This is a genomic window from Prevotella amnii CRIS 21A-A, assembly GCF_000177355.1.
Taxonomy (GTDB): Bacteria; Bacteroidota; Bacteroidia; order Bacteroidales; family Bacteroidaceae; genus Prevotella; species Prevotella amnii.
Map to the genome: position 1 here is coordinate 1 of NZ_ADFQ01000051.1, position 57,671 is coordinate 57,671.

Annotated in this window: 44 protein-coding genes and 2 tRNA genes; 20 read left to right on the forward strand and 26 right to left on the reverse strand. The window is 32.3% G+C overall.

The window, feature by feature from the left end:
• Positions 1-200: 200 nt before the first annotated feature.
• A complete protein-coding gene (locus HMPREF9018_RS04230; RefSeq protein ID WP_008448694.1) occupies positions 201-1,910 on the reverse strand; it encodes a glycoside hydrolase family 10-like protein in 1,710 nt (569 codons plus the stop codon).
• A gap of 191 nt (positions 1,911-2,101) precedes the next feature.
• Here HMPREF9018_RS04230 and HMPREF9018_RS04235 point away from each other — a divergent pair, with 191 nt between their 5' ends.
• From HMPREF9018_RS04235 to HMPREF9018_RS04260, 5 genes are all read left to right on the forward strand, one after another.
• Positions 2,102-2,599 carry an outer membrane beta-barrel protein gene (locus HMPREF9018_RS04235; RefSeq protein WP_019036917.1) on the forward strand — a complete coding sequence of 166 codons (498 nt, stop codon included), beginning with the start codon at positions 2,102-2,104 and terminating at the stop codon, positions 2,597-2,599.
• 17 nt (positions 2,600-2,616) lie between these two features.
• Positions 2,617-3,225, forward strand: coding sequence for a recombination mediator RecR (gene recR / locus HMPREF9018_RS04240; protein WP_008448847.1), 609 nt, complete (start codon positions 2,617-2,619; stop codon positions 3,223-3,225).
• A 480-nt stretch (positions 3,226-3,705) separates the two neighbouring features.
• Positions 3,706-4,245, forward strand: coding sequence for a GNAT family N-acetyltransferase (locus HMPREF9018_RS04250; protein WP_008448663.1), 540 nt, complete (start codon positions 3,706-3,708; stop codon positions 4,243-4,245).
• A 74-nt stretch (positions 4,246-4,319) separates the two neighbouring features.
• A tRNA-Asp gene (locus HMPREF9018_RS04255) sits at positions 4,320-4,393 on the forward strand.
• A 21-nt stretch (positions 4,394-4,414) separates the two neighbouring features.
• Positions 4,415-4,488, forward strand: a tRNA-Asp gene (locus HMPREF9018_RS04260).
• A 198-nt stretch (positions 4,489-4,686) separates the two neighbouring features.
• Here the strand turns inward: HMPREF9018_RS04260 and HMPREF9018_RS04265 are convergent.
• From HMPREF9018_RS04265 to HMPREF9018_RS04295, 7 genes are all read right to left on the reverse strand, one after another.
• Positions 4,687-5,346, reverse strand: a complete 660-nt coding sequence (locus HMPREF9018_RS04265) for a carbohydrate-binding family 9-like protein (RefSeq protein ID WP_008448798.1) — start codon at positions 5,344-5,346, stop codon at positions 4,687-4,689.
• Positions 5,346-6,434 carry a phosphotransferase enzyme family protein gene (locus tag HMPREF9018_RS04270; protein ID WP_008448771.1) on the reverse strand — a complete coding sequence of 363 codons (1,089 nt, stop codon included), beginning with the start codon at positions 6,432-6,434 and terminating at the stop codon, positions 5,346-5,348. The genes HMPREF9018_RS04265 and HMPREF9018_RS04270 overlap by 1 nt, the downstream gene beginning before the upstream one ends.
• A gap of 16 nt (positions 6,435-6,450) precedes the next feature.
• Positions 6,451-8,601: a GH92 family glycosyl hydrolase gene (locus HMPREF9018_RS04275; protein ID WP_008448739.1), complete on the reverse strand. Its 2,151-nt coding sequence runs from the start codon at positions 8,599-8,601 to the stop codon at positions 6,451-6,453.
• A gap of 57 nt (positions 8,602-8,658) precedes the next feature.
• Positions 8,659-10,317 (reverse strand): sialidase family protein, encoded by a 1,659-nt coding sequence (locus tag HMPREF9018_RS04280; protein ID WP_198506723.1) that lies wholly within the window; start codon positions 10,315-10,317, stop codon positions 8,659-8,661.
• Between the two features lies 1 nt (position 10,318).
• The gene (locus HMPREF9018_RS04285) at positions 10,319-12,439 is read right to left on the reverse strand and encodes a beta-N-acetylhexosaminidase (RefSeq protein ID WP_008448794.1); all 2,121 of its coding nucleotides are present in this window, start codon (positions 12,437-12,439) and stop codon (positions 10,319-10,321) included.
• Between the two features lie 233 nt (positions 12,440-12,672).
• Positions 12,673-14,928: a GH92 family glycosyl hydrolase gene (locus tag HMPREF9018_RS04290; RefSeq protein WP_008448775.1), complete on the reverse strand. Its 2,256-nt coding sequence runs from the start codon at positions 14,926-14,928 to the stop codon at positions 12,673-12,675.
• Between the two features lie 102 nt (positions 14,929-15,030).
• Entirely contained in the window at positions 15,031-16,005 is a 975-nt protein-coding gene (locus HMPREF9018_RS04295) for a glycoside hydrolase family 130 protein (RefSeq protein ID WP_008448842.1), read from the reverse strand.
• 434 nt (positions 16,006-16,439) lie between these two features.
• Between HMPREF9018_RS04295 and HMPREF9018_RS04300 the strand changes: the two genes are divergently transcribed.
• The 6 genes from HMPREF9018_RS04300 to HMPREF9018_RS04325 all read left to right on the forward strand — a co-directional run bounded on the left by HMPREF9018_RS04300 (position 16,440) and on the right by HMPREF9018_RS04325 (position 23,028).
• The gene (locus tag HMPREF9018_RS04300) at positions 16,440-17,852 is read left to right on the forward strand and encodes a leucine-rich repeat domain-containing protein (protein WP_008448774.1); all 1,413 of its coding nucleotides are present in this window, start codon (positions 16,440-16,442) and stop codon (positions 17,850-17,852) included.
• A gap of 46 nt (positions 17,853-17,898) precedes the next feature.
• Positions 17,899-18,360, forward strand: coding sequence for a hypothetical protein (locus tag HMPREF9018_RS04305; RefSeq protein ID WP_156098308.1), 462 nt, complete (start codon positions 17,899-17,901; stop codon positions 18,358-18,360).
• Between the two features lie 30 nt (positions 18,361-18,390).
• The gene (locus HMPREF9018_RS04310; RefSeq protein ID WP_036854070.1) at positions 18,391-19,017 is read left to right on the forward strand and encodes a DUF4903 family protein; all 627 of its coding nucleotides are present in this window, start codon (positions 18,391-18,393) and stop codon (positions 19,015-19,017) included.
• A gap of 81 nt (positions 19,018-19,098) precedes the next feature.
• A complete protein-coding gene (locus HMPREF9018_RS04315) occupies positions 19,099-21,450 on the forward strand; it encodes a TonB-dependent receptor (protein WP_008448859.1) in 2,352 nt (783 codons plus the stop codon).
• A complete protein-coding gene (locus HMPREF9018_RS04320; protein WP_008448810.1) occupies positions 21,447-22,151 on the forward strand; it encodes an HmuY family protein in 705 nt (234 codons plus the stop codon). The genes HMPREF9018_RS04315 and HMPREF9018_RS04320 overlap by 4 nt, the downstream gene beginning before the upstream one ends.
• Before the next feature lies 1 nt (position 22,152).
• A complete protein-coding gene (locus HMPREF9018_RS04325) occupies positions 22,153-23,028 on the forward strand; it encodes a hypothetical protein (protein ID WP_008448614.1) in 876 nt (291 codons plus the stop codon).
• A 129-nt stretch (positions 23,029-23,157) separates the two neighbouring features.
• On the opposite strand, the gene HMPREF9018_RS04330 is transcribed toward HMPREF9018_RS04325, so the two are convergent.
• Positions 23,158-23,379, reverse strand: coding sequence for a hypothetical protein (locus HMPREF9018_RS04330; RefSeq protein WP_008448868.1), 222 nt, complete (start codon positions 23,377-23,379; stop codon positions 23,158-23,160).
• Positions 23,380-23,504: 125 nt separating this feature from the next.
• On the opposite strand from HMPREF9018_RS04330, the gene nth reads away from it, so the two are divergent.
• Positions 23,505-24,155: an endonuclease III gene (nth, locus tag HMPREF9018_RS04335; protein WP_008448742.1), complete on the forward strand. Its 651-nt coding sequence runs from the start codon at positions 23,505-23,507 to the stop codon at positions 24,153-24,155.
• Between the two features lie 5 nt (positions 24,156-24,160).
• Positions 24,161-24,874 carry a DUF2461 domain-containing protein gene (locus tag HMPREF9018_RS04340; RefSeq protein WP_008448683.1) on the forward strand — a complete coding sequence of 238 codons (714 nt, stop codon included), beginning with the start codon at positions 24,161-24,163 and terminating at the stop codon, positions 24,872-24,874.
• A gap of 120 nt (positions 24,875-24,994) precedes the next feature.
• Here HMPREF9018_RS04340 and HMPREF9018_RS04345 read toward each other — a convergent pair whose 3' ends face one another.
• The 6 genes from HMPREF9018_RS04345 to HMPREF9018_RS04370 all read right to left on the reverse strand — a co-directional run bounded on the left by HMPREF9018_RS04345 (position 24,995) and on the right by HMPREF9018_RS04370 (position 32,839).
• Positions 24,995-27,154: an FUSC family membrane protein gene (locus tag HMPREF9018_RS04345; protein ID WP_008448866.1), complete on the reverse strand. Its 2,160-nt coding sequence runs from the start codon at positions 27,152-27,154 to the stop codon at positions 24,995-24,997.
• 339 nt (positions 27,155-27,493) lie between these two features.
• Positions 27,494-28,120, reverse strand: a complete 627-nt coding sequence (locus HMPREF9018_RS04350) for a deoxynucleoside kinase (RefSeq protein WP_008448844.1) — start codon at positions 28,118-28,120, stop codon at positions 27,494-27,496.
• Positions 28,121-28,152: 32 nt separating this feature from the next.
• Complete coding sequence (locus HMPREF9018_RS04355; protein ID WP_008448626.1) at positions 28,153-28,767, reverse strand: deoxynucleoside kinase; 615 nt, start codon at positions 28,765-28,767, stop codon at positions 28,153-28,155.
• 2 nt (positions 28,768-28,769) lie between these two features.
• The gene (locus tag HMPREF9018_RS04360; protein ID WP_008448878.1) at positions 28,770-30,263 is read right to left on the reverse strand and encodes an alkaline phosphatase family protein; all 1,494 of its coding nucleotides are present in this window, start codon (positions 30,261-30,263) and stop codon (positions 28,770-28,772) included.
• A 44-nt stretch (positions 30,264-30,307) separates the two neighbouring features.
• The gene (locus HMPREF9018_RS04365) at positions 30,308-31,564 is read right to left on the reverse strand and encodes an Nramp family divalent metal transporter (protein WP_008448695.1); all 1,257 of its coding nucleotides are present in this window, start codon (positions 31,562-31,564) and stop codon (positions 30,308-30,310) included.
• Between the two features lie 33 nt (positions 31,565-31,597).
• A complete protein-coding gene (locus HMPREF9018_RS04370) occupies positions 31,598-32,839 on the reverse strand; it encodes a BaiN/RdsA family NAD(P)/FAD-dependent oxidoreductase (RefSeq protein WP_008448780.1) in 1,242 nt (413 codons plus the stop codon).
• Positions 32,840-33,031: 192 nt separating this feature from the next.
• Here HMPREF9018_RS04370 and glyA point away from each other — a divergent pair, with 192 nt between their 5' ends.
• The 6 genes from glyA to HMPREF9018_RS04400 all read left to right on the forward strand — a co-directional run bounded on the left by glyA (position 33,032) and on the right by HMPREF9018_RS04400 (position 44,550).
• On the forward strand, positions 33,032-34,312 hold the full coding sequence (gene glyA / locus HMPREF9018_RS04375) for a serine hydroxymethyltransferase (protein WP_008448764.1): 1,281 nt from the start codon (positions 33,032-33,034) through the stop codon (positions 34,310-34,312).
• A gap of 616 nt (positions 34,313-34,928) precedes the next feature.
• Positions 34,929-37,787, forward strand: coding sequence for a putative LPS assembly protein LptD (locus HMPREF9018_RS04380; RefSeq protein ID WP_008448783.1), 2,859 nt, complete (start codon positions 34,929-34,931; stop codon positions 37,785-37,787).
• A gap of 209 nt (positions 37,788-37,996) precedes the next feature.
• Complete coding sequence (locus HMPREF9018_RS04385) at positions 37,997-41,047, forward strand: coiled-coil domain-containing protein (protein WP_039864379.1); 3,051 nt, start codon at positions 37,997-37,999, stop codon at positions 41,045-41,047.
• Positions 41,048-41,190: 143 nt separating this feature from the next.
• Positions 41,191-41,979 carry an acid phosphatase gene (locus HMPREF9018_RS04390; protein WP_036854058.1) on the forward strand — a complete coding sequence of 263 codons (789 nt, stop codon included), beginning with the start codon at positions 41,191-41,193 and terminating at the stop codon, positions 41,977-41,979.
• Positions 41,980-42,023: 44 nt separating this feature from the next.
• The gene (locus HMPREF9018_RS04395; RefSeq protein ID WP_008448872.1) at positions 42,024-43,178 is read left to right on the forward strand and encodes an OprO/OprP family phosphate-selective porin; all 1,155 of its coding nucleotides are present in this window, start codon (positions 42,024-42,026) and stop codon (positions 43,176-43,178) included.
• Between the two features lie 82 nt (positions 43,179-43,260).
• Positions 43,261-44,550 (forward strand): histidine-type phosphatase, encoded by a 1,290-nt coding sequence (locus HMPREF9018_RS04400; protein WP_008448734.1) that lies wholly within the window; start codon positions 43,261-43,263, stop codon positions 44,548-44,550.
• A 154-nt stretch (positions 44,551-44,704) separates the two neighbouring features.
• Here HMPREF9018_RS04400 and HMPREF9018_RS04405 read toward each other — a convergent pair whose 3' ends face one another.
• The gene (locus tag HMPREF9018_RS04405) at positions 44,705-45,859 is read right to left on the reverse strand and encodes a TlpA family protein disulfide reductase (RefSeq protein WP_008448841.1); all 1,155 of its coding nucleotides are present in this window, start codon (positions 45,857-45,859) and stop codon (positions 44,705-44,707) included.
• A 237-nt stretch (positions 45,860-46,096) separates the two neighbouring features.
• Between HMPREF9018_RS04405 and HMPREF9018_RS04410 the strand changes: the two genes are divergently transcribed.
• A complete protein-coding gene (locus HMPREF9018_RS04410; protein ID WP_008448776.1) occupies positions 46,097-47,059 on the forward strand; it encodes a type I phosphomannose isomerase catalytic subunit in 963 nt (320 codons plus the stop codon).
• Positions 47,060-47,317: 258 nt separating this feature from the next.
• On the opposite strand, the gene HMPREF9018_RS04415 is transcribed toward HMPREF9018_RS04410, so the two are convergent.
• The 10 genes from HMPREF9018_RS04415 to xseA form a co-directional block, all read right to left on the reverse strand.
• Entirely contained in the window at positions 47,318-48,490 is a 1,173-nt protein-coding gene (locus tag HMPREF9018_RS04415; RefSeq protein WP_008448851.1) for a zinc ribbon domain-containing protein, read from the reverse strand.
• 42 nt (positions 48,491-48,532) lie between these two features.
• Positions 48,533-49,240 carry a glycoside hydrolase family 25 protein gene (locus tag HMPREF9018_RS04420; protein ID WP_039864383.1) on the reverse strand — a complete coding sequence of 236 codons (708 nt, stop codon included), beginning with the start codon at positions 49,238-49,240 and terminating at the stop codon, positions 48,533-48,535.
• A 119-nt stretch (positions 49,241-49,359) separates the two neighbouring features.
• Positions 49,360-50,211 carry a hypothetical protein gene (locus HMPREF9018_RS04425; protein ID WP_008448748.1) on the reverse strand — a complete coding sequence of 284 codons (852 nt, stop codon included), beginning with the start codon at positions 50,209-50,211 and terminating at the stop codon, positions 49,360-49,362.
• 32 nt (positions 50,212-50,243) lie between these two features.
• Positions 50,244-51,536 carry a Na+/H+ antiporter NhaC family protein gene (locus HMPREF9018_RS04430; RefSeq protein ID WP_050773467.1) on the reverse strand — a complete coding sequence of 431 codons (1,293 nt, stop codon included), beginning with the start codon at positions 51,534-51,536 and terminating at the stop codon, positions 50,244-50,246.
• Positions 51,537-51,558: 22 nt separating this feature from the next.
• The gene (locus HMPREF9018_RS04435) at positions 51,559-52,623 is read right to left on the reverse strand and encodes a LacI family DNA-binding transcriptional regulator (RefSeq protein ID WP_008448815.1); all 1,065 of its coding nucleotides are present in this window, start codon (positions 52,621-52,623) and stop codon (positions 51,559-51,561) included.
• A 55-nt stretch (positions 52,624-52,678) separates the two neighbouring features.
• Positions 52,679-53,617 (reverse strand): EamA family transporter, encoded by a 939-nt coding sequence (locus tag HMPREF9018_RS04440; protein WP_008448704.1) that lies wholly within the window; start codon positions 53,615-53,617, stop codon positions 52,679-52,681.
• Between the two features lie 24 nt (positions 53,618-53,641).
• Positions 53,642-54,409 (reverse strand): tRNA pseudouridine(38-40) synthase TruA, encoded by a 768-nt coding sequence (truA, locus tag HMPREF9018_RS04445; protein WP_039864386.1) that lies wholly within the window; start codon positions 54,407-54,409, stop codon positions 53,642-53,644.
• Between the two features lie 22 nt (positions 54,410-54,431).
• Positions 54,432-56,003, reverse strand: a complete 1,572-nt coding sequence (locus HMPREF9018_RS04450) for a ComEC/Rec2 family competence protein (RefSeq protein WP_008448860.1) — start codon at positions 56,001-56,003, stop codon at positions 54,432-54,434.
• Positions 56,004-56,046: 43 nt separating this feature from the next.
• Entirely contained in the window at positions 56,047-56,235 is a 189-nt protein-coding gene (gene xseB / locus HMPREF9018_RS04455; RefSeq protein WP_008448765.1) for an exodeoxyribonuclease VII small subunit, read from the reverse strand.
• Positions 56,232-57,551, reverse strand: a complete 1,320-nt coding sequence (gene xseA, locus HMPREF9018_RS04460; RefSeq protein WP_008448766.1) for an exodeoxyribonuclease VII large subunit — start codon at positions 57,549-57,551, stop codon at positions 56,232-56,234. Before xseA ends, xseB begins: the two co-directional genes overlap by 4 nt.
• Positions 57,552-57,671 lie beyond the last annotated feature (120 nt).

Sequence of the window (57,671 nt, forward strand, 5' to 3'; positions counted from 1 at the left end):
ACCTTATAAAAAGAATCAGCATAAAGCTTGTCAATACAAACTTTATGCTGAAATATAGTTTTTAAGGGACGACTATTTAAAAATAATTTATCAGTATTCAAACTATTTACAATAGATGTGGTAAAATATTATAACTATATATTACTATTAAAGTATCGCAAAAATATAATGTTTTAAAAAAAGCTCGACCTCACAGAAAGTTAATTGTTTATAAGGAAAAAACCTATATTTACAGAATACTTATAATTTGGAAACATTGCTTTTAGCCTGTACATTCCATTAGGTAAAGGAGCTATTAATACATAATTAACTTTAGGATTATAAGATATTTGTTGAATAATATTTCCTTGTAGAGTTTCTACTATATAGTAGTTTATCTTAAAAGCTGCCAACTTATATGGTAGAATTACCCTATTATTATCATTAGTTAATAATGTGGAGAAAAATGGTGATGATTGTTCTTTAATATTTTCTTGCAATGCAACACTTTCATTATCATACCTATCCATAGCAGTTATAGCAAAATGAAAGTTTCTTTGCATCGAAGGATCTTTTAAAACTAAAGACTTGCCTATAAACTTAGTGTATAATAAATTTTCAGATTTATTAATATCTACTGGAAATTTTTTACTTGCATATATATTATAATAAGGTGAAGTTCCTTTCCATTTTAAAATCTTAATACTACTATTTTTATCTGAAATTATTAAATTGTTATTGTTATTATAATATGAAGGAGCAGCTATATTATATTTATAACCATACAAAACAGGAGGAATGGCAGGACTAATATTAAATAATTTTTCATAATCAAGTATTCCTTGTGTATTATTAGTAAGAAAAAACGACCTAAAGTGAGCTTGTCCTATTCCTAAACTACGACTAATATTCATTTGCCGCTTTACTTCATTAAGTGTCCAACTTCCTTCTTTAGGACTAAGGAGATAAGTGCCTATTCCTGAAATAATTTCTTTTTGACATCTATTTTCATTCCAATCAGCAAGGAAAGGATAGTAATTATTACCACGAAAATATTGCATAGGATAAAGCTGATCCATTAGTCCTAAACGTAACCATTCTTGTGCTTCTTGTGAAAAACGGTCGCGAGCATTATAATTCTTAGAAGAATAATGTTTTAAGTCAGCATATTTTCCTATAGGCGAACATGATATTCTTACCCAAGGTTTTATAAATTTTACTTGATCATGAATAGTACGCACAATCTTTGTTATTTGTGCACATCGGTCATTTGACCTATCTCCATATTTACTTGTTGGTTTATGCCATGAATCAGGATAACGAATGTAATCAAGATTTATACCATCTACATCATAATGCCTTACTATTTCTGTACATATTTTTGCTAAATAATGAGAAACATTGCCATCTGCAGGATCTAGGTATGCCTCTTTTGAAATGTAATGTAATTTAAGTCCTTTCTTTTGAAGTTGTTTTACCCCAATCGACTTTTTGTTTCCTGCAGGTATAGATACTATCCATGCATGTATAGCCATTCCTCGTTTATGACATTCTTCTATTGCAAATTTTAAAGGATCGTAGCCATTTTCTGGAGCTTTCCCTTCTACACCTGTAATACATCTGTCCCATGGCTCTATAGCAGAAGGATAAATAGTAGTAGCACGTATTCTAGTTTGTAACAATACAGTATTTATGTTAGCTTGCTGATATTTATTAAGGATAGATATTAACTCCATCTTTTGATACTCTATATTCTTTAAAGAATTAGCATAAGTCTTCGGCCAGTCAAGATTAGCAAGAGTTGTTAACCATACTGCCCTAGTTTCTCTTTTAGGTGAATGAATATAAGGTATTGTATCAGAAAAGGTTTGTGCCATGCTTTTGAAGCTTGTTAGCGCAAAAATAAAGGAAATAAATATTTTATTATACATATATTAATTATAAGAACAATGTAAATACTTGTTTTTTAGATGTAAATAACAGGAAAAAACCATAAATAGGTTACAAAGATATGCAATTATTTTTGTATTCTATATATTTTATTTATCTTTGTCAAAATATATGTTCTCTACAATTAGATTTATATAGATAATATTTTTTTATAATAAAATAAAATATGAATATGATGATTAAAAGATTGATGATTATCATGGTAGTTTCCATGTTGAGCTTAGGAGCGTTTGCTCAGTTTCAAGAAGGTAAGGGTTATTTAGGTGCATCGCTCACAGGCTTAGATATTCACCATAATAGCAAGTATGGTTTAAACATAGGCCTTGAAGGTAAAGCAGGTTATTTTTTAAGAGACAATTTGATGGTTTTAGGACATATTAGTGCAGAGCATAATGGTTCTGATACTGTAGCTGATCATTTCACTGTAGGTGTAGGCGGTCGTTTTTATATTACACAAAATGGTCTGTATCTTGGTGCGAATGTTAAGTTTACCCATGAGAATATTAATTATAACGATTTAAAGCCTGGCGCTGAAGTAGGATATGCTTTTTTCCTTAATCGTTCTGTTACCATAGAGCCTGCACTATATTATGATAGGTCTTTTAAGAATGCAGATTATTCTACTGTAGGTTTAAAGATAGGTTTAGGTATATACTTATTTGATGATTAAGATAGAAAATAAAAAGGATGCAAGAATTTCATTCTTTATTATTAGAGAAAGCTGTAAATGAGTTTTCTCAATTTCCTGGTATAGGTCGTAAAACGGCTCTCCGATTAGTTCTCCACCTGCTTCGTCAATCGACGAGTCGGGTGGATGAATTCTCTAATGCAATAACTTTGATGAAGCATAACATAAAGTCGTGTAAAGTATGCCATAATATTTCTGATACTGACCTTTGCCCAATATGTTCGGATATTCACCGTGATAAAAGTATTGTATGTGTAGTAGAAAATATTCAAGATGTGATGGCTATAGAAAACACACAACAGTTTTCTGGTTTATATCATGTTCTTGGTGGTATTATTTCGCCTATGGACGGAGTAGGTCCAAACGATATTGAAATAGATTCACTTGTAGAGCGTGTACGTAGTGGAAGTATAAAAGAAGTTATCTTTGCATTAGCAAGCACCATGGAAGGTGATACAACTAACTTTTATATATCTCGAAAAATAAAAAATTTTAATATAAAGTTATCTGTTATAGCTCGTGGAATATCTGTTGGTGATGAATTAGAATATACCGACGAGGTAACTTTGGGAAGAAGTATTGTCAATCGTACTCCTTTTGATAATTAAGAATAAAAACAATGGAAAAGGTTAGGAAAATATTATTAAGCGAATTATTAGGTCTTTTAATAATAGGCTTGTTTATTGTAGTGCTTTTCGAAACTAATTTACTTTCACCTGGTTTAATATCTGATAAAGAGCATTATAATTGCCTTATAATTGCCCAATTTATTATGCAACTATTAACCATAGCAGTAATACCTTTTGCTCTTTATTTATTTAGATTTCCTTTTATTAAAAACCAGCTATTATCTTCTAATCCAAAGGTTATAAGCACATTATTATGCTGGGGTAGTGTTAGAATATGGCTACTTTGTTTTCCTATGATTTTAAATCTATTTTATTATTATTTATTTGGTTTTGAGGTTAGCTTCTTTTATTTATCTTTGATCCTATTGTTAAGTATAGTTTTTATATTTCCTTCAAAGAAAAGATGTGTGCACGAATGTAATTTAGATAAAGAAAAGCTATAATTTTATTTATAATTTTATGAATATAAAGATTAACGATCATCAGTATACATTGCGTGCATTAGAGCCTGAAGATCTTGATTTTTTGTATATTATAGAAAATGATAGTTCTCTTTGGAAATTTGGCGCATCAAATGTTCCTTACAGTAAATATGTGTTGCGTAATTATATAGCCACTTCTAACAACGATATTTATATAGATGGACAAGTACGTTTAATTATAGAAACAGAGCTAAAAGAAACTATAGGTATGGTAGATTTGGTTAACTTTGATCCTACACATCGCCGTGCTGAATTAGGAATAATTCTCTTAGAAGCCTATCGTAATAAAGGTATAGGACAAGCTGTTATCAAAGAAATTTGTCATTATGCTTATAAATATTTACACTTAAATCAGGTTTATGCTATTGTAGATAAAAATAATTATTCATGTTTACAATGCTTGCAAAGAGTTGGTTTTATAAAAGGTGCAGTGTTAAAGCAATGGCTGTTTATAAATAATGATTATATAGATGCTATAATTCTACAATATATCTTTCATAAAAAAAATATCGTTTAAATATTTGTAGAATAAAAAAAAAATAGTAACTTTGCACTCGCAAAAAGGGATTAACACCTTGAGGTTTTAGTTTTGGTGTGTTAGTTCAGTTGGTTAGAATGCCTGCCTGTCACGCAGGAGGTCACGAGTTCGAGTCTCGTACACACCGCTGAAAGTGTTTTTCCTTTTTGGTGTGTTAGTTCAGTTGGTTAGAATGCCTGCCTGTCACGCAGGAGGTCACGAGTTCGAGTCTCGTACACACCGCTGAAAGTTCTCTAAAAACATTAGAGATTAAATAATAAAATATTAAAAAGACCATAGCCTTTTCTAAGTTATGGTCTTTTTAATTCATACTACTTATCATACCCTAATTATTATTCAACAAGAAAAATGTAAGATAAATAGCAAATAATACCACATGGAATTTCTACTTACCCGCCATCTACCATAATCATACTTAAATTAATATTCAAAGACTAAAGTACCAAAAAAATTAGGACAGTGGAAGTCTGGTTTTGGAAGTTCTATCTTTTTCCATGATAGAAAATGAGGATTATCTGTTTTATCACCGCATTTATAGAAATTAGCTTTCATTACTAAACCATCAAGACTCTTTATATTATGCTTAAAAAAAGATGAAGCAGGTATTATTAACGATAACTCCCAAGCAGACTCTACATGTATCGCTCCTAAGGCTCGTCTTCCTAATGAAGCCCAACGATCAATACAAGATAATATACTACTATTAGCAGCTTCTCTTTTTTCTCGCTCCTTTCCATAGCATAATAATATTGATCCTATGCAATTTGCTTCTATATTATAATATCCATTTTTATCATCGGGCATTACAAAAAATTCGCAACATGAGTCTTCCCAAACATTGCCAAGGTCTGTATCTTCTACACTTCGTACACAATTCTCTTTTACTTTATAATGAAGATAAATGTTTTTACTATCATGTGCTATAGCAAACGTTACATTGGGCTGATATGGATAAGTTTCACTCCAATTAACAACGCTTATGTTTTGATATTCAACATTTTCCACCTTAAACAGTAATGGAATATTAACTGCTTGGGTACTACTATTTCTTAATCGTTTAACCTTTATTTCGTTTATCATTATATAAATTTATTTATATATTCTGTCATCATTTTTTCATGAGCTATCATATCATTATACAGTGCTAACTGATTTCTACTTCTTATAAGATTATGTTCAGAATATTTTACTTTATAATAAGTATCACCATTTATATAATCGGTTAAGAAACGTACACACTGCATGTATGGAAATAATGCTGCTGCATAAGGAAGATGTTTTATTTCTACATCTGTTAAGAATTTATCTGCTACCTCTATATATCCTTCAGTAAAACTTTTAAATATATCTTCTTTTAGTCCCACTTCATTTATTTCAGGAGAATCCTCTTCCACATAGTTAGCACTGGTACGAAGGAAATCGCCATAATCTGAAAATATAAAACTTGGCATAACAGTATCTAAATCAATAACACACAACGGATTGTCATGTTCATCAAAAAGCATATTATTTACTTTAGTATCACAGTGGCATATACGTTTAACTAAAGCTCCTTTTCTATATAACTTTTCAGATAGGCACATTTTATCGGCATCGTATAAAAGTGTATTAACAATATCGATTACTCCCCTTACCCTACCCTTTATATCTGCTTTTATAGCATCTTGTAATTGTAGTATGCGCAATTCAATATTATGAAATTGTGGTATAGTCTCTCCAAGTTTTTCTCTAACATCAGATAGCATAAACTGAAAATTACCAAACATTCGTCCACATTGATATGATGTTATAGTGTTTATATCTGTCTTGGTGAAGGAATCGTTTATAAAAACACTTATACGCCAATAGTTATTTTGATTATCCTTTGTATAAGTTTTACCATTATCTGATTTAAGAAATTCTAAACATTTCTTTTCTATATCTGTTTCACCTGCTTTTATAAGTTTCTCTCTAATATGACCAGTAACTATCTCTATGTTATGTTGTAATAGGTTTACATCTTTAAAAATAGCATTATTAATGCGCTGCAACACATATTTACGTTTTTGGTTAGCAGTGCCTATCACAAAAGTTTCATTTATCAAACCATTTCCTAATGGTTTGATAAATGTTATTTCCTCTTTAATGTTGAAATGCTTTATTATATTAAATAAATTGTTCTGTTCCATAGTTTTATTTCTTCTATTATGGACGATCTTTTTTATTTGTACCAAACTTAGAAGGCTTATCCCCCATTATAAATTCAAGGTTTCCGCCCTTCTGAATATCTTTAAACATAATATATGAATAAGTATAAGGTTTGCCATTAAGCTTAACGCTTTGTATATATTTGTTAACCTCACTATTATTCTTAGTTGTAATAGAAAATATTTTACCATTACCTACATTTATTTTTGCCTTATCAAAGATAGGTGAACCAAAAACAAACTTACCTCCTGCAGGCTCTACCTGATATAATCCTAAAGAAGAAAGTATATACCATGCACTCATCTGACCTACATCCTCATTGCCACTCAATCCATCTATATTATCATGATACATATCTTTCATTACTTTACGTAATAAAGGAGCTGCTTTATAAGGCTGCCCAACATAATTGTACATATATATAATATGGTGGCTTGGCTCGTTACCATGAGCATATTGTCCTATCAAACCACTAATATCTGGAGATGCCTCTTTGCCCATATCGCCTGTAACAATAAAGAGTGAATCGAGCTTTTCCACAAACTTTTTTTCACTGCCAAAAGCCTTTACAAGTCCATGTACGTCATGAGGTACTAACCATGTATACTGCCATGCATTACCCTCTGTATAATCATCTTGCCTATGTATGGTATTAAAAGGATTAAACGGCTCTCTAAACGTACCATCTGATAGCCTACCACGCATAAAACCAGTTTTCTTATCAAAATAAAATTTGCGATAGCTCTGACTTCTATTATAGAAATATTTATAGTCATCTTTCTTACCAAGTTTTAAAGCTACCTGTGCTACACACCAGTCAGCTAAAGCATATTCCAGTCCTTTAGCTACAGTTTCTTTATCCTTATCCTTATCAACAGGATCATATCCATACTTTTTTATATTTCCTAATCCACGTTCACTTAGCAATTGCGAACTCTTTGTAGCTTCAAGAACCTTTTTCATATCCACATCAAAACCTTTTAACGCTATATCACAAAGCACAGGAACGCAAGGATTACCTACCATGCAATCTGTCTCATTACCCATTAAATGCCATACAGGAAGTTTGCCTTGTTCTTTATAAATATGTAAGAATGTTTGTGCTAAATCCTTTTGCATCTCTGGGTGTATTATAGTCATCAATGGGAAAGCTGCACGATAAGTATCCCAAAGAGAAAAAGTAGTATAATTAGTAAAACTTCCCTTATGTATCTTTGCATCAGCACCACGATACTCTCCATTTACGTCAGAAAACACCGAAGGAGCTATCATTGTATGATACATTGCTGTATAAAATATTCTACGAGCATGCTCATCTTTAGTAGAAATAGCTATCTTTCCTAACTCTTTATTCCAATCGTTCTGAGCATTAGTTACTACTTTAGTAAAATTCCATTCAGGTATTTCTGAATTCATGTTCTTACGTGCATTTGCTATACTAACAGCAGAAAGCCCCACCTTTACCTCTACAGGCGCCCCTGTAGGTATAGTTTCAAAAACCCAAATAGAATCTTTTTCATTTTTTATTTGCTTTATAGGTTGGCTAAACTCGGCTACAAAATAAACATTCTGATCCTTTGCCCAACCAGTAGAATTGCGCACACCACTAATAACTCTATCAGATTCTTGCTTCATTTGGCAAGATGTCATTTTATCCCAACCAATACCTTGCCATAAATTTAATACTATATATCCTTTTTTGATGTTTGCAGGATAACTATAACGATGGTACGCAACTCGTTTAGTAGCAGATAGTTCTACCCTTATACCGTTTGCTAACATTACAGAATAATAACCCGGAGTTACATATTCTGCTCGATGTGCAAACTTTATTTCACGTTCATCTTTCTCTATAGCTGGTAATAAAGATATATCTCCTAAATCTCCTATGCCAGTACCACTTAAATGTAACTGTCCAAAACCTATCACCGTAGAATCGCTATAATGGTATCCTGAGCACCAGTCCCAACCTTGTTTCTTTTGTGTAGGACCTGCCTGAACATACCCAAAGGGGACATTAGCTCCTAAAAACACATGACCATGCCCACCTGTGCCTATAAAAGGATCGACATATTGTGTATAATCTTGCGCAAAACTATTACCCAAGACCAAGATAGTAAGAAATAAAAAAAAGAATGTTTTTTTCATGTTTTTATAATTGTTTTATCTTATTACTATAACTATATTACGTTTATTATTAGATAGTTATTTAATTTCTTTCACTAAATCGTTTAACTTAATTGTTTCAAAGGTTATTTGTGCTGCACTACTCTCATATAAAATCCCTACGGTTTCTTTATCTACCATTGTTAGGCAAGTGTATCCCCAGCTTGTACCTTCGTCTAAAAGCATCTGATTAGCTTCTTTCCATGTTAAGCCATTATCAAGACTTGCTTTAATAGTAATGTTGTTTCTGCTTTTTGTAGAATTGGGATTAGAAAATAATAATATATCTTTTCCTAAGCAGTTATCTTTAGCCCTCACTTTTATAAGGCTTGCCATACATATTGGTTCTATCAAAGCAGAGCGAGAAGAAGAATGCTCTTGCCAAGTTTCTCCCATATCGTTAGTTGTCATTATAGCCCTACTCCCACCACGGTTATCACGCATATTTAACATAAGTTCACCTTGTTTTAGCTCCACGACCTGTGCCTCTGTAGTGTTTTCTTTTGCAGGATTACTTGCTTTCCATGTCTTTCCATGATCTTTGCTATATATTATCCCTGCATGAGGCATTCTGTTTTTATCTATAAACTGCATAGGGAATACCAATGTTCCATTGTGCATTGTTATGCCCCTACCCGGACCTTCTAAAAGAAAAAAGGAAGAAGATTCCTTCACTTCTTTTGTTATATTGATAGGTTCTGACCATGTTTTCCCGTCATCTTCACTCTTCACTATCATCAATTGTGCTGTATGGTCTTTATCCATTCCGGGTTGTGAACTAAACCATGCTCGCTGATTTCCCATGCCATGTGTCCATGTTCCTATGATCCATATAGTGCCCCTATGCTCATCTACCAATATAGCAGGATCGCCTACACCGTTTTGCGCCTTTGGTAGCCCACCATTTTCTCCAAAACTCATCGGTATACGCATAGGCTCCCACGAGACTCCCTTATCAATACTTCTACTTAAACCAATCTCTATATACTCCTGTAAATCAATACTATTATTATGTCTTACATCATACGTAGCTAAAAGTGTTCCTTTATTGCTGGTTACAAGTCCTGGAATACGATAAGCTGCCACGCCATCATCACCTGCATGACGCACACCTATAGCTGTTTTATAGCATTTATTTGCTTTAGTATCACCTGCTAAAATAGCCATAGAATTGTCTATTACAGCTTCTTTTAATCCCACTTTTATTTTTTCATTCAATGTAGAAGATGGTTTCATTTCTATACTTATCCAAAAAAAGTTCACTCCAGGAAATAGTTTCTGTTTTGCTTTAAGTGTTACTAAATTGTTTTTAGGAGCTACTTCATCACGCTTAACAGAATAAGATGGTAAAGCAAATAATGTTCTATTAGGTGTAAAATTAGTAATATAACATGCTGGTGCAAAACGTTTCTTTGATACATCTTGTCTTGCCTCAGTACCACCATAATATAGCTTTATGGCTTTTATATGCCTTAAAGATTCCGAAATGGGCAAGTCGATAGTTATATTATCCAACTCTTTACTGTTTTTTGCATCAATACGTAGATACATCAAGACATTGTCTTGCCGCTCTATTAATATGGGTACTATCTGCTGTTGCACCCATAGTGTATCTTGTGCATAGGCAGTAAACATGATGCAAGAAAAAGTTACCAGCATACGAAAACGTAAAGGTATCTGTCTGAAAATATTTTTCATATTAATTATTTTTATATTTTTCTTCATTAACTCTTATCTCATCAGTAAATATCCAACCTCCTATAATATTACCCTTTGCTTTTAAACGTAAGTAACGCCCTTTAGCCTGTCCTTTCCAGTTATAAGGATATATATAATAGACTTGCTCTTTTTTTATGTTAGGATCTCTTTTATCTATGGTAGTAAATATCTTATTATCTGAAGAAACTGACAATTCTATTTCGTTTGGAGTAAATATCCATACTGTATTAATATGTAAAAAATCAGCTTTTACAGAGCTAATATCTATATCTTTTCCAAAATCTATTACTACATCAAAACCATTGATAAATCCTTGCCAACCTCCTTCTATGTATCCCCAATCGCCAGCTTTGCCATTAACTAAAGTAGAATCGCCTTCTGCACGATATTTTTCAGCATAAGGAGCATTATAAATAATATTCTTATCTCTTGCATCATGTTTATATATTTTACGGGCTTGCGGGCGAATACCTTTTTCGTTAGCCAAATCAAAGGGATTAAAGCCCCACGACTTTAACGTATCTACTGCTGTTATTGCACGTACACGAAACTTGTTGTAATCTTCTTTCTGAGCAGCCCAGCCTGTTTCTGCTATAGCAAGGACACGTGGATAAATCATATATTCCGCATGTGCAGAGTCTTCTACATATTCTGTCCATAAACATGCTTGCAAACCAATTATGTTGCTTTCTACCTGAGTACCTTTATATTGTTTAGGAACAGGATCATAACTATAGATACGACGTAGTGGCAAATATCCGCCTTGTGCCTTAGGCTGCGTGTTAGGGGCATCTTGAAACATGTCTATATAACAATACCCTACTGGGGACATTACTACTTTGTGTCCTAATTTTGCCGCTTTTAGTCCATATTGTTCGCCACGCCAAGAAGTTACAGCAGCATTAGGTGCTAACTCTCCTTCCATTATCTCGTCCCAACCTATAAGTTTACGATCATTTTTATTAAGAAATTGCTCTATACGATGAGTAAAATAGCTTTGCAATTGAGCCGTAGAAGTAAGCTGAAGCTCACGCATCTTTTTCTGACACCTTTCGCATGTTTCCCATGTAGAGCGCATAGCCTCATCACCACCTATATGTATATACTTAGAAGGAAATAGCTTAAAGACTTCTTTTAACACATTTGTCATAAAAACATAAGTGCGTTCATCGCTCGGGCAAAGATCCTCATGAGAATTATTCTTCTTAGAGCATGACAGCTCTGGATATGCAAAAGTAACCTCTTCACTATGTCCTGGCATCTCTATTTCTGGTATTATCTCTATATGTCTGTCTGAGGCATAACGCACTATCTCTTTAACATCTTCTTGAGTATAATATCCTCCATAAGCATTAGGATCTTGCTTATGAGCAAAACCTCGCTCATCTTCTTTACGCCATTTATCCCAAGAAGAATAAGTGCGATAGGCTGTTTCTCTTACCAAACGAGGATATTTCTTTATTTGTAGGCGCCAGCCCCCACCATCTACTAAATGCCAATGAAAAACATTTAGCTTAAAATATGCCATAGCATCAAGCTGCTTTTTAATAAAATCTTTTGTCCAAAAATGGCGTGAGCAGTCGAGCTGTAAGCCGCGATACATAAAGCGTGGCGAATCTGTTATAGTAGCACATTGTATCTTACCATTAGTAGTTAGCTGACGAAGAGTTTGTAAAGCATAGAATAATCCACAAGCTGTTGGAGCTGTAACAGATATATGTTTTGCATCTATCTGTATGTTATACCCCTGCTGTTGCTGCGTAGGTAGATAGCCTTTAGGTAGATTTGCCTTATTAGTACATGTTAAAGTTAATGTTTTTTTATTATCTTCAAAACAGCCTTTAGCACATGACTTAAGTAAATGTTTAGAAGAATGTTTTAATATTTTGGTAAATCCAAAAACCTCTTTTATATAGTGTTTTAGCCTATTTGCATCACTGTGATCAGCATTTATATACACTATCACATCCGAATCCCAGCTAAAAGAACCTTTTAAAGGAGTATAGCTATTAGGTTTAGGTATCATATCTTGTGCTATTGTTAAATTGAAAAACATTAACAAAAGCACAGCAGAAAAAAGTATTCGTTTATTATATTTCATCTTTATGTTATTTTTGCTTTGTTACAAAACTGCTTTTATTGTAAACGTATTAACGTTAAATAGCCGTTTTTATTTTGTTTTATTAGTCATATTTGGGTAAAATGTTATATTGTAAAATATCATCTTTTTATGAGTAAAAGGTCGTCTTTGAGTGGGTAAAAGGTCATCTTTGAGTGAATAAAAGATAATCTTTTAAAAGCTAAAAGTTTATATATTTTTTTATAATAGTTCATTTACTGAAGATAAATTTTTACATGTCCGGCTTTTATAAGTTGCTCATGTGTTATTCTAAAGCTATGATATGGCTTACCACCAACTTCTATTTTTTTTATAATCTCTGCCTTATCATTGTTACTAATAGTTTCTATAACAAGTTGTTTCTGTCCCCATTGTTTTTTATCTAACTTTATAGTTATCTTACTGAAAACAGGAGATGTAAAAGTATAAGACGGGTTACCTGGACAGTCGGGATAAAATCCCATCATATTAAACACAGCCCATGCCGACATTGTCCCTGTATCATCGTTACCAGGAATGCCTTCTGGAAGATTCTTAAAGTTTTCCTTTAATATTTTTCTCACTTCTCTTTGGGTACGCCATGCTTCTCCTTTAAAATAAGAAAAAAGATGAGCGTAAGCAATATCAGGTTCGTTAGCAGGGTCATAATAATGCTTATCAAACACCATTTGGAGCTTGTTTACAAAGGCTTTCTGTCCTCCCATAAGTCTTGCATAGCCCAAAACATCGTGTGGAACAAAGAAAGTATAGTTCCAAGCATTTCCTTCATGAAAGCCCGGTGAAGGCTCAAAGTTTTCTCCTTGCTTAGGATTAAACTTTGTAAGGAAAGTACCATCAGGTAGCAAAGGTCTTAATGTTCCGCATTGCTTATCATAATATTTGCGGTAATTGAGCGATCGGGCATAAAAGATTTTAGCATCTTTCGCTTTACCTAAAGCTTTAGCAAGACGAGCTAAAGCATTGTCTGCCACGTAATATTCCAATGCGTGCGAAACAGAATTATCATATTGCTCGCGAAGGGCTACATACCCTTTGGTGATATAATCGTCATTATCGGGGCGCAGAAGGTTATCCTCTCCAGCTGTGGTAGCCGACTTATAGAAGGCTTCATAAGCCTTATCAATATCATAACCTCGCAAGCCTTTAAGGTAAGAATCGGTGATAACAGGAATAGCAGGATCGCCCTCCATAGTATAAGTCTCACGAGAAAAAAGCTCCCATTTAGGCATCCAGCCATGCTCTTCATACATATTTATCATAGTACGAATCATGTCCCGCTGTTTTTCAGGATATACCAATGTTAGAAGTTGGTGTACATTACGATAAGTATCCCATAGAGAAAATACGGTATATCTATTTCCTTTATCGAGTGTTTTTATTTTATCACTTTCTATAGCAGGATACTCTCCATTAACATCTTGTAATATGTTAGGGTGGATAAGTGTATGATAAAGAGCTGTATAGAAAATAGTTTTATCGTTTTCGGTACCACCCTCTACTGTTATTTTAGACAAATTTTCTTGCCATGCTTGCCGAGCTTCATTATATATCTGCTCAAAAGTCTTATTTTTTTGCTCTATATCTAAGTTTTGCCGAGCATTTTCTATACTTACGAATGATACTCCCATTTGCACTTCTATTTGCTCATTTTCCTCAGTATCATAATTTAAGAACACCCCTATATCATCACCTGCTAAGTCTTTCTTATAATCGGTATACAACTTATATTTACCATTATCCTTATCCCATTGACTTTCTACACCTGTCATAGGGCGTTGCTTTTTCCAATAACCTGAAGAAAGAGGTTTTTTCTTAGTACGCATAACAAAATAAATAGGAAAAACAGCTTGTGGATTATAGCAAAAAGTACCTAACAGCTTCATACCAACAAACTCTGTATCGCTCACCTTCTTTATATAAGCCCCACTCTCGTTAGTAAGCCCTTCACCAAGATTTAACAATATATGGCTTTTACCTTTAGGAAAGGTAAAACGTGCCAAAGAAGAGCGAAGAGTAGCTGTAACTTCTGTCTTAATATTATAATCGGTAAGAATATTAGCATAATACCCTGGCTGTGCCTTTTCGTTTTTATAACAGCTACCATACTGTTTATAGTCTACTTGCAATGCTCCTGTAGTAGGCATAAGCAATAAAGACCCTGCTTCAGGGCAGCCTACTCCGCTTAAATTGACATGAGAATAGCCTGTAAAAAAAACATTATGATATTCATACGGTGTAGACCACCAGCGTGAGTCTTTATCATATTTATTTTTAGAACTGCCCATTACGTTAAAAGGTACTACCGACATTAATCCGTTAGGACATACTGCACCGGGATTAGTAGTGCCAAAATTAGACGTTCCTATAAAAGGGTTTACATAGTCTACCACATCTTTTTTACTCTCTGAAAAAGCCATAAGAGAAAAGAAAGTAAATAAGATGCAAATATATTTCCGCGATTTACCTAACATCTATGTTATATTTTTGAAAATAAAAAAACAAAAATCGACATTTAACACCCTAAAGATACATTATATATATATATACGTAGGTGTTAATGCCGATTATACATTTTAAACAATAGAATTGCGCTTAGTATACTCTATAATCTCATCTATATACCCAAAAGCAATCCCTACTACTGTGTCAGCAGCACCATAATATACTGCCACACGCTCTGTATCTTGTAAGGCTGCACATGGAAACACAACATTAGGTACATCGCCAGACAGCTCATAAGGTGCAGCAGGAGCAAGCAAATAAGGCTGTGTGCGATAAAGAACCTTAGTGGGATCATCTTTCTGAAGTATTGCAGCTCCCATAGAATAACGGAAACCATTACAGGTATTTATAACTCCATGATAAAACAACAGCCAGCCTTCCTTTGTTAAGAATGGTACAGAGCCTGCGCCTATCTTTGTACACTGCCATGCACTCTTAGGAAAAGGTGTTACCTTCATTACACAACGATGCTCGCCCCAATACTTCATATCAGGAGAAAAACTTATATATATATCGCCAAAAGGCGTATGACCATTATCGCTTGGACGACTTAACATAGCATACTTACCATTTATTTTCTCAGGAAAAAGCACGCCATTACGATTAAAAGGCAAAAAAGCATTTTCGCACTGATAAAAAGTTTTAAAATCGAAAGTATAACCTATCCCAATAGTAGGACCATGATAACCATTACACCATGTTATCCAATAACGATCTTCTATCCATGTTACACGTGGGTCGTATTTATATTCCGACTCTATCATCTGTGTGTTCCCTTGCTCAAAAGTAATAGGATCGTGATTAATATCCCAATTGATGCCATCTTTACTAAAACCTGCAAAGATATTCATCTGTACCGACTTGTTATCGCAACGAAAAACTCCAGCAAAACCATCTTTAAAAGGCACTACTGCACTATTAAAAATACTATTTGATGAAGGGATATGATAACGATCAATAATTGGGTTTTTAGTATATCTCCACATTACATCTTTACACTCTGTAGGACGCTCTTCCCAAGGAAGCAAACTCTTTAAATTAGTCATTAATCTGTATTTTAAGTTTAAGTTTTTGGTATATTTTGAGTGTAAAATTACTAAGAATATACTATACTTAACCTAAAGAAGAGCACTTTTTTACTTTATTTTGGAGAGCAGCCACTTCTGCTTAACATTTATTGTTAATATATATATAGTAGTGGGGTAATATAAGAGTATATGTTAAGAAAATACTAAAAAGCAACCCATCTCTTTAGCTTTCATATTTACATTATCTAAAAAGCCTATCAATCTTTTCTACCTTCTCACCGCCCTAAAATATACATTTTAGTTTGAATAAAACAAATAATGAATGAAAAATAAGCAAAAATCATAATAAATGAGGATTGCATAACACGAAGTAAAATCATAACAAATAGGTATTGTCAGATTAAAAACTTAGCTTTAACTTTGCAAGAAATTAAGTTAATTTATTTTTGAATATGAAAAGTTTTAAAAATGTAATTGTGCCAGTAATGGCATTTTTTGTAATGGGACTTACCTCATGTAGCAACAATGAAGATGCGGCTACATACAGTGCAAACGCTCTAAAAAACACAGAGTTGATGAACATTCTGAAGCAAAAAGGCTATCAGTTTGATAAAGATGGGAAGTTAGAGCTAAACGATTTAGCAAACAACACCACTTCTCTTGACCTTAGTGGCACTAAGCTAAAAGATATTAGTGGTTTAGACATCTTTCCAAATTTAAAAGAAGTAAAGTTATCTAATAATGGTTATGGTCCTGTATTCGACTTTAACAAATTGCCAAAACAAATTACAGCTGTAGACTTGACAGGCAACAAGATATACGATTTTGAAGGTTTGGTAAATGCTAAATTGGAAAATGATGAGCTAAAAACAACTGTTCTACACAACTTTACAAAACTTTATTTACCTGCTACAGCAAAATATAATGTAGAAGACTTAATGCCTTTCTATAAAGAAAAAGGTAAAGAAGCTGATATACAGATAGCTGATGCTGATGGGAAATTACAGAAATATAACACTATAAGAAATATTCCAGATCCTGTTTTCAGGAGTTATATAAAAAAAATATATCCAAGCATGTTTATAGATGATAGTAATATAGACTTTTCTAAACAACCATCTCTTAGCGATAATGGAAAAAACATCACGCTTTATATGCCTAATGACATAAAAGGATTAGAATCTATAGAAGGTTTTGAATATTTCGTAAATAATCCTTATTTACAAAAGATGGTTGTAGCAGCAATGGGAGAAGGCTCTTATAAGATAGGTCATTTGATGCCACGAGAAAATATAAAAGGTTTAATGCTTAGCAATACAGAAATAGAGGAAGGAATAGATCTTTCAAAAGCTAAAAATCTTGGCAACCTAACTATAAGTAAATGCTCAAGTATTACAACGCTTGATCTATCACAGACTAAGATTTGCAATCAAGAAATAAAAGATTTTGATGTTTTTGTTTCCAATTGTTTAAATATTACACATTGCCCTAACTTAGAAGCTATAATATTCCCTAACCCATCAACAGACTGTATTGCAAACATCATTTTGGGAGACTTACCTAAACTTAAAAAAGTTGATTTAAGTATGATTAAAGCTACTGAAGAAATAGCATTATTCTTAGATAATACAGAAATAAAATATCCTGAACTTAAAAATTATTTCAGCAGCGCAGAAAATAAGAAAAAAGAATTAACAACAGACCAAGAAAAAGTTTCTGTAACAGTTTCTAAGAAAATGCTTGATACTGATTCTTTTAAAGAATTTATCAAAAAGTATGGAAAATATTGTAATGATGGATATATGTCGTACCAAAAAGAATTTGATGCTGGTAATTGGTTAAAACCTTCTGATATTGAAGAATAAAAACTAACGTTTTTTACTTTATTTTACACACTTAACAAAATTAATTATGAAAAAGATCATTTTTATTTGCATAATGCTTCTAAGCACGGTAATGACTATATCAGCACAACAGGATATAAAGGAGGACTACTTAGGTAAATTTACACGCATTTACATGAATGGTGAAAAGTCTGTGCCTGATAATTCGGTTATAACTAATGTATTACACCCAAACTCTTTAATTAGTCTTCACATAGATCCTTTCCAATTAGGTAAGATGCCTGGTAGTATTGAGCTTGATGCAACTAATATTAAGATAAACCCAGATGGTAGTTTTAATCAGACTGTTTACAATGCTATTAAACTAACAATATTAAGAAAAGTTAGTAATTTCAATGCTGTTGTTACTGGAAATATAAAAAATAATGTTCTTACATATAAAATAGAAAGTCTAAATGCTTTTTATTTGGGATTTTCGTTCACAGCAATTGTAGAATTTCAAGGAGTAAAAATAAATAAAGAAAAATAAAGTAATATTTAAAACTATATATAATATATTTTGGGAAAAATAAAATATTTACTTTTTTTTAGTGTATTCTTTCTGCTCTCATCATGTCATTCTGATGAGAGCCTTGAAAGGAAACCTGTAAAAGAAGATCTGTTGACAGAGGCAAAGAGCTTTTTAAATGGTGATATTATACTAAGCACCAAAGCTACGATGAATGGAATAGATAAAACTTTACTGCCATCTGGGTGCCCTACAAAATTCCATTTTAGTTGGGATTTAACAGATAAGAACATACTTACTATTAAGTTAGATAAATTTACTGTTGGAAAAATGCCTTTTGTCGTAACCTTTGCCTGCAATACAGAAATAATGCAGCTTAATTCTTTTGAAAAAGATGAATATAAAGGTAATAGCTGGATAAAATTTAAAGGCGAGAATGGTTATGTTATAGCCGATGATGGTAAAAGTAATGAAACGGCAAAAGGAAGTTTAGTAAAAGGATACTATAATGTAAAAACTCATGAGATAAACTTCATTGTAGACTATAATATGATGAATGTACGTTCAGAATGTTTCTTACAAACTATAGATAAGAATCGTATAAATAACTACACGGCAGAGTTTAAAAAATACGAGGAAGATCTGAAAGCCTACAAAAAAGACCATGGTTTGCAATAAGTATTTTTTGATATAAATAAAAAAAGGAAATGAGAGGCTTTAAAGTTCTTTCATTTCCTTTTTAACAAAAAAAAGAATATGATGCATAAGAAAAGACTTTTATTATCTTTCCTTTGCCTATTTATAATGCTATCAATACAAGCACAGCGGCAAGTAAAGATAACTATACTTGACAAGGATACGCAGCAACCTTTAGTAGGAGCCACCGTACAATATGCTATAAGAAAAGATCTTAGAGGTTACCTACAAACTGTTACAGACATTGATGGCAATGCTATATTAAAAGCTGAAAAGGGAAAAGGTGTATTTTATAACATCTTAGCTGCAGGCTTTATTCCTATAAAAGGTTACGCAGCACCACAAGAAAACAATATAAATATAGTTATGCGCGAAGACGTGTTACACCTAAATGATGTTGTTGTAACAGGTTCACGAACAGAACGCCCCATCAAGCTCTCTCCCATAACAACGCAGGTATTAGGAGGAAAGAACCTCGTAGATGCAGGATATAGCGATCTACAACATGCCTTGCAACAAGAAACACCAGGACTGAATATTCAGAAAGTAGGGTTTGGTAACGAAATATCAATGCAAGGTTTAGACGCACGGCATGTTCTCTTTTTGCAAGATGGCGAACGCATGACAGGCGACATGGCAGGCAATTTAGATTATGAACGCTTTAATCTACATGCTATAGACCGTATAGAGATAGTAAAAGGGGCAAGCTCTACGCTTTATGGTAGCAGAGCTTCAGGAGCTGTAATTAATCTTATATCAAAAAAAACTAATAAGCCTTTAGATATCCAAGCAGGACTACGTTGGGCACAAATGAACGAACGTAATTATAAAAAGCCACACCCAAAAGACTTTCTATATATGTTTGAGAAAAATTCCGATCGTCCAAATCTACAAGGATGGCTATCAGCAGGATTTAAGAAAGGTATTTTTACCTCTCAAACCGATGTATGGTATAGTGAGAGTGATGCTTTTTATCTTTATCAAGCAGAAAAAGATAAAAAAGTCTATACGAAAGAGGCAAATCCATTCTTGCCGCATGATATTATTTTAACAAGTATTGCTAAACGCTCACCTATGGGTATTGAAGGTACTGAACATATATCAGCAGCACAAAAGCTATATCTCGAACCATGTAAAGACTTTTCTGCACAGATTTATGGCTCTATGTTTTTTATGAATTCATACGATTTGATACAAGATATGAATTTTTCACAGAGTCGTGATTATATGACAGGTGTAAAACTAAAATATGATGTAAAGGATTGGTTCACTATAAAACTAAGTTTGCACGCTGACTTTTATGACAGATTTAAACGCCACGAACGTAAAGACATGCGCAAAAAAGTGTACGAAAGCAAGATATTTCAGCCACGATTATCCATTATATCGAATTATTTTGACAAACATAGTAGCACCTTTGGTATAGAATATACCAGTGATGAGCTTACTAGCGACAGGTTTGTTAATAGAAAAATGACCACCCGTGCACTTAAAGAAACAGAATATTTCCTGCAAGATGAATGGACTATAAACAACAAATGGATGTTATCATCAGGGATACGTACTAACTTTTCAAAAGCATTCGGATTTATGTATATGCCTAAAATAGCTGTAAAATATTCTCCTAATGATAATTGGGCTATACGTAACACCTACTCTATAGGTTATAGATCTCCAAGTATTAAAGAGCTATTTTTTAATTGGGACCACTTGGGTATGTTTCAAATTAGAGGTAATGAAGAGTTAAAACCTGAAAAAAATTATTATGTTTCAATAGGAGCTGAATATAGTAACAACAACTTTTTTATAAATCTTAATACATATGGTAATTTTTTCAGAAAGAAAATAGAAGGTGTTTGGCGTATTTATGATATGCAATATAACTTTGAATATACTAATCTTAACAATCAAAACATCATAGGATTAGAAGGTATCTTAAAATGGCATTTCTTAAATGCATTTACTTTAAACGCTACATACAGCTATGTTAATGTAGGCAAAGAAGAAGGTGTACATATAAACACAACATCACCACATGCTGCTACTGGAAGTATTGATTATATACTAAACAGACCTAATTATCGCTTAAAAACTATTTTTAGTGCTTCCTTTATGGGTGAGAAAAACTTTGATATTCAAGACCGAGTATGGGTAGAAGAACATAAAAAAAGCTATGATGCTTATTTTAGATGTAAGCTACCTTCCTATATTATGTGCAACTTATCTGTAGTGCAAACTTTATATAATAAGGTGAAAATTACTATAGGAGTGGATAATATTTTTAATTATATACCAAAGACATTAGGTTCTGGTGTTACAATGTTTAATATCCCGGCTACAAGTGGAGCAAAAGGATATATACAATTAGAATTTTTAGTAGATGATATAGTAAACTCGTTAAAACGTAAAATATGAAACGATATATTTTAGAGATACTCACAATACTCTATACTATGTTTTTTGCATCTTGTGTAAAATATGATGCTGAACCATTTACAGGGCATGTCCTTCCGAGAGTAACAGGATATATAACAGAAGTAACCAACGACTGGATGTATTTCAATTTACGCACAGGAAAAATTTTTAACAGAAATAAGCCTAATGAGGATATCAAAGAAGGTGAACAGAAAAACAGATTAGATTGGGATATAGCTTTCTGCGGCTACCGTCTACGAACAAATAGCGGAACTTCAGGTAACGGTAAAGGTGGTGCAGCCGATCTTGGTTATAGTGGTTACAATACTTGGGAAACAGTAAACCAACTGCCCAAAAACTTACAATGGGCTGTGGACGATCATTCTATATATATTACAATGTCAAAAACCGATTGGAACAAGTATCTAATTAAGAACAAACTCGACTTTAAAGAAAACCCTTGGTTTGATCCTAATAATGGCCCTAAGGTAACACTAACCGATGCAAACCCCATTCTTGCAGAGGCTCTCACTTTCACAGGTCCACCACCTGTGTATTCACCCTCTTTCCATACATATGTTATACGCACAGCTGATGGACAGCATTATTTTAAATTACAAATAGTTAGTTGGTATAAAACAGATACAGAAATAGGAGATACCGGCGGAGAAATTAGTTATTACTTAGATGAATTAAAATAAAATGGAACATAAAAAACAAAAAAGATATTGGTGGCGCACATTTGCATCTTTCCTCTTAGTGCTTTTTACAATGCCTTTAGGTCATGCTTTAATGATTTTAATGGAAAAATTTATGAGTCAAGAATCTATGCACATCGCTGGATTTATGATGGGATTAGTAGGACTAATAATAGTAATAATAGGTGTATTTGTAAAAGGCGATACACGGCAAACTTTATGGGGACTATTTGGGGGACTACTCTTTTGGACGGGTTGGGTAGAATTCCTTTTTCTATATTACGCCAGACGTTATGGTGTTCAGCCAGAAATAGAAAATGGTGTAGTAGTTACTAAGCCTGAATATCTTATAATGCCTGCATCGTTTGGACTATGGATGATGGTTATGACAATGTACATATTTAGTACAAAAAATGGTTGCGACTTTATTACATGGATTCAGAAAATAGCTTTTCGTAGCAAAAGAAAAGTAATAGCCATGCAACCTATGACACGACATACCAGCATAGTAACTTTTATGGAGATAAATATGATCTTATGGGGACTTTATTTATTATTAATGTTCTGCTATGATAAAAACTTTTTAGGAGATCATAACCCTATAACGTTTCTTATAGGAATAGGTTGTTTCGTGGGCTCTATATTCATGCTGCGACACCAACTACACATTGCTGCATGGGGAGCTAATATACGTATGGCTATTGCTACAGTAATAGTGTTTTGGACTCCTGTAGAAATTCTTGGACGCATAAATTTCTTTAAAGAATTTTGGATAGAGCCTGAAAAATATGTATGGCAAATGATAATTATCCTTATAGTGTTTCTTTCACTTGGCGTTTACCTTTGGATAAAAAGCAAGCAAAGAAATAAATATAAATAATTATTAGATAAAAAATTTTTAATAAAAGTAAGGGCTTATACCTATTATATAGAGAGTATAAGCCCTTTTAGTAGTTTTATTACTATCCTATAAAACTCAAGAAAGAGGATAGTAATATTCTAATACATATTATATCGACTTAAAGCCCTTTGTGCTATTGTTAGCTAAAATATCTTTTAAGCTCATTTCCTTACCGCCATGAGCTTCAAAAGCTTCAAGCATTTCTTCTTCACCTTCGGCTTCCTTTTCTGAATGACAGAACTTCACTGTTTTATTTTTCAGCTCTGCTAATCCCCACCCTATCAAAGCTAATAAGAGTAAAGCAACAAGTCCAAATATAGGAGTAATCATATCGTTTTTGTTTTTTTATTTTAATACAAAAGTACATTAACTTTTTATAAGCACCAAATTTTCGATTAGTTTTAAGTATCTTTGCAATAAATATAAAGCATAAAGATACTACTCTTAAAAAAATAATGACTCGCGAAGAAAGATATAAAATAGTAATGGACTACTTCCGCTCACACGTAGGAGAAGTTACTACCGAACTAATATTTGGATCTGCTTTCCAGCTTCTATGCGCTACCCTATTATCTGCTCAATGCACAGATAAACGTATAAATGCAATAACGCCAGCTTTATTTTTACATTATCCTAATGCAAAAATCATGGCTAAAGCAAAAATAGAAGAAATATACGAATATATAAAAAGTGTATCATACCCAAATGCTAAAGCTAAACATTTAGTAGAAATGGCTCAAATGCTAACAAATAGCTATGATGGCGAAGTGCCATCTGACCCTAACGAACTAATTAAGCTGCCTGGCGTAGGACGTAAAACTGCTAACGTTGTACAAGCTGTATGGTTCGGAAAGCCTACCTTAGCCGTTGATACCCATGTCTACAGAGTAAGTCATCGCTTAGGATTAGTACCAAAAGACACTAACTCGCCACGCAAAGTAGAAGATTATCTTATGAAACATATAGATAAAAAAGAGGTTACAAACGCACACCATTGGATATTATTACATGGTAGATATATCTGTAAAAGCATACGTCCATTATGCACTAAATGTCCTTTCGATATATTTTGTCCAAAACTTTTAGATAACAGCAAACTAAGATAAGTCCTATGGATATTAAAAGAATACAGACATTCCTCAATGGTATTAATATTAATAATAATAGAGAATGGTTCCAAGAACACAAAACAGAATACGACATAGTAAGAGCCGATTTTGAGCAAAGTGTTTTCAAACTTATCACTGCTATATCAAAATTTGATTTAGAAATAGCTCACCTTGTTCCTAAAGATTGCACGTATCGTTTTTATAGAGATATAAGATTTTCACCAGATAAAAGTCCTTATAAACGCCATTTAGGAGCATATATCTGCGCAAAAGGACGAAAATCTCTACGTGGAGGTTACTATTTTCACCTCCAACCAGGTAACAATATCATTGCTGTAGGCTGTTATTATCTACCTACAAACATACTAACATCTTGTCGTAATGAGATTATTGTGAATATTGAAGAATGGCTGAAAAATGTAGAAAATAACAATTTTGTTTCTACTTTTGGTAAGGTAGGAGAAGGAAAATGGGACGGGAAAAACACAGCTTCTGATAAAGGATTTGGTTTAGATTTTTTAAAAACATGTCCTAAGGGCTTCCCAAAAGACTATCAATACATAAAATATCTTCGCATGAAAGATTATTGCTGTTGGCTAAAACTAACTGACGACTTCTTCTTACAACCTAATTGGGAAGACCAGCTTGCAAATATATGTAAAGTAGGAAAACCTATGATGGACATGATTAATTCTGTTGTAGATGATTATGAATAATATTTATAAAAAAGCAAAGCATTAAAAACGTTATATCTTATGTTAAGATGACGTCTTTGTAAATATAAAGAGAAAATATAACATATTATTATCTCTCAAAATATTTTTTAGCTGCTTTTGCTATACTTTATTTAATCTAACATCAGCATCTAAACTTTCCTTTAGTAAATCAGTAACGGTACGAGAAATATTATAAAGAATAGTAAGATTTTGCTGATTAGTTTGCTTTGCACGTTGTTTTAATAATACGTTCCATTTCTTAGCTTCAGAAAACTGTAAAGCAGCTGTATGTATATTAGCAGGTGTATGTAAATTATTCCTTACTTGCTCGATAACAGCAGTTATATGCTTACATATATCTATATCTTCTTGTGGTAATTGTTTGTCATAATAATGGGCACCTAAAGCCGATACATATGATAATAAGGAATGGTGAAGATAGGTTAAAATATATGCCTTTTGTTGTAATAATCGCTTCTTTTTAGGTTCTACACCCATTCCTTGCCATGCCATAGCAAGCGCATTATCAGCATAATGTGCAGCACGACGATTATGGTAATATACTGTACCTTGCACATTTGTTGCATATATAGTATAAAAATATCTACCTGTTTTCGTGAGAGCCTCATCAAGATATTGTGGTATATGTCTATACTGCCAGTCAGGCCATAAAAAGCGAACACTTATAAAAGAAATTACAGATCCTATTAAAGTATATAACAACCTATACCCTGCCAAACTTATCTGATAACCACCTTGCAGATTAAAAGAGCCTATGACAAATGTAGATATAAATATTACTGCTATAGTATATCGCTTTCTTACCCAATAAAAAAAAGTAAAGATAGAACCTAATGTAACTAAAATTTGTCCCTCAATAGAAGGTAAAAGTTTGGCAAAGACCGCACCTAACAATACCCCAAAAAAAGTCCCAAAAATGCGTTCAGGAAGACGTCTACGAGTGGCAACATAGTCGCGCTGGCATACAAAAACTGTAGTAAGAATAATCCATACCCCTTTCTCTAAATGGAATATTTCCATTAAAATATAACCTAAAAGCATACATAACGATAAACGTAAAGCATGGCGGAAACGTAAATTGTCTATACTAAACAATGAGCGCAACCTTTCTATAAATGGGGCTGGTTTATACTGTAAGTCGTCAAGTGGAATCTTATAACCAATAGATGTATCTTGTAAAGAAATAAGTAAAGACTGTATATGTTCTAAGTTGTTATAAAGTAGTGATAGAGAATTATATTCAGGATCACTCTTGCTCTGCTCTAATTGCATCTTAACCATGTCATGTGTCCAACTCAATGAGGTTGGTAAAACAAAGTTTTTATCTAATAACACGTTAGACCCAAAACGCTTTATAGTCTGTGCTTGTACTTTCATATATTGCCCAAAACCTTCTAAAAGTAGAACATTCTTACAACGTTTACTCAAAACATCATAACGCTGATGAGTAGAAGTAGCACGTTCGTGAAGCTGCTGAAGGATAATCCACTGTCTATAATAAGGTGAAACACCGTCTAAAGACTTTCCCTCCAAAACATTAAGAAAATTATAAAGCACATTCTTAAACTTATCTACTCCTTCGCCTACAGCTATATTTTTACTTGCCAAACGTGGCTGCATATACTTATAATCATACTTTGTACATGGGAAAAGAGAGGCTTTTAATAATAAATATTCGCCAAGACTTGAATATCCTGAAGTAAGTTGCTCTTTAAGTAAACGATAGGGACGAAAAGATAAAAGTAGTAAAGATATACTACCATACATTAATCCACCAAGTGGTAAAAGAATAGGTTGATAATACCAAGGACGAAAACCTAAACCTAACATAGCATATACCCCTACAAGTAATGCTCCAAAAGTAACACCTTGAAAACGTGAGCCTAATCCTCCTAAAAGAATAAGAATAAACGTAGTAATAGCCATAGTTGGACCATAGACCCATGGATAATTATGAAGAAGCTCTACGCTTGTACTCATAACAACAAAACTTATAATAGTTATAACCAAACTATATCGCCTACCACGAGGGTGATCATCGCTTTCAGCAAGAGCAGCTCCTACAGATCCTAACCCTAATGTACAACCGATAAAAGGGTCGCCTAATAGGCAGCATGGAATAATCATTATAGCTATAGCCACAGTTACCTTTAAAGCCCAAAGGCTGTCTGGAACAGTCCAAAAGTAAGATACCCACAGATGCTTTGCCTGCTTAATCAAAGGAAATAAACTGGCATAAGATAATCTGAAAACTTTCATTTATAATACAATCTTTAAAGCATAATAAAAGAATTATATATTTATAATTCCTACTTGTTGTGCAAATTTACACAAAAACAATAGTATATAAGTATGAGGAAAGTAAAAAAAACTAAAGATAGCTTAGAGATAACTTTATTATATTTCTATCTAACAAAAAAAATATACTTTCTTTAAATACTTATATAAAAGTGAAAGGCAAGTAGTATAAAGATATATCCTACATGCCCTCACTTATTTAATACACAAAAGAAACGAAAATAACTTAATATTTTAATAGTCCTATAAATAATAACTAATTAATATTCTATTAATCATATTTATGCCATATAATAATATTTACTTATCATCTATTGGAAATAATCCAAAAAGGCGATCGTCTATCATATCTGTAATACGCTTAAAATCCTTTGGATTATCCTGAAAGTCTGTTGTATCACCATCTACTATAATTAAATGCCCTTTATAATCTTTTATCCAATCTTCATAACGCCTGTTTAATCCCTTTAGATAATCTATACGCATAGCTTGCTCATATTCACGCCCTCGTTGCTGAATATGGTCAATTAAGCGAGGAATGGAACAGCGTATATAAATAAGTAAATCTGGTATCTTCACTAAAGACATCATCAAATCGAAAAGATGTGAGTAATTATTGAAGTCACGATCACTCATAAGCCCCATCTCATGAAGATTAGGTGCAAAGATGCGAGCATCTTCAAATATTGTGCGATCCTGAACAATAGTATCATTGCTCTTAGATATTTCTACGACATCACAAAAACGTTTGTTCAGAAAGTATATTTGAAGATTAAAAGCCCAGCGTTTCATATCTTTATAATAATCTTCAAGATAAGGATTATTATCTACTGGCTCAAAATGAGCTTTCCAACCATAACGTTTTGCGAGCATCTTGGTGAGTGTTGTCTTTCCTGCACCAATATTTCCTGCGATAGCTATATGCATTTATATATATTTGATTTAATATCAATCACTTTTTAAAACAAGCCAAAAAGCTCTCTGTCTATTTTATCTGTAATCACTCCAAAGTCTTTTGGATTATGCTGATAATCTAACTTATCAGCATCTATAACTAAAACCTTACCCTTATATTTTTTCATTATAAAGTCATCATAACGTTTATTTATATTCTCAAGATATCCCAAAGGCATTTTTTGTTCATAACTTCTGCCACGCTTCTCTATATTTGCCACGAGATGGCTCACTGATGAGCGTAGATAAATCATTAGATCTGGTATTTTTACTACATCTGTTAAATCTTTAAATAGTTCCATATATGTTTCAAAATCTCTATCATCTAGATTTCCCATAGCATAATTGTTTGCAGTAAAAACATATACACCTTCATATATAGAGCGATCTTGTACTACATGCTTATCACACTTACTTATCTCTAATAAGTCCTTAAAACGCTCTTTAAGAAAGAAAATTTCCATAGGGAATGACCATCTTTTAAGATCTTTATAATAATCTTCAAGATAAGGATTATAATCCACTGACTCAAAACGAGGCAACCAATTATACTTTTTGGCTAACATCTTTGTAAGAGTAGTCTTCCCACTTCCTATATTTCCTGCTATTGCAATATGCATGCTTATTTTATCGCTTTTTGATGTTTTAATGTTCGTGGTTTACCTAAACATCCATCAGGCATTTGTATATGAAGTAAAGCACAAATTGTAGGTGCTATATCTTCTATACCTATAACTTCAGTGTCCTCTCCTTGTGGTATATTATATCCATAAAGAAGGAATGGTATATGAGTATCATAAGGGAAAGGTTGTCCATGCTGTGTACCTCGATAAGATGGTACATCTTTAGCTCCAAACACCTGAGGACGAGTTACAATACCTATCTCACCAGAGCGATCGCGGAAATAACCATTAACCAAACGCTCTTTCAAAACTGTAGGCATAGTAATCTGTGCCAACTTATTATAATCAAAAGCATACATAATAAGTGAATCATGCTTTAAAAACTCTACCGACTCATCTATAACATCTTCTTTTTTCAATCCAGCTTTTGCTATTATAGAGTCATTTAAAAAGAACTGATAATTATCTTCCCCCATTACAGGTGCAACACCAAACTTAGTTTTAAGATGTGTGTTAAGTTTTTTAGTTGATGTTTCCCAATCCCAACCACCTGCTGGTATCTTATTTTCTCGCAGATAATTAAAATTATGAGCTGCTCCATGATCGGCTGTTAAAAAGATAAGATAATTACCACTCCCTATGTTCTTATCTAAATAGGTAAGAAAATCGGCAATATCTTTATCTAATTGCATATAAACCTGCTTATTTTCTTTACCTCGTGTAGAATATTTGTGTCCTATCGCATCAGTAGAAGAAACACTAATCGTTAACATATCTGTAGCCCCATTACTACCTAACCTATAATTATTAATAACTGCTTTAGCCATATCAAAGGTCATTGTTACCCCTTCTGTAGATGTCTTTATATCATAACCTGAAGGCTTACTATGTGTAGCATTAAAGGCTATAAGCCATTCTGGTAATTTTCCCATGTAATAAGTAGATGAAATAAAATGCCCAGCTTTTGTTCCCCACCAAAAGGCAGCGTTGGCAGAATGTCCTGCTGGTAAAATTGCTGCACGATCTTTTAGTGATACACCAAAAACACGTGAACGAAAATCAGTAGAAACACGAAGCTCATCTCCTATAGTGGTGGTTAGCATTCGTTGAGGACTCATCTTTCCTTCTTTACCTGTACTACCAACACCTTGTACATTGTCATCTTCACAGCAATATACTAATTTGTCTTTTTGCCAAAAGTAATTACCAGCTATACCATGAATAGCAGGTACTGTTCCGGTAAATATAGAAGAATGCCCTACTGCTGTAACTGCAGGAGAATAGCTTATCTGTGTGTTTGCAAAGCTATACCCATTATCTAATAATCGTCTTAAGCCATTATTACAATAGTCGGTGTAATAGTAATAAAGGTAATCCCATCTCATTTGATCTACTACTAATCCTATCACTAATTTTGGTCGTTGCACTTTAGAGGCAAATACATTTGTCTGAAGAATTAGTCCAAACAAAAGAATAGTAAATATTTTCTTCATAATTTTAGTTATTAATTGTGATGCAAACTTACTAATTTTTTTCGTTATATAGCTTCTATTAGCAACCAAATATTTAAAGCAGATACAAGTGTTGCTAAAAAATATAATAATATAGTAGTACTTTTTTCATTTACATATTTTCCCATTACATGCTTAGAAGAAGTTAGACTTACCTGTAAAAACATTGTAAAAGGTAACTGAATAGATAAAATCATCTGTGATATTATCAGTCCTTTAAAAGGATTACCTATAAAGAAAATCATTAATAAAGCAATACCTAACGAAAGTAAAACACCTATTATAGAATGTATATCTTTTACATTATATGGTTCACTAAATAATCCTGAAAAGATACTACCTCCTGCCATACCACTGGTTATAGTACTTGATACACCTGCTAATAACAAGGCTATAGCAAAAATATTTGCAGCATTATTACCAAGTAATGGTGTGAGAAGTGCTTGTGCTTGTGCCAACTCATTAATATGACTACCATGAGTGTAAAAAGTACTAGCTGCAAGTAGTATCATTGCAGAATTAATAGCCCAGCCCACTATCATCGAAAACAAAGTATCGCAAAACTCATATTTCAACATACGTTCTATGCGCTCATCACCTTTTATATTAATTTCACGACTCTGTACTATCTCTGAATGTAAAAACAAGTTATGAGGCATTACAACAGCACCTAACACACTCATTATTATCATAAGAGAACCCTGAGGAACGGAAGGTAAGAACGCACCTTTAAGAGCTTCTGGCCAAGGTATGTCTACTAAAAAAAGCTCATATAAAAAAGATAAACCTATCATTGATACAAAGCCTATAATAGCCTTTTCCATACGCTTATAACTATTAGTAAAAAGCATTATAAGTACTGCTATTGTAGTTAACAATGCCCCATTAGGAATACTTATACCAAAAAGCATTTGTAAAGCTATTGCACCACCTAAGATTTCTGCTAAAGAAGTAGATATACTCGCAAAAAAAGCACTTACCACAATAGGCTTTCCCAACCATTTTGGTGAATATTTCACTGCTGCCTCACTTAAACATAAACCTGTTACAATACCTAAATGGGCTACATTATGTTGTAAAATAATGAGCATTATAGTAGATAGTGTTACTACCCATAATAAAGTGTAACCAAAATCAGAGCCTGCTGCAAAGTTACTAGCCCAATTACCAGGATCTATAAATCCTACTGTTACAAGCAGACCAGGACCAATGTACTTAAAAATATCAATAGCTCCCAATACTCGTGGGTGGTTCTTTCTTCTTAATTCTTTAAATATATTCATACTATCACATTAATACAAAGTAATTATTATTTATTATTTATTATTTTTTATTCCTATATACTGCCCTACAGTATATCCCATTGTCCAAGCTGCTTGTAAATTAAATCCTCCTGTAACACCATCTACATCAAGGATTTCACCTGCAAAAAAAAGACCTGGACAACTCTTGCTCTCAAGTGTGTTTTGATTTATCGACTTTAAACTTATACCACCACAAGTAACAAATTCATCTTTATATGTACCTCTATTTATAATAGTATAAACATCGTTAGATAACACTTCTACTATCCTATTAAAACCTTTCTTACCTAATTCACTCCACAACCTTACTTGATCCAACCCTACTTTATTAATAATATATAACCATAGTTTAGAAGTAAGATTAAAGGGGCGAATACTATTTAACTGTTTTTTTAGATTATCTTTAATTATTTTATGTATTGTAGCTTCTACTTCCTTGCGAGACCTATCTCCTACCCAACTAATGGCTATTTGTGCTTTATAATGATTTTCTTCTAAAAACCTAGCAGCATAAGACGAAAGTTTTAAAATAACAGGACCACTTACTCCCCAATGTGTAATAAGCAAATCTCCCACCGCATGTAGTTTTTTACCTTGTATGCTTACCACCACCTGAGGAACCACAGTACCCTTAAGTTTTAAGAATCTTTCTTCCTCTATTTTAAAAGAAAAAAGAGACGGAATAGGCTTTTCAATAGTATGTCCCAACATCTTTAGGTAATCTAACTGGTGTGATATTGTAGCACCACCTGTAGTAATGGCTACTCTATTAAAAAAAATCTCTGAACGATCAACAAATGTAAGACAAAATAATCCATCATTATTCTGTTTTAACGATACTATTTGTTTACTTACAATGACTTTTATCCCTAATCTATTTGCTTCTTTTAAAAGTACTTCCATTATAGTACGAGAATCTTGAGTTTTAGGAAAAACTCGCTGATCCTCTTGTATAATAAGAGGAACGCCATGTTTGCTAAACCAATGCATACAAGCTTTGTTGTCAAACAACTTGAAAAGGTGCTTCATCATCTTACTTCCTCGTGGATATACTTGTTTCATGTCTGTAACATGAATAAAAGTATTAGTAAGATTGCAACGCCCCCCTCCAGTAACCTTTACCTTTGCTAATACCTTATTACATTTCTCAAATATAGTTACATTAGCTTCTGGAAAGTTTTTTTTAGCTGTTATTGCAGTAAAAAAGCCTGCGGCTCCACCACCGACAACAGCTATATTAAGAGAATTATTCATCTATATTCATTTTTCTTCCACAAAGATAATATCAATTTGTATAAAAAACTATAAAATTTCATTTTTTTATTTCAAAAAGTATGTATTTACTTAAAGTAGTTTTCGTATATTTGCAGCAGATCTATAACTATAAAAGCCGTTTAAGGTTAACCTTTATATATATGGCTTTTATCTAAACATTTTATATAACTTATGAGAAAAGATACTACTATTTTTAATCTTATCGAAAAAGAACATCAACGCCAATTAAAAGGTATTGAGCTTATCGCATCAGAAAATTTTGTTAGTGATGAAGTAATGGCTGCTATGGGTTCATGTCTTACAAACAAATACGCAGAAGGGTATCCTGGAAAACGTTATTATGGTGGCTGTCAGGTAGTAGATGAAGTTGAAACACTTTGTATAGAACGTGTTAAAAAAGTGTTCGGTGCATGTTGGGCAAATGTACAGCCTCACTCTGGGGCTCAGGCTAATCAAGCTGTTCTTTTAGCTGTTTTAAAACCAGGAGACTGCTTTATGGGTCTAGACCTTAATCATGGAGGACATCTCTCTCATGGTAGTCCTGTAAATAACTCAGGAATCCTTTATCACCATATAGGTTATCAGCTTAATAAGGATACTGGACGTGTAGATTATGATAATCTTGAGCTTCTTGCTTATAAACATAAGCCTAAGCTGATAATAGCAGGAGCTTCTGCTTATAGTAGAGAGTGGGATTATGCACGTATTCGCAAAGTGGCTAATGAGATAGGGGCTATCTTTATGGTTGATATGGCTCACCCTGCTGGCTTAATAGCTGCTGGCTTGCTTGAAAATCCTGTTAAATATGCCCACATTGTTACTACTACTACACATAAAACCCTTCGTGGACCACGTGGAGGAGTTATTATGATGGGGAAAGACTTTGATAACCCATGGGGGTACACCACTCCTAAAGGTGTAGTAAAAAAGATGTCTCAATTATTAGACTCCGCCGTCTTCCCAGGTAATCAAGGTGGTCCTTTAGAGCACGTTATTGCAGCCAAGGCTGTTGCCTTTGGTGAAATTCTTGAACCTAATTGGAAAAATTATGCTCTACAGGTAAAGAAAAATGCAGCTATCTTAGCAGAAGAGCTTATTAAGCGTGGATATGGAATAGTTTCCGGAGGTACTGATAATCATTCTATGTTACTTGACCTCCGCACTAAATATCCTGATCTTACTGGTAAGGTCGCAGAGAATGCACTTGTTGCTGCTGACATAACAGTTAATAAAAACATGGTGCCTTTCGACACAAGGTCAGCTTTCCAAACATCTGGTATACGTCTTGGCACTGCTGCTATTACTACTCGTGGTGCTAAAGAAGACTTAATGGTACTTATAGCAGAACTTATTGATAAAGTACTTTCTGATCCAGAAAATGAACAAACAATAACAAATGTTCGTTCTAAAGTAAATGAAACCATGAAGAAGTATCCTTTATTCGCTTATTAAAAGAACATTTTAAGTATAATGGGCATTTGACTTCAAATGCCCATTATATATTTAAAAATCTCTAAGAGATATTATTATACTAAGATAGTGCTATTGAGTCGTTGTACAAATAGCTTAAACAGAACTTCTCACTTCATTTCTCTTCTATGGGTATAGCGCCAATGCTATACAAATACAGATATATGTGGTCTTGATTGAGAATTTGCTGATAACAGTCCTGTCAAGAAGCATCAAGAGGCATTGTGCTTTCTCGCAGATTATTACCATGGCACTAATTATGCTCATGTACTACATCGATTTTATTGCATTCATGGAAAATCTCGAGAAAAACATGAAATAATTTCCTTGCAAAGGAGATGCAAAAAGCACCACCAGAACTAAGTCTTTTCAATTAGGGATTTTATTTTTGAAAGATTTATCTCAGAAGTCCTTTTTTACGGGGCTTCAGGGAAGATATTTATACTTTTTGGAGTTTTACCAGACAGCAATAATATTCAATATAAAAATGCAATCTTTTTCTATACATAATAATCCTTTAATAAATCTTAAAACGTTAAAAACAGCGAAACGTCCTCATTTTTCAATAGGATTTATGTAAATTTGCATGCTAAAGATCATGAGGAATAAGACTATTATAACTCTGTTTATTTTTACCATAGCCATAGCAATGGCAAAAATAAACATGCCTTTGTCGCTTAGAAATATCTCTAAAACGACAAAACCTATTATTGTACCCATAGATAGTATTTTATACCCTAAAACAAGTATAAATAATAATATATCATCAACAAAGAAAGAAGATCCAAAAATAGATACAATAAAAATGGACTCTTTGCAGTATTCCATTTACCTACATAACAAAGCTGTAGACGACTCTATTCGTGCCGATAGTATTATGCGATTACGTTCAAAAACTATAGATGCCCCTGTTTACTATACCGCAGATGACTCTATAGTATACAATACCAATACAGGAATAGCTCATCTTTATGGCAACTCAAAAGTAGACTATGAAAACATGAAATTACAAAGTGATAAAATCTCTATGGATTTAAACAACTCACTTGTACGTGCTACTGGTAGTATAGATTCTACTTCTAAAGAAGGAATAAAAGGCAAGCCTATCTTTAACATGGGAAATGATGAGTATAAAACAGACACAATGGCCTTCAATTTTAAATCGAAGAAAGGAATAATAAAAGATATTTATACACATCAAGAAGAAGGATATTTAAGCGGAGAAACGGGCAAGCGCGACTCTACAGGTATAGTTTATCTGCAACATGGTCGTTATACAACTTGCGACAAACCCCACCCAGATTTCTACATCGCACTTTCTCGTGCTAAAGTCCGTCCAGGAAAAGATGTTGTCTTCGGCCCTGCATACCTTGTAGTAGCTGACGTGCCACTTCCTTTAGCAATACCATACGGTTTCTTTCCGTTTTCGAAAAAATACTCTTCGGGACTTATTATGCCCAGCTATGGTGAAGAATATACGCGCGGGTTCTATCTACGTGATATAGGATATTATTTTGCCATCAATGATAAATGGGATTTAAAACTCTTAGGCGAGATATATACTCAAGGGTCATGGGGTATAAGTGCTGCTTCTAACTATCGCAAGAGGTATAGATATTCAGGTTCGTTCCTCTTTAGCTACCAAGACACAAGATTGGGAGATAAGGGCTTTCCTGACTACTCTCGGCAAGAAAGTTTCAAGCTACAATGGAATCATCGTCAGGACTCAAAAGCAAATCCTTTTAACTCTCTATCTGCAAGTGTAAACTTTGCCTCTTCATCATACGAACGTAACAATCTTTATAGTATGTACAATCCGCAGGCACTTACACAAAGTACACGAACATCATCTATCAGCTATAATACAAGATTTTCAAGCATAGGATTAACATTAAATACCACTGCCAATCTTTCACAAAACATGATCGATTCTACCATAGCTCTTACTTTGCCTGATGTAAACTTGTCTATATCTCGATTTTATCCTTTTAAGCGTAAACATGCTGTGGGAAAAGAACGATGGTATGAGAAAATCTCTATGAGTTATACAGGGCAACTCTCTAATTCTATAAACACTAAAGAAAATAACCTTTTACATTCTAATATTATAAAAGATTGGAAAAATGCTTTTCAACATACCATTCCTATACAAGGCAACTTCAGCCTTTTTAACTACATTAATATAACTCCGTCCTTTCAGTTTACCGATCGCATGTATACCAATAAAGTTACACGCTCATGGGATAACTCTTTAAGAAAGGAAATTGCAGATACTACTTATGGCTTTCATAACATCTATAACTGGAGTCTTAGCGTAGGAATGACTACAAAATTATATGGTTTTTATGTCCCAAATAAAAAAATATTTGGATCTAAAATAATGGCTATTCGTCATGTAATAACACCAAATATATCTTTCTCTTACTCACCTAATTTTGGAGCACGCAAATATGGTTATTGGGATAGCTATCAAAAAACAGATGCTGATGGTAATGTAAGTTTTATTGAATATTCACCATATCAAAATGAGCTTTATGGAGTTCCTGGTAATACTAAGTCTGAAATGTTATCATGGGATATTAGTAATAATATTGAAATGAAGCTACGAAGTGAGAAAGACTCTACAGGATATAAAAAAATTAGCCTCATTGACGAACTGGGACTTTCCATGTCATATAATGCCGCAGCAAAGATACATCCATGGTCCGATTTGTCTACCCGTATACGTCTCAAACTTTCTAAAAGCTACACATTCTCCATGAATGCTCAATTTGCTACTTATGCTTGGGAAGTAGATAAAAATGGTGCTATACATCAAAGCAATAATACCGAAATATCATTCGGTCGTATGCCACGTTTCCAAGGTTTCTCGCAAAATATCTCATATACAATCAATCCTGATAAAATTAAGAAACTGTTTAGTCACGATGAGCGAAAAAGCAAAGATGAAGATGACAATAGCGATCGTAGAAAAACAGAAACAGATATTGATAGTAATATCGATGATAAATTAGAAAAAGGCAAATATAAAGCAAAAAAACAAGAAGGCAATATTGCTGCAACTGATGAAGATGGTTATATGACCTTTAACATGCCATGGTCTTTAACCTTTGGATATGGTATCACTATGCGTGAAGATATAGGTGGAAAATTCCTTTACGATAAGATGCGATACGCATATAGATTTTCACAAACACTTAATTTTAGTGGTAACATACGTATTAGTGATGGATGGAATATTAATTTCTCTTCAGGATATGATTTTGATAATCATAAATTGAGCATGACTACTGCCAGCCTCTCACGCGATCTTCACTGCTTCAATATGAGTGCCTCTGTAGTACTAGCTCCTTACACTTCTTATAATTTTACCTTCCGTGCCAATGCTTCCACTCTTACCGATGCTTTAAAATACGACAAGCATAGCAGCTTTTCACAAAGCGTACAATGGTATTAGAAAAATATGATACTTCTCTATATGACAAAGTGATATTTATCAGACGAAATAGTCTGAAATAAAAGCATGCCACTAACAATAAAATAACCATGAGATATTATATGTTAAAAAAACATCCTTACTATTATATATGTATTTTTATATGCCTATCTAACATATTCTTATTTACATCTTGCGATAATAAAGAAACTGCTAATTTGCTCTTCGATATGGAATACCTCTGTAATGAACAGCTTTCTTCCTTATCGTCTGACAATAATGGTTATTGGATAGGAAGCGAAACAGGAATAATATATCACATTGAAAAACAAAATAATAAAAAATATAATACAGGACTAGACCGCATCTATGATATAGCACGTGATATCCAAGACTCTTCTAAATTATGGATAGCATCACGAAATGCAGGGATACAGCTTTATAAGATAGAGAATAATACACTTGCTCATAAGAAGACATACACTATCAAGAATAAAGGGAATCGCTATTCTCCTTACGATATTGAAATATCTGATAGCAACATCTTTGCTGCTACTTCACAAGGTCTTTATAAAATAGATTTAAAAAATCATGATAACTCACAAATGATACCTATATACCCTCTAAACAAGCACAATATAAAAAATAAAGGTATGCCTTTCCCTATTACCCAACTATGTATTAGTAAAGGAAAATATTTATTTGCAGCTACTCATGAAGGGCTAATATTTTATAATTTACAAAATAAAAAGATTTATTTTAGGCATAAAGGGCACAATATTAACTATTTATCCATAAATAATGGGAAATTATACATTCTCCTTGATCGACAAATGATTATAGAAACTCTTGAAGGAAAACTTATTAAAGAAATATCACTCCCTAACACAGCTTTGGCTTTTTACAAAATAGGGAAAGTTTACTATTTCATATCTCCTTCTTCCATTCATCTTTCTGATGACCTAAAAAGGTTTGTTTCTATACCATTATATTATAACATTCCTAACACATCACATAATTTTATCCTACCAAATAATGGTAATGGTTTCTCATTGATGATAACTAATAATGCTGTATGGAGAATTCCTCACCATTTAGGTGTACTTAATAGTAATACACCTATACTATCAGCTTTTTACAATGGGAAAGATTTTTATTACGTTAACGATTATAATGAATTGTTTTTTCAAAAAGCTGGTACTGGGGCAGCTTATAAAATATATGAGTTCCCTCAAGATAATAACATTACATCATTTTGTGCTATTGGAAATACTATTTATTACTGTAATAATAATAATCTATACTATGTCAATATCACTGATTCTTACTTATATAATTATCTTTTAGTACACCCACGGCTTCTTTACCATACTAATACACATATTACATCTATGACCGTTTTGCCAAAAAATAAAAAAATTCTTCTCGGTATTCAAGATTTCCTACTGAGCATAGATTCTAAAACTTGTAAAATTGATACCCTTAAACAATTGAACAATAAATATATAACATCAATATCTCATGTTCTATATAGTGAAGATCTATATATATCAACTCTAAATGACGGCATTTTTTGCCTTTCTGGAGGAAAGGTGTTCCCTGTTAAAGGCACTGGAAAATATCCCTTCATACATGACTTACTAGTAAATAATAGTTATGAGCGAAATGTTCTTTTTTTAACTAATCATAAGCTACTATATCTTGGGATAGACTCCATAGAAGTTAATGGTAATAAACGACTTTTTAGCATAAATGACAGTATTATATATACAATACCTGAAGCAGGAATACATAAATATATCATTAAAAATAAAAAGATTAAAGACTGTGGACTGTTATATGCAGATATTCGCTTTAATCCACTTGCATGCTTTGTAAGCAAAAAAAAGCTTTACCTTGGCTCTAATATTGGAATGGCTATTTTATCCCCCTATAAAGAAAATAAATTAGAGTGGATTAGTTTTGATAATAAAGTTAATAGCATACTATTGTTTCTAATTATAATACCTGCCCTAATATTTATTATCTTAGTATATTTACTTTCAATATATAAATACCATAGTTTGCAGAAAAAACAATTACAAATACGAATAAATGACCTACAACAACGGTCAAAGAGCTTAAATACTATGCTTGCCTATCTCGAACAAAATGGTAAAGATGCTATTACAGATATAAATAATAGTATAAAACTAATAAAAACTAATAGAAAAAATATAACAAAAACTAATGAGCAGATAAAACATATTTCTGAACGTATAATGCATATAAATCGTGATGCTGCTTTACAAATGATAAAAGTTATTGATAGACAAATAGAGCAAATCCGTAATACAGATTTTCAAGAGCAGAAACAACTTATTAACGATTCTGAAAAAGCTAAAAATTCAAATAATATCGATTTGATCATCTATCAAAGTAATCGCAATGAAAAATGGCTATGTAATGTACACAATTTAGTAGAACATGTTCAAATGCTTCGCATTTCTTCAGAAGGCATTCTTACCTTACATGGTATAAATGAAAATATGTCTACAATGTTAGATAAAATAGAAGAGAATAGCCATCGTAAACCTCTATCAGAAATTTATAACGATTTTACTATTATAAAAAAAGAATATGAGCAGATCTTTTCTGATAAAGCCTTGAATGAAATTCTAAAATACATAAACAACACAAAACAAAAACTGCAAACCGTAAAAGTTTATCCTTTTGTTATAGATACTCTAATAGCCGAATTAGAGAATATCCAAAAAAAAGTTACAATACAAGACCGAATAACCATTTTACGCTCTCTTTGTAATATAGATAATCATTTTACGCAAATAAATTTACTTATAAGACTACAAAACCTTATGCAAGAATATACTTATAAGTATAATATCATAATGAAAGAGAATGAAAGTCAAAGACTACGACGGTTTGACCACTGCCAAATTAACAACATATGTACAGCTACACGTGATATTACAAGTAGAATAGCTTCAAACATCATTCTGCTTTATGAAAGTTTTTTAAAAACTGATAAAGAAGTAATAGAAAATATTCTTCATTTCAATGGTCATAACAATCAACAGATAAAGGTCTTATTACTTCTTTTAGCTAACCCTAAAGTAAAACGTACCTTACTACCAGGAATGATAGGTGTTCTTGGCAACTTAAATCCGGTAATAAGCAGAATATACCATAGCAAAATAAAAGAAAATATTACATCTCTTAAAACCTATTGTGATACTAATCCATATACTTTAGTTTATTATATAATAAAAATAGCAGAATAAATAAGCACTGATAATAAGCACTTTAAGATAGTTGCAATTTATTATTTTTTAAAAATAACCAAATGCAACTATTTTTTTTATTCTCTTATACTATCTTTGCAACACATAAAAACATTTTTAAAAATCTATTAAAATTAAAACTTATGGTAAACAAAACTCTTTTTGTTAGCGTACTGACATTTTTTTCAGTAACAACATTTGCACAAAACTCTTCTAAGATTAAAGATGTTAGAACAAGACCTGATTTGTATTTTCTTCAAGATGGACAGCAAGCAAGCTCTTTAGATCTTCTTCCAGCTCCTCCAAAACAAGGCAGTGTTCAGTTTCTTTATGATGAAGCACAATACCAATGGGGAAAAATGCAACGTGATACTCCACGAGGCGATCAGGCTGTAAAAGATGCTCGTGTGGGTGGTGATGGTGTTCCACAGGCTTTTTCAGAAGCCTTTGGTGTAAATATTAGCAAAGAAACAACACCTGAAATTTATAAACTTGTTTTAAATATACGCGAAGATGCTGGCGACCTTGCTACACGTGGAGCTAAAAATCATTATATGCGCATTCGTCCTTTTGCTTTTTATAAAGAAATGACCTGCAACCCAGAACAGCAGCAGGAACTTTCTACTAATGGTTCCTATCCTTCTGGACATACTGCTATAGGTTGGGCTACAGCTCTTGTACTTTCAGAAATAAATGTAGATCGTCAAAACGAAATTCTAAAACGTGGATATGAGATGGGACAAAGTCGTGTTATTTGTGGATATCACTGGCAAAGCGATGTAGATGCTGCTCGTATAGTAAGTGCTGCAGTGGTAGCTCGCCTGCATGCTAATCCTGCTTTTCAAGCTCAAATGGCAAAGGCTAAAAAAGAATTTGCAAAATTAGTAAAAGAAGGAAAAGTTACTAAAAGTACTTTTAAAGCTTCGAATTAAAAATAAAACTTAAAGTATTATTAATCAACATATTTATCTAAGATATGAAAAGAAATATTGCAATTGCAATCTGTGGATTGCTCGTTAGTACAAGTACTTTTGCTCAAAAAGAATCGAAATTAGAAACGAAAGTTTCTGGTCGTATTCTTATAGATGCAGGTATAATGAAAAATAACAATGAAGAGTTAAACAAAAAACTAAACAATGGTGCAGCTATTCCTGATGCTCGTGTAGGTTTTAGTGCTAGATATGGCAAATGGAAAGCTAAAGTAGATATCGGCTATGCACGTCAAAAGCTCTCTTTGAAAGATATCAACATTGATTATAATTTCAATAAAGAGAACCTAGTTCGTGCAGGTTATTTTGTTCATCAGTTTGGTCTTCAGAGTGCTACTTCTTCAAGTTTCAAAATATCTATGGAAGAGCCTGAAGCTAATCAAGCTTTCTTTAATAGTCGTTTGCTTGGTGCTATGTTTGTACATTCTGGTGATAAAATACATGCAACAGCTTCTCTATTTGCAGAAAATGATGCTATGAAAAATTCTACCGATAAAATAGGAAATGAAGCATGGGGTGTTATGACTCGTTTTGTCTATCGTCCTTTTACCCAAAGAGGCAAATTATTTCATGTAGGAGTCAGTGGTGCTTTTGAAACTCCTCGTTACAATTCTGACGAAAAATTAAATCACAAAAGTTATACTCTTAAAGCATCATTCCCAACTCGTATTGCTAATGTAGAAGTACAAAAAGCCACTATCGGCAATGCTAAGAATTTATGGAAGATATCTCCAGAATTTACAGCAGCTTATGGCAATTTTGGTGTTGAAGGACAGTATTTCTATGTAAACATTACACGTGATAAAGAAATGCCAAACTATCATGCCTATGGTGCATACACTAACCTCCGCTTCCTTGTTAAAGGTAATGGTTATACATATACAAAATCTGATGCAGGTATTGCTACTCCTGATCCTGGTTCTATGGAATTAGTTGCAGGATACAATTATTCTACCTTAACAGACAATAAAGCAAATATTCGTGGAGGTAAAGTTAATGATTATTCACTTACATTCAACTATTACATTAATAAATATATGATTTGGCGTGTACGTGGCTCTATTACTCGTGCTACAGACAATGATGCCTTTAAAGATAACACATTCTCTATACTTGAAACTAGATTGCAGTTCAAATTCTAAGATCTAATATTTATCTATGTAAAAAGGAGTCTAATAGAAAATATAGACTCCTTTAATACAACAAATAACAAATTAAAGAAAAATGAAAAAACTAAATTCCTTTTTACTTTTACTTGCGCTTTCTTTACTTTGCCCATCAATATCTTTAGCACAGTTACAGCGCACACAAGACTTTAAGAGTAGGTACCAATTAAAAGAAGTAGTAATACTTTCTCGCCATAATATTCGTTCACCATTATCTACTAACGGCTCAACACTTAGTAAAATGACTCCACATCAGTGGACTAATTGGACATCTGCAGCAAGTGAATTAACTCTTAGAGGTGGTGTTTTAGAAACAGAAATGGGACAGTTTTTCCGCAAATGGACAGTAGAAACAGGTCTATTTAAAGAGAATCATGTACCTACCATTGATGAGGTTAATCTATATGCTAACTCTATGCAACGTTGTATAGCTACAGCTCAATATTTCTCAAGTGGCTTTATGCCTGTAGCTAACTTAAGCGTAAATCACCGCTTTGTACCTTCAAAAATGGATCCAATTTTTAATCCACGCCTAACAAAAACTAGTGATGCTTTCCGTATGCAAGCTATGAAACAAATCAATGCTATGGGAGGTAAAGAGGGATTAGTTGGCATTAACAAACAATTAAAAGAAAGTTATGCCCTAATTGCAAAGGTGTTAGATATGAAACAGAGTGAGTATTATAAAAAAGGTGAAATAAAAGATTTCACTTATGATGATACAAAGATTACACTTGATTTAAATAAAGAGCCTGGTATGAAAGGATCTTTAAAAAATGCTAATTCTGCAAGTGATGCCTTTATTCTTCAATATTATGAAGAGCCAGATGCTATGAAAGCTGCTTTTGGGCATAAAATAAGTCGTGAAGACTGGACCAAGATTGCAAAGATTAAAGATGTTTATGGAGATGTTCTTTTCACTGCACCTATTGTAGCTGCAAATGTTGCACATCCTTTATTACAATATATGTTTGATGAGCTAAACTCTGTAGGAAGGAAGTTTACCTTCCTTTGTGGACACGATTCAAACATAGCCAGTGTTAATGCAGCCCTTGGCGTAGAAGAATATAGTTTGCCTAATTCTATTGAAAAAAAGACTCCTATAGGTTCTAAACTAGTTTTTGAAAAGTGGGTAGATGCTACAGGAAAGGCGTATATTGCAGTAAATATAGTTTATCAAAGTACAGACCAACTACAAAAAATGTCTCTATTAGACTTACAACATGCTCCACAAGTTTTCTCTTTAAAACTAAAAGGAATTAGTCAAAATGCAGATGGACTATATTCTTTCGAAGATGTTAATAATCGTTTTAAAGAAGCTCTTAGGGCATACGATGATATCAAATAAATAAAATATTTTCATATAAATAGGTAAATACTGCACATTGCAGATATTTACCTATTTTTTTTATATTATTAGTATGTGCTCTACCCTAAAAACATAAAATATATTATTGCTTATATGATATATAAAAACTCCTTATCGTTTTAATTTTGTAATTTCATTTCTTTAATAATCTATCCATATAAGTATAAAACTCTTTGTCGTTACCTGCAAAAGATTTTATAACAGTTCCATTTTTATCTATTATAACTTTATATGGGTAGCCATATACCTTATATATTTGCTCTGCTATTCCATCTTCACTTCGTACATGTTGCCAAGGAAGTGCATATTTTATAATTGCTTGACGCCACTGTTTATCATCATCTTTACATGCCACTCCTATAATTTCTACCTGATCTTTATGTTGTGCATAAAAAGCTTTTAGCTTTGAGAACCCTTTTATGCACCAAGTACACCATGAACCCCAAAAATCTATTATTAGAAATTTACCTTTATATTGATTAAGTGTTACAAGATTACCATTAAGACCTTTCAAATTAAATTCTAATGCAGGTCGGCTCATTTCTATACGATTCTTAGTATAATAAGCAGCATTACGTTCTTTTACAAAAATATTATAATATTCCAATCCAAGTGCTATTTCCTTTTTTAATCTCCCCTCAGATATTTCCTTAGGATACATTGACAGAAGTTTAGGTATACTGTCTATGTTAGCACTTGCCATGATACCTAAAGTTCCTTCTTCATTTATATGTTCACGTATATACTTTACAGTTGCAAGCCCCTTTGCATAGTTTATTTCTCGACGAGCTTCCATGTTTTGTTTACGGAGTTTATTAACATTTCCACCAGCTTTTATACCTTTGTACATAAGTTGATCAGCTTGTGAAAATTCATTTTCATATACTCGTATAAAGTCTTTAGCTTTTCCGTATTGTTTATAGAAAGTAGTTCCTGTCCATGTCAACTTATAATCTTCAGATATAGGACCATATACTATCGCCTCTTCGTTTGGTACAAAGATAGTACTTAAAGTATAAAACTGTCTATCTTTTACTTGTAAAGTAGCTGCACAAGCATTTTCTAATTTAGCAAATAATATGAATTTTCCATCTTTTATTGGAGCTTCTTCGGTAATTATTTTTTGTTTTTGTCCTCTAATAATATATTCGCATATTAGAGTACCATTTTTAACATCTGTAAATGTACCTGATAGTTTGAAATTATACTGTGCAAGAATAGTATTACTTATTAATATTAATAACAGAGTTATATGTAATTTCTTTTTCAACCAGTATTGATTATTCATTTCTATTTTTATTGTAAAATAAATGTTTTTATTGTTAAATAACAAAAGTTATATATATAATCAAAATATATTTGTTTATGCAAAAATAATAATATTTCTTATTTTATGCAACTTATATAGAATGTTTCATTTTCTAAAAGAAGATAATATATATAGCAAATAGTTTATTTTTTTGTAATTTTGCATTACCATTATAATTTGTATAGAGATAATTAATTAGTTAAAACCTAAATAAAAATGTCATTATTAAAATTTCAACCACTCTTAAAGCAAACTATTTGGGGTGGAAACAAAATTGCTCCTTTCAAGAAAATAGATAATTCTCCTAAAGGAATAGGCGAAAGCTGGGAGGTGTCTGGAGTTCGTGGCAATGAGAGTATTATTGCTAATGGAGAGTATGCAGGTAAGAAACTTAATGAGCTTGTAAAAATTCTTAAATCAGACCTTGTAGGAAAAGATAACTATGCACGTTTTGCTAATGATTTTCCTTTGTTAGTTAAATTCATTGATGCTCGTGAACAACTTTCCATTCAAGTGCATCCTAATGATGAACAAGCACATAAAAAAGGTGAGTTGCGTGGTAAAACAGAGATGTGGTATGTTATGAAGAGTGAAGAATATGCTTCTTTACGTACAGGACTTACTAAATCTATAACACCTAAAGAGTATAAGGATATGGTAGAAAATGATACTATAACCGAAGCGTTAACAGAATATAAGGTTAAAGAAGGAGATGTTTTCTTTCTACCTGCTGGTCGTATTCACTCTATAGGTAAAGGATGCTTCCTTGCAGAAATACAGGAAACAAGTGATATAACTTATCGCATTTATGATTTTAAACGTGTAGATAAATTTGGAAACATGCGAGAGTTACATACGGAACAGGCTGCTGAGTGCATAGATTATACTGTTTATCCAGATTATAAAACTCATTATATACCTAAAAAAAATGAAGGGGTAGAAATAGTACGCTGCCCTTATTTTACTACATCAGTTTATGACCTTACAGATACCATGACGCTTGATTATAGCGATTTAGACTCTTTTGTTATTTTTGTTGGTTTAAATGGCAATGCTGTTATTACAGATGATATGGGCGAACGTGTATCCTTTTCTGCAGGAGAGTCAATACTTATTCCTGCTACTACAAAAAGTCTCAAAATAGAAGGCAGCATAAAGTTCTTAGAAACTTTTGTATAAAAAGAAATTATAAAAATCTTTTCTTTTAAAAGTAAAAGTACTATTTATATATGTATGTTTTATATAAAATGTTTTGTAAGCATCTCATAATATTAAAAATATAAGAAAATCTGAAAAATATTTTGTCTAAAAAACGTAAGTTCTTTAGGCAAAATTAATGAAATAATTATATCACACAAAAGTAATAAATGTGAGATGCTTACTTTTTTCTTATTGCTATTATGTTTAATACTCTATATTAACGATAATTATATGTGTTCAACTCCAGCTTATTTGTCTTATCTTCCCCGATTTTACCGTAGCTTTTATTAAATATCTTTTCAATCCTTTTCCTCCCTTTCTGTCAATAATCAGTTTTGCAGGTATTTTAAGCTGTACAGAACTATCGTTTCCTTCTTTAAAGATTATATTTTTAAAATCACTTAAATGCCAATTTATTGTTTTTACATCTGCCTGATATAGCTTATCATTCATATATTTAATAATATCTTTAGAAGTAGAGCCTGCTGCTCCTTGAAACTTTAACTTAGTCTCAACCACACTATTAATTTTATTTTTATTACGGGTATTGATGCCTACTAATAATTGTCTGACACAATAAAATGCTTTCTTCTTTTCTTCTTCCGAAATTATTTTAACGAAATCTCTATTTAATATCTCATGAGATTCTAATTTATAAAGACCATTAGGATGCTGAGCCATATAATGTAAATAAGCACTTTTTGTATTTAATAATATAGCCTTTTGCCAATCCATTTCGTCTATTTTAGATAATATTGCTGTTCTATAGGGAGATTTAGGATGTGCATCTAAATATTTCAATAATTCCTCGCGAGTACTATTGTCAATAATCTCCTCTAATTTTTCATTATTACCAATATACTTTCCTTTATTGAATGAAGAATTTATTATTTCTTTTTGCTTAATAGAAGATTTTGGGTATTTTCCAAGAAATTGCCTAAATAATGTAGAATCTTTTTCTTTTAATGCTATCTCGTATTCTTGTTTATCTGCTGTTTTACTTATATTTGTATATGTAAAAAACAAAATAACACTTGTTATAATAGTCATCATAATAGCTATTATAAGCGATTTATGAATATATTTCTTTGTTTTTTTTATTTTTGTTACTTCTTTTGATATACTTCTTTTTCGCTGTATATCTAATTCTCGCCTATTTACTATTAAATTTATATTTGGTTTTACCTCAATATTATCTTCCTGCTCTTTATCATTAACGTTAACGGAAGACTGTAAATCTTTTTCTTTTCTTACATAATGACAAAAAGGACATTGTTTTTCTTCTTTAATATAAAGCTTTCCACAATGAAAACACTTTATAATGTTCCCAGCTATTTCTACGCCACAATTTGGGCAAATAGGCGCTTTATCGCTCACTTGATGACCACATTCTGGACACTTAATTATCATAAGGTGACTTTAATATTAAATTTACACTCCGTTTTTGTAGACTTAATGCCGCCTTCTATATCTAATTTCACGTATGCTATGCCTTCCTAACAATCTACTCTTGTCAATATATCCATTAACCCCGCCGATATGTCCTTTACCTGTATACTGCCAAGCAAATATATCTCTACCATCTTTAAGCTCAGGCTCTCGCCCATTATATTGTGCTATAAATAGTTTATATCCATCTATAGAGCCTAAAAGATAGCGATTATAAAAATTAGTATAAGTATACACTAATGGACGAACACCATAAGCTTTCGTCATTAATACAAGAAATTTTTGCAAACTATCCTGCAGCTCATAAGTATATAATCCACCAGTTGTTTCAACATCTACCATAGGTATTAAGTCTTGATCTTGTGGGCGACACTGGGTGATAAAATTTCTAAGTTGTATTTCTTGAGGAATTTTTGGGCGATAAAAATGATATGACCCAACATTCATTCCTACTCTTTTAGCAGACTCTATGTTTTCCAAATAAGTTTTATCTATATTTGTTCCGCCTTCTGTTGCCTTTAGGTATACATAATTAATCTTATGATTGCTATTCTGTGAAATAGTTTCCCACCATACACTACCTTGGTAATGGCTCATGTCTATACCATGTATATGTCTACAAGTATCTTCACATTGTATATACGACTGTGCTTTCAGATTTCCGAAAACACATGTAATCATAATTAATAAAAAGAATATTTTAAATCTCATACCTGCAAAGATACAACTTTCTAATGACAATATTAAGATGAAAAACTATATATTAAGAAGTTTTTAGGCGTATTAATCTTTGAAAGGTTCTTAATAAAGCATTGTAAAATAAGCAAACTCTACTCTTCTATTTCTTTTAAACTTTTAGTAATGTTACTCATAAAATTGCTAATTGTCTCAGCCGGAAAGTATTTTATATATCTAAAACTTCGTCGCAAATTACGTCGTAAAATGGCATTGTTATTTTGAACAAACCCAAAAGAATTTTGTCTAAAATGCCAATCTTGAGCTGTGTCTTTTGCAAGATCTGAAATACTTTTCATAGTTAATTTATAGGCTTTAATTTTATACTCTCGTACAAAAGGTATTTCATCTTGTTCAAAATCAAAAACAGATATTAATATATTACCTTGTAATTGTGCCATTGATTGCAAAAAAATATAAGAAAGCCATTTCTCTAATTTAACAAAATCTATACGATCTCCTTTCCCCTGAGTTCTAAGATATTTTCCTAAATTAATAATACCTTCAAGAGTCATGCCACAATTAAGCATAGACTTAGAATTAGCTATTATAATTTTAAGCAAATCAATAGTTTCTACAGATGTATCAATGGAATGCAACTCGTTTTTGATAATATTTTGCAATCTATAATTAAGAAAGGTATTACTTAATCTTATATTTTCTTTAGGCATATTTATTGAAGGAGAAATAGATGCCTGTTTCGTCTTTTTGCTTATTATTGTTTTTATTTCTTTTGGTAAAAATACCTTATCCTCGCTTAAATACTTATTTATTCCAGAAACAAAAGTTGGCACAACACCTTGCACTTCTACCATTTGTAAAAGTCGTTTCCATTTAAAAGAAGACATAGGCTCTATTAAAGAATGAGTTCCAAAAGCACCATATCTCAATATATTGAAAAAATTACGCTCAATTATTGTTCTATTATTTATGTCTGCAACTTTCATATAGATTGATTATTTAAAAAACTAAATAAATTCTAATTAGAAAATTTTCGTGGATATTGAAATATAATCGATAGCGTTGCTATTAACCCTAATAGCATGGGATAATACAAATAAGGAATAATGCTTATAGGATTTATTTTAGCTAAGCCTGCCGCCATTAAAATCTGTGCTCCATAAGGTATCAAACCTTGTATGAAGCACGAAAAAGTATCTAAAAGACTTGCTACTTTACGTTTATCTACACCATATTTATCGCCTATTTGTTTAGCAATATCACCAACTGTAAGAATAGCTACAGTATTATTGGCTGTACAAATATTTACTAAACTTACTAAAAAGGCTATGGTTATTTCAGCACCTATCCTACCTTTAATATGCTTTGTTATATGCTGGATAATAAAATCTATACCTCCATTTTTACGGATAATCTCAAGAATTCCTCCAGCCATCATAGTTATTATTATAAGATCACCCATACCTAATATACCTTCTCTTACACAAGAAAACCACCCGAAAATATCATAAATACCACTAAAAACACCTATTAATCCTGTTAAAAAAAGTCCGATAGTAAGCACTACCATAACATTAAGACCACAAATAGCACATACTAAGACTGTCATATAAGGTAGAACTTTTAGATATTCTATAGGATAATTAGAAGGAGGTACATGTGTTTGAGTACCTAATAAAACATATAATATTAATAATATAAAAGCTACAGGAGCCACAATAAATAAATTCACCTTAAACTTATCACTCATATTACACCCTTGAGTTCGAGTAGCTATAACTGTTGTATCACTAATGAAAGAAAGATTATCTCCAAAGAAAGAACCACCTACTACAATAGCCAAAATAAAAGGAAGAGAACAGCCTGTGTTAGTAGCTATACCTGCTGCTATAGGAGCTAAAGCTACAATAGTACCAACACTGGTTCCTATACTAATAGAAATAAAACAAGATGCTATAAACAAGCCCATAAAAAGCATATTGCTTGGAAAAACTGAAAGAGTAAGGTTTACCATAGCATCGACACTACCCATAACCTTTGCCGAATTAGCAAAAGCACCTGCAAGAACAAAAATCCATAACATCATCATCATATTTTCAGAGCCTGCACCTTTACTAAACGTTTTTATCCGAACTCTAAGAGGAGTATGTTTAAAAATAGATATAGCAAATATACTCGAAAACATAAAAGCCACAATTATAGGCACTTTATAGAAATCATTAAAGATAATAGATGTTACTAAGTATAAGAGAATAAAAGCTATTAATGGACTAAGTGCTAAAAATCCTCTCTTTGAAGAAATGGTATGAATCTGTTTTTTCAAAATAATACTATTAAATTTGTGTTCTATGATAAAAGTCAATATTTTCTTTAGTTAAAAATTCTATTGGCATATAATTAACAATTTGCACCTTTCGCTTAAGTACTATATGCCTAAAAAGTGTTTCGATACTGGCAAAACCTTGCTGATAAGCATGTTGTGCAATTAAAAAAGAAATACTTCCTTTTTTTAAACACTCAACATTCTTTAATACCACATCATAACCTACTATTTGAATGTCTTTCTTGCTTTTCTTTAACAAATATTCCCCTACAAGATGAGCTTTTGAGTTAAGCGAAATACAATGGTGCACATCAGGATGCTCTATGAAAAAATCGTCTAAAATATATTCATATTGCTTCCTTTCCTCATCTAAAGGTAGATTAACCTCGTAAATATTAATTTCAGGATAATTATTTGCCATATATGCTCGTAACCCTTTCTCTCTATATTCTTGCTGACGAGAAGGCATTCTTCCTTCTATTGTTTGCTTTATAATTGCAATCGACTTTTCTGATTGTGTAAAAAGCATTAACATGTGAGCTGCAAATGAGCCACTTTGAAACGAGTCTTGCCCAAAAAAGGATAAAGGCTTAAGATCAGGCATATATGAATCAAGAAGCACAAAAGGGATATTTTTCTCATGAAGAACGTCAGTAAACTGTTGTGTAAGGTCTAATGTATAAGGTACAAGAATAACTCCATCTGGATTTTTTAAAAGACAACTTTGAAAAGTTTCAACAAAAGACTCTGAATTAAGACGACTATAATACATTATTTCCAAACTAATATTAAAGTCCCTACGCATCTCAACAGCTTTCATAGCTCCTTCTTCTATTTCGTCCCAATAGGCCTCACTCGCATGTTTTGGTAAAAGTATATAAAAAGTATAACTCTTATTATATGCTAAGGCACTAGCATAAACATTAGGTTGATAATTCATTTCTTTCAAAACCTTTTTTACCTTTTTAAGGGCACTAACGGAAACATTAGGCCGCTTATGAATAACTCGATCTACTGTTCCTACACTAACTCCTGCACGTTTTGCTATATCTTTTATCCTAATTTTTTCCGTCATAATGTTTAATCATCTTTTAAACTCTCTACAAAAGTAAACAAAAAAATAGAAATACTTAACAAGAACCTATCCAAAGAAATACCATTCCTGTTAAAATAAAAACTAAATCTATTATTTTCGCTTTTAAATTTCTTTCCCTCAAAATGATAGCTCCACATATAAAAGATACTATAACAGAGCCACGACGTACCATTGAAACAATAGAAATCATTGCCCCTGGTAAGGATAAAGCATAAAAATAAGCAAAGTCAGCTACTGACAAAAATACTGAAATAAATAAAATAGTCCATTTCCAATGAAAGGCATTTTGTTGTTTAGTGAAAGCTAATGTGTTTTTTAATCCTTTGATTTTGTAAATTATCAAAATAATAACCATCAATAAACATTGATATAAATTATACCAACTTTGGGTAAACATACGCTCAAGCCCCACTCCACCGTCATTAGGTTTTGCCATTAAATACTTATCTAATAATCCACTACAAGCACCTAACAAAGCTGAAAATATAAGAAATAATATCCAACGATTATGCCTAAAATATATTCCTTCATTTTTTCCACTACGAGACAATAAAAATAAAGAAAATATAGACAAGCTAACACCTATCCACTGCCAATAATTTAGTGCTTCTCCAAATACTATCATAGCACCTATCAAGGTAATTATTGGACGAGTGGCATTTATAGGTCCTACTATAGTAAGTGGCAAATGAGCCATTGCGAAATAACCAAATAACCATGATAGTAACACTATAATACTTTTAAGCAATATCCATCTATGTTCTTCCCACGAACCTATAGTTACATAGAACATAGAATCTTTATGAATTTCAGAATAATAAGATAAAATAATTAAAGGTAAAAATATTAATGAACAAAAAAGAGTATTTAGAAATAAAACAGGTATAACATCATTATTGCGCAATGATACTTTCTTTGAAGCATCATATAGTCCTAATAAGGTAGCAGAAATGAAAGCAAAAATAATCCACATAATTTTCTTAATATCCTATAGCTCTTAATACTCTATATCCCATAAAAATAATGCATTCCCAGGCATACTTTCACCAGCATCGCTACGAGAGCCAGTATCTACTATGGTTTTAAATTTTGTTATAGACATCTTACCACGCCCTACAGCTATTAAAGTTCCTACTATTGCACGCACCATATTACGAAGAAAGCGATTAGCAGATATAATAAAACACCAGTTCGTAGGCTTTATGTCTGTCGATGATAATGTAGAAAGCTCTGGATAAATAGGTTTCCAATATGCTTCAGTAATATTACATATAGTAGTTTTCACATCAGCACCCGTCTTACAAAAACACTTAAAATCTTTTTTGCCGATAAGATATAATGCTGCTTCATTCATTAAATCAAAATTGAGATTATAACCCACATAACAAGAATATTGTCTATTATAAATATCTTTTTGCAGATGAAGGTAATAATGGTACGTGCGCTTAATAGCAGAAAATCGAGCATGCATATCATTAGATACAGGAATTATAGAGCTTACTGATATATCATGAGGCAAAAGTCTGTTAAGACGATAAGATATTTGCATGTTATCAAACTTACTTTTCATATCAAAATGAGCCACCATCATACGAGCATGCACACCTGTATCTGTACGTCCTGCTCCTATTATAGATATTGGTTGACGCAATAAAATTGTTAAAGCCTTCTCCAAAGTTTCTTGTACCGATGAACCATTAGGCTGTATTTGCCAACCATGATAATTATTGCCATCGTAAGATAATGTAATAAAATAACGCTGCATATACATGCAAAGGTACTACTTTTTATCTAAATCTTATTTCTCGATTAAAGAAACTAATAACTAACAATAAAATAATAAGCATAAAATAAACTAACACTACTTGATATGCTGTTATGTTTCCTACAAAAATAGAAGCCATAGGTAACGATGAAAGCCAATGAAGAGAATTATTAAGAAAGGTTGTAGTAAGATAAAGCACTTGCCCTAACAGCCACTGCAAAGGAGTTAGCCATATAAAAACAAAGAAAAACACACCTGCATAAAGTATTATTGTAGTACATGGAATAGCGATAAAACTACTTAAAAAGAAATAAGTAGGCAATTTAGAATAATAGAAAGCTATTAATGGAGCTGTGCCTATTTGAGCTGATAATGTTATTGTAAACATTTGGAATATTCTCGTAAATATTTTATATTTACATAAAAAGCCTTTGTTTAACAATTTATTAATTTGCGGATAATATAAAAGAATGGAAACTATAGCAGCAAACGACAATTGAAAACTTACATCAAACAAAACAAATGGATCATAAAGAAGTATACAAAATGCTACTACCGATAAAATATTTATAGATACTTTTTTACGCCCTAATAAAGCTATAAAAGAATAAATAGACAACATTAACGCTGAACGTACTATAGAAGGGGAAAAACCTACAAGGAAAACATAAGCCCAAATAGTGATAATAAGAAGAAAATGCTTTATTTCTTTCAATCTAAAAAATAACGAAAGATTACCTAAGCCTGAAAAAAGAAACCACAAAATAGAATAAATAATGCTAAGATGCAAACCTGACAAAGCCATAACATGAGCAGCACCAGTAATAGAATAATCTTCCTTCAAACTCTTTTTAATATAAGATCTATCTCCAAGCATCATAGCAGAGACTACTGCCAGCTGATTATCATGAATAACTCTTTGTAACATACTTACACAATGCGTTCGTAACACTTTGGCAAATAATAACGTCCTGTCTATATAGCTCATGGACGACAAACTAACTTTTTCCTTTTGCCACTGACTATCAAAAATAAATAGCTCGGCACTATATCCATGTAACTTTAGGTATTCTGCATAATCGAAAGAAGAGTTGGCAAAATTAGTAGGAGCTTCTAATTCTCCATAAAGCAAAACTCCATCTGCTAAATGCAAAGTAGAATAATGCTTGCTAATAGTATCACACAAAATAGATGTCTTCACCTTTAAAGTTTTTCTCTGAAGAAATATCAATATATCAGCCATCATAACCTTACCATGTCTTGTAGGCTCTGTGAGCATTACTGCTTTATAAAAATGCTTGCCTTTTGGTAAGGTTTTGCTAAGTCTTAAATAACAAAAAGAAGAATACCACCCACCTACAATAGCCACAAGTATAAAAACAGATACACTTTGCCATAATTTTTTCTTCCTTAAAAATAAACAAAGAAAAAAACTTGCAACAAGCAATATACCCCAAAAGTAAAACGACGTTATAGTACTACAGCTATAACCCACTATAATCCCAAGAATAAAAAATATAACAAGTCTTAATACTGGATATAACTGTATATCAATACCTTGTGAATGTTGATGAGTAATAAACTCTGTATCCATAACAAAAAAAAAGGTGAAAAGCTTATTATAAGCTTTCGTGAAATTATTTATCTTCCAAAAGTCCTTGAATATCCTTGTCTGTTTGCATCAACCTATTTTTACATAACTTAACAAGCTCTTGAGCTTTCTTTAGCTGAGTTGTCATAGAATCAAGATCTAACTCGCCACTTTCCATTTTCTCCACAATCTCCTCAAGCTGCCTTACAGCCTCTTCATAATTTATCTTTTTCATTTAAATGTTTTTTTTTTTACAATAGATTTTACTTTTCCATGAAACAACGTAGTAGTTAACACATCATCTTCTTTTATCTGATTAATATTAGTTATCAATCTACCATTACATAAAGTAATACTATAACCTCGTTGTAATAATCTCTTAGGATCTACAGACTTTAGCCTTTGTTCTATTAATTCTATATTATACTTACTATTAAGCAAAAAATGCTGTACGTTAGATAAAAGACTGCTATAATATGCATCTATTTTATTTTGTTCGCCATATATATAAGTAAGCATTAAATTTATCATTTTTTGCAACAACATGTTAAGGTGCTTTTCTTGCTGTGTTTTCACTAAAGAAAACAATAAAGGCACTCTGTTAGCTAAATTATTTATTCGAGTATGCTCATATTTTAACCTGTCATAAACATTTTTATGTATACTTTCTTCTGCTTTTAATATACGAGAAAAGGTTACATTAAGCCTATCTATTAAAAAGGCTGCAGCTGCCGTAGGAGTCTTTACTTTTAAAAAAGATACAAGATCTATCACACTCTCATCACGTTCATGACCTATTCCTGTTATTATAGGTAAAGGAAAATTAGCTATGTTTTCTGCTAAAAATAGAGTATCAAAACTACTAAGATCGGCTGTAGCACCACCACCTCTTATAATAACCACACAATCAAACTCATCTTGACGGTCATTAATATCATTCAGACATGCAATAATATCATGCTCCACTCTCTCACCTTGCATAGCAGACTGAAAAAGTTCTATATGGAAAGAAAAGCCATAATCGTTATTTAATAATTGGTTACAAAAATCTCCATAACCTGCAGCTGTTATTGAAGATATTACAGCTATACGTGATGCAAAGGTAGACAGATAAAGCTCTTTTTGTAAATCAAAAACTCCTTCAGCTCTTAACTGAGCAATTATCTCATTACGCCTACGCATTATATCTCCAAGAGTATATTCCGGGTTAATATCTTCTATTATCCACGAAAAACCATACTGAACATGAAACTGTGCAGACACCTGCACCATTATCTTCATTCCTGCATGGATATTTTGCCCTGTTATACGCTCAAAATAAGCCTTTATATTTAACCATTTATTAGCCCAGCAACGGCCAGCTGCTCGTGCTACAATATTATTAGATGTCTCTTCTTTTTGAATAAACTCCATATAACAATGACCCCTACTCTCGTTAACTTGAGACAATTCTGCCTCAAGCCAATACGTATTATGCAGCTGTAAATGAATAACTTCTGCTACAAGTTCGTTTAAATCTTTTAAAGATAGAGCTTTCTTATTATTAATCATTGCCAAAAATGTTTTTATTCAGAATAAACATTTTACTTTAAAACACCACTTATATTTGTGCAAAATTATATTATTTTTTGGTAAAGGCAGTTATTTATATAAAATAAATGATAGCTTATT

What these genes read in the sequence shown, in the direction of transcription:
- HMPREF9018_RS04230 (WP_008448694.1), bottom strand. Translation starts at nt 1,910, where the DNA reads ATGTATAATAAAATATTTATTTCCTTTATTTTTGCGCTAACAAGCTTC.
- HMPREF9018_RS04235 (WP_019036917.1), top strand. Translation starts at nt 2,102, where the DNA reads ATGATGATTAAAAGATTGATGATTATCATGGTAGTTTCCATGTTGAGC.
- recR (WP_008448847.1), top strand. Translation starts at nt 2,617, where the DNA reads ATGCAAGAATTTCATTCTTTATTATTAGAGAAAGCTGTAAATGAGTTT.
- HMPREF9018_RS04250 (WP_008448663.1), top strand. Translation starts at nt 3,706, where the DNA reads ATGAATATAAAGATTAACGATCATCAGTATACATTGCGTGCATTAGAG.
- HMPREF9018_RS04265 (WP_008448798.1), bottom strand. Translation starts at nt 5,346, where the DNA reads ATGATAAACGAAATAAAGGTTAAACGATTAAGAAATAGTAGTACCCAA.
- HMPREF9018_RS04270 (WP_008448771.1), bottom strand. Translation starts at nt 6,434, where the DNA reads ATGGAACAGAACAATTTATTTAATATAATAAAGCATTTCAACATTAAA.
- HMPREF9018_RS04275 (WP_008448739.1), bottom strand. Translation starts at nt 8,601, where the DNA reads ATGAAAAAAACATTCTTTTTTTTATTTCTTACTATCTTGGTCTTGGGT.
- HMPREF9018_RS04280 (WP_198506723.1), bottom strand. Translation starts at nt 10,317, where the DNA reads ATGAAAAATATTTTCAGACAGATACCTTTACGTTTTCGTATGCTGGTA.
- HMPREF9018_RS04285 (WP_008448794.1), bottom strand. Translation starts at nt 12,439, where the DNA reads ATGAAATATAATAAACGAATACTTTTTTCTGCTGTGCTTTTGTTAATG.
- HMPREF9018_RS04290 (WP_008448775.1), bottom strand. Translation starts at nt 14,928, where the DNA reads ATGTTAGGTAAATCGCGGAAATATATTTGCATCTTATTTACTTTCTTT.
- HMPREF9018_RS04295 (WP_008448842.1), bottom strand. Translation starts at nt 16,005, where the DNA reads ATGACTAATTTAAAGAGTTTGCTTCCTTGGGAAGAGCGTCCTACAGAG.
- HMPREF9018_RS04300 (WP_008448774.1), top strand. Translation starts at nt 16,440, where the DNA reads ATGAAAAGTTTTAAAAATGTAATTGTGCCAGTAATGGCATTTTTTGTA.
- HMPREF9018_RS04305 (WP_156098308.1), top strand. Translation starts at nt 17,899, where the DNA reads ATGAAAAAGATCATTTTTATTTGCATAATGCTTCTAAGCACGGTAATG.
- HMPREF9018_RS04315 (WP_008448859.1), top strand. Translation starts at nt 19,099, where the DNA reads ATGCATAAGAAAAGACTTTTATTATCTTTCCTTTGCCTATTTATAATG.
- HMPREF9018_RS04320 (WP_008448810.1), top strand. Translation starts at nt 21,447, where the DNA reads ATGAAACGATATATTTTAGAGATACTCACAATACTCTATACTATGTTT.
- HMPREF9018_RS04325 (WP_008448614.1), top strand. Translation starts at nt 22,153, where the DNA reads ATGGAACATAAAAAACAAAAAAGATATTGGTGGCGCACATTTGCATCT.
- HMPREF9018_RS04330 (WP_008448868.1), bottom strand. Translation starts at nt 23,379, where the DNA reads ATGATTACTCCTATATTTGGACTTGTTGCTTTACTCTTATTAGCTTTG.
- nth (WP_008448742.1), top strand. Translation starts at nt 23,505, where the DNA reads ATGACTCGCGAAGAAAGATATAAAATAGTAATGGACTACTTCCGCTCA.
- HMPREF9018_RS04340 (WP_008448683.1), top strand. Translation starts at nt 24,161, where the DNA reads ATGGATATTAAAAGAATACAGACATTCCTCAATGGTATTAATATTAAT.
- HMPREF9018_RS04345 (WP_008448866.1), bottom strand. Translation starts at nt 27,154, where the DNA reads ATGAAAGTTTTCAGATTATCTTATGCCAGTTTATTTCCTTTGATTAAG.
- HMPREF9018_RS04350 (WP_008448844.1), bottom strand. Translation starts at nt 28,120, where the DNA reads ATGCATATAGCTATCGCAGGAAATATTGGTGCAGGAAAGACAACACTC.
- HMPREF9018_RS04355 (WP_008448626.1), bottom strand. Translation starts at nt 28,767, where the DNA reads ATGCATATTGCAATAGCAGGAAATATAGGAAGTGGGAAGACTACTCTT.
- HMPREF9018_RS04360 (WP_008448878.1), bottom strand. Translation starts at nt 30,263, where the DNA reads ATGAAGAAAATATTTACTATTCTTTTGTTTGGACTAATTCTTCAGACA.
- HMPREF9018_RS04365 (WP_008448695.1), bottom strand. Translation starts at nt 31,564, where the DNA reads ATGAATATATTTAAAGAATTAAGAAGAAAGAACCACCCACGAGTATTG.
- HMPREF9018_RS04370 (WP_008448780.1), bottom strand. Translation starts at nt 32,839, where the DNA reads ATGAATAATTCTCTTAATATAGCTGTTGTCGGTGGTGGAGCCGCAGGC.
- glyA (WP_008448764.1), top strand. Translation starts at nt 33,032, where the DNA reads ATGAGAAAAGATACTACTATTTTTAATCTTATCGAAAAAGAACATCAA.
- HMPREF9018_RS04380 (WP_008448783.1), top strand. Translation starts at nt 34,929, where the DNA reads ATGAGGAATAAGACTATTATAACTCTGTTTATTTTTACCATAGCCATA.
- HMPREF9018_RS04385 (WP_039864379.1), top strand. Translation starts at nt 37,997, where the DNA reads ATGGAATACCTCTGTAATGAACAGCTTTCTTCCTTATCGTCTGACAAT.
- HMPREF9018_RS04390 (WP_036854058.1), top strand. Translation starts at nt 41,191, where the DNA reads ATGGTAAACAAAACTCTTTTTGTTAGCGTACTGACATTTTTTTCAGTA.
- HMPREF9018_RS04395 (WP_008448872.1), top strand. Translation starts at nt 42,024, where the DNA reads ATGAAAAGAAATATTGCAATTGCAATCTGTGGATTGCTCGTTAGTACA.
- HMPREF9018_RS04400 (WP_008448734.1), top strand. Translation starts at nt 43,261, where the DNA reads ATGAAAAAACTAAATTCCTTTTTACTTTTACTTGCGCTTTCTTTACTT.
- HMPREF9018_RS04405 (WP_008448841.1), bottom strand. Translation starts at nt 45,859, where the DNA reads ATGAATAATCAATACTGGTTGAAAAAGAAATTACATATAACTCTGTTA.
- HMPREF9018_RS04410 (WP_008448776.1), top strand. Translation starts at nt 46,097, where the DNA reads ATGTCATTATTAAAATTTCAACCACTCTTAAAGCAAACTATTTGGGGT.
- HMPREF9018_RS04415 (WP_008448851.1), bottom strand. Translation starts at nt 48,490, where the DNA reads ATGATAATTAAGTGTCCAGAATGTGGTCATCAAGTGAGCGATAAAGCG.
- HMPREF9018_RS04420 (WP_039864383.1), bottom strand. Translation starts at nt 49,240, where the DNA reads ATGAGATTTAAAATATTCTTTTTATTAATTATGATTACATGTGTTTTC.
- HMPREF9018_RS04425 (WP_008448748.1), bottom strand. Translation starts at nt 50,211, where the DNA reads ATGAAAGTTGCAGACATAAATAATAGAACAATAATTGAGCGTAATTTT.
- HMPREF9018_RS04435 (WP_008448815.1), bottom strand. Translation starts at nt 52,623, where the DNA reads ATGACGGAAAAAATTAGGATAAAAGATATAGCAAAACGTGCAGGAGTT.
- HMPREF9018_RS04440 (WP_008448704.1), bottom strand. Translation starts at nt 53,617, where the DNA reads ATGTGGATTATTTTTGCTTTCATTTCTGCTACCTTATTAGGACTATAT.
- truA (WP_039864386.1), bottom strand. Translation starts at nt 54,409, where the DNA reads ATGCAGCGTTATTTTATTACATTATCTTACGATGGCAATAATTATCAT.
- HMPREF9018_RS04450 (WP_008448860.1), bottom strand. Translation starts at nt 56,003, where the DNA reads ATGGATACAGAGTTTATTACTCATCAACATTCACAAGGTATTGATATA.
- xseB (WP_008448765.1), bottom strand. Translation starts at nt 56,235, where the DNA reads ATGAAAAAGATAAATTATGAAGAGGCTGTAAGGCAGCTTGAGGAGATT.
- xseA (WP_008448766.1), bottom strand. Translation starts at nt 57,551, where the DNA reads ATGATTAATAATAAGAAAGCTCTATCTTTAAAAGATTTAAACGAACTT.